Here is a 57671-nt window from a genome sequence, read left to right on the forward strand (position 1 = left end):
GGACGGGGAGTGTCCCCATCGGCCAAGTGATCGCCTTGATTGGCAACTGTTCGAGCCGGGATCGATGGACAGGGGTCAGAATTGGGATGCCGTGGCTGGCTCAGTTTCAGGGACCGCCGAAAACGTGAATCCGTCGGCGCCTTGTGGGCGAGCCGATCGACCAACCCTCCTGCCCCTGGCCGTCGACTAGTGCTGAGATCGTGGCGACGAGTGCCGGCTCCATCGAAGCTCTGATTCGCTCATCCGGCGATGGTCACCCGAAGCAATCCGTGAGTGTTAGCGATGTCCTGAGACATACCACTCAGGGGTATTTGTTCCGCGCGATGAGTTTCGACGCTCCTCGAAGTCCACATCATTGAAGCGACCGAACCGGTGCCGTCACCTGGATGGAGTGAATGATGACCGAGGACGAACGACAGATCCGGAATCTGATCGACCGTTGGGCCGAGGCTGTGCACAGCGGCGACATGGCCGGTGTTCTCGCCGACCACTCCGACGACATTGTGATGTTCGACGTGCCACCGCCATATGAGGGTGCTCGCGGAATCGATGCGTATCGCGAGACGTGGCCGCCGTTCTTCGAATGGCAGTCGAACGGTGCCCGATTCGAGATGGTGTCATTGGATGTGACTGCCGGTGAGGATGTCGCCTTCGCCCATGCACTCCTCCGCTGCGGCACGGAAGCGGAGCTCGCCGACAATCCAGAGAACCGGCTTCGCCTCACCGTGGGATTGCGGAAGGAGGACGGTCGTTGGCTCGTCGCTCACGAACACCACTCCTTTCCAGACACCACAGTCTGACGCCGGTTGATATGGCGCCGCCGCCGGATCGTCGCTTTCACTCGTTTTCGAAGTAATTTAGGTTGTAGTTTCACCCACCCAACCACACCCGGGAGTTTCGTCACTGTGATGATTGAGAAACCGGGATTCCTCGGAGTGACGCTGTCGAGAGGTAGCGTCGAGTAGGCGTGGATCGCTGCTACTCGTTGGAGAGGTCCGGCTCGATTGTCGTTCTCTGGAACCCTCCGTCCGCCGGCTTGGGAAGGCCGCCGGGTGATGCGCGGAGTCGGTCGGTGTCCCTCGTCTGTTCCACGTGAAACACGAGTGTCAGTTCTTCCACGTGAAACTGCCCGCACCAAACGGCATGAAATAGGCAACCATCCGATGCGCTCGCGCCGGACCATGTCGGCCTGGGCTAGGGCTGGGTTCGAGTCACGTCCGTGGACGGGATCGCCTGTTCCACGTGAAACATCAGCGCTGCGATCTCGCCGTAGTAGATCTGCGGAACCGTTGCCGGCGATGTGCGCGAGATCGACGTCCGAGAGGGTTCACCGCCGAGGCGACGGTCCGACCTCCGGGGTCGGCGGGATGTATCACCGATAGAGACGACCCAACCCCTCCCCTCCCCCACCGGAAGGGGTGCGGCTCGACACTGTTCCGGCGTTGCGCGTTCGAGTTAAGGGACATAGTCGCGAGCGAGGGCGGATAATGAAGAAGCTGTGTTTGTTGATTTCGCGTTATTCGCGGGAGGATGTTTCACGTGGAACCGAATGGTGGAGAGCCGGCCGAATGGGACGAACAAGCGGCGGCACGCCAGGTGTTCGGTGAACGATTCGATATTGCGGAGCGCTATTACAAGTCCTTGGCGAGCGACGGTGTCGAACGGGGGTTGATCGGACCGCGAGAGGTTCCGCGACTCTGGGAACGTCACCTCCTCAACTGTGCCGTCGTCGGTGAACTGATCGCCGAGGGTGAGTCCGTCGTCGATGTCGGAAGCGGAGCCGGGTTGCCCGGTATCCCCCTCGCGATTGCCCGACCCGATCTCCGCATCACGTTGGTGGAGCCGCTGCTGCGACGGTCGGTGTACCTCGCCGAGTTCGTCGAGTCGAACGGCCTGGACGTGCTCGTGGTTCGGGGCCGCGCCGAGGAGTCGGGTGTGGTGAAGGAAGCCGGTGGCGCAGACGTCGTGACTTCCCGAGCGGTGGCACCGTTGGAGAAGTTGGCCAAGTGGTCGCTGCCGCTTATCCACGAGCATGGGAGAATGCTCGCATTGAAAGGTTCGAGCGCCGCCGAAGAGATTTCCCGTGATCGCGCTTCCCTGACTCGGTTGGGTGCTGGCAAGCTGGATATCGTGGAATGCGGAGTGGGCCTGCTTCCTGTCCCCACCGTTGTCGTTCGGGCAGAACGTGTACCGAAACGCCGTCAGCGTCGATGACGATGTGCACGGTGACTAGGGAGTGAGTATGTCGAGTAACGAGCGATTCCCAATCGAAGGAGTAGTCAATGTCGGGTGGGCCTGAATCCGCCGTTTCACGTGAAACAACTTCACGTGAAACCGACCATCAATCCGACCAGGCGACGAGCTCCGGGAACGGAGACGACGGATTCACGGCCCCTTACAACGGAATCTCCGTCGAGGAGACTCCGATCGGTGCTGCCGCGCACCGCGCAAGCCAGGTGCTGCACCCCCACTCGGTGTCCCTGCCGAAGCCGCCCGAACGGCGGATCCTCACGATCGCCAACCAGAAGGGCGGCGTCGGCAAGACGACGAGTGCGGTCAACCTCGCATCCGCCCTCGCGGTTCAGGGACTCACCGTTCTGGTGATCGACCTCGACCCTCAGGGCAACGCCAGCACCGCGTTGGGCGTCGCTCACCACTCCGGCGTGCCGTCCAGCTATGAGCTTCTCCTCGGTGAGGTGACGGCCGCGGAAGCGATCCAGAAGAGCCCGCACAACGACCGGCTGTTCTGCATCCCGGCCACCATCGACCTCGCCGGCGCCGAGATCGAATTGGTCTCCATGGTCGCCCGCGAGGGGCGGCTGAAGGGCGCACTGTCGGAGAAGGCTCTCGGCGAGGTCGATGCCGACTTCATCCTGATCGACTGCCCGCCCTCGCTCGGACTGCTCACGGTGAACGCGATGGTCGCGGCCAAGGAAGTCCTGATTCCGATCCAGTGCGAGTACTACGCACTCGAGGGTGTGGGACAGCTGCTGCGGAATATCGAACTGGTGCAGGCGCACCTCAACCCGGACCTCCACGTGTCGACGGTCCTTCTCACGATGTACGACGGGCGCACCAAGTTGGCGGACCAGGTGGCCGAAGAGGTTCGCACCCACTTCGGCGACGCCGTCCTGCGCGCTGTCATTCCCCGCAGCGTGAAGGTGTCAGAAGCTCCCGGGTACGGCATGACCGTGCTCGATTACGACCCCGGTTCGCGGGGCGCAATGAGTTACCTCGACGCGGGACGTGAACTCGCAGCACGCACCGCACACATCACGAAGCAGGAGCAGCGATGAGTCAGACGCGTAAGGGTGGACTTGGCCGTGGACTGGCTGCGCTCATTCCTACGGGACCGACCACGACGGGACCGGGGCTGGGCAACGCCGCCGCCGACGTCGTGATCGGGGCGGACCGGCGCAACGTACTGACCGCTCCCGCACCGAACTCGTCGGACGCTGCAACCGACAAGAAGACAGCTCCCGCGTCCACGGGAAACAACGGAGACAGCAACGGCGCCGACGGCGCGTCGGGGAACGGTGCTGAACCCCTCCCCTCCCCCACCGGAGCGGTGTACCGGGAGATCGCTCCCGACCTGATCGAGCGGAACCCCAAGCAGCCGCGTCAGGTGTTCGACGACGACGCTCTCGCCGAACTCGTCCACTCGATCCGCGAGTTCGGGCTGATGCAGCCGATCGTGGTGCGTCCACTCGACGACGGCAAGTTCCAGCTCGTCATGGGCGAGCGTCGGTGGCGTGCCAGCCAGGAGGCCGAGCTGGAGACGATCCCGGCGATCGTCCGCGAGACCGGCGACGACGCGATGCTCCGCGACGCGCTCCTGGAGAACATCCACCGCGTGCAGCTGAACCCGCTCGAAGAGGCGGCGGCGTATCAGCAGTTGCTCGAAGAGTTCGAGGTGACCCACGAGGAACTGGCGGCGAAGATCGGCCGCTCGCGTCCCGTCGTGACGAACATGATCCGACTGCTGAAGTTGCCGATTCCCGTGCAACGACGCGTCGCTGCGGGCGTGCTGTCCGCCGGTCACGCTCGCGCCCTGCTGTCGCTCGAGGCAGGAGCCGACGCGCAAGAAGTGATGGCAGCACGCATCGTTGCGGAGGGCATGTCTGTTCGCGCGACGGAGGAGGCGGTGACGCTCGCCAACCGCAGCGACGACCAGGCAGCCCAGCCCGCCCAGCGTCGTAAGCCGATCCAGATGCCGGGACTGCAGGACGTCGCCGAGCGGCTGTCGGATTCATTCGACACGAGGGTCACGGTCAGCCTCGGCAAGCGCAAGGGCAAGATTGTGGTCGAGTTCGGTTCGGTGGACGATCTTCAGAGGATCGTTGGGATGATGGAGGCACAGAAGGCCGATTCATGAGCGCCTGACGGAGGTAGAAGTACCCGCGGATGATCCGTCACTGTGACAGTGGCCGATGACGGACCGAGTCCAGCAGAACTATCGGGGGCGAAAAACGTTGAATACCAGAGGATGTCGAATGATCTGCGGTAGTGACATATGGAGGCTGAGCTAGCCAGTGTCGACTCACGTCACATCGCTCACTCTCGACGGCTTGGACAAGCTCTCCGCCCACGCTCGTCGCTGTGTCTTCTGGGAAATGGATCCGGCGGCGATCCACAGTTCGCGCGGATTCTGCGACCAGGAGTTCGAGAAGGAAGCCTGGCTCTCGATGGTCATGCTCGAATGGGGATCGTGCGGGCAGGTGGCCGTCATGGACGGGAAGCCGGTCGGCAGCGCCCTCTACGCTCCCCCACGGACCGTGCCGCGCGCTCAGCTTCTCCCGACCGCTCCCGTCGGTGCCGACGCCGTTCTCCTCACGAGCCTCCGGCTCGAGCCTGCCGGCGAAGAACAGAATCTCGGAACCACGTTGATCCAGGCCGTGGTGGCCGATCTGGTGCGCCGCGGTGTTCGCGCCCTCGAGGCGTTCGGTATCCGCAATACCGACGGAACCGGGCCGATCGACACACACGGGATGGCGTCAGCCACTGCGGCCCGTGAGTGCTCCCCCGAGGAGTGCATGATCCCGGCCGATTTCCTCGAGGACAACGGCTTCGAAATCGTCGCGCCCCATCACCGGTTCCCGCGCCTGCGGCTCGAGCTGAACCGGGATCACGGATGGAAGGAAGACGTGGAGGCTGCCCTGGAGCGCCTGATCCACACGGCGTCGGTGAGCATGGTCGACATCGGGGAGCGCACACCCGTCGGTGCGCACTGAGCGCTCGGGAACGAGAAGTCAGGAACGTTCGGAGGAAGACAGCTCTTCGGCGAGCAACTCGGCGAACGTGAACGTTCCGGTCGGCTGATCGTCCTGACCGAGCAGGTACAGACGCTTCACGGAGATGAGGATCGCTTCGGCGATGGCGTCGCGTGCCCGCGGGTTGGAGAGCACCGCGGCATCGAGGTCATTGGTGAGGTACCCGAGGTCGATCTGCACGGTCGGCATGTTCGTCAGACGCAGCAGGTCCCAGGTGCGGCCGTGGGTCCGGCAGTCCTGCAAAGGCGTGCGGGCCACGATCTCCCGCTGGATGAATCCGGTGAGAACCTGACCGATCATCGACGTCGAACCGTGCGAGTTGCCGAAGTGGAAGCTCGCGACACCGTTGGCGGACGGGCTGGTGTTGCCATCGCAGCGCAACGAGATCATCAGGTCGGCGTCGAAGGCGTTCGACGTGGATGCGCGTTCGATGTCTGTGGGGTTCGCGTGGTGCGGGCGGGACAGGAACGTTTCCATGCCCGTCGCGGCCATGCGGCCCTCGAGGCGGCTGGCGAGGTCCCACAGGATGTCGGACTCCGAGATCGTGCCGTACGGGGACCGCACGATGGTGCCGTAGGTGTCGCCGCCGAGGCCCGGATCGATGACGATCCGCTTGCCGCTCAGCTGGGGTCCGGAGCTGCGAACCATTTCTTCTTCGCTCATCGCATGCGGTGAACCACCGGTGACGCGGGTGCCGAGCAACTCGAGCGACCGCAGGGTGGCCGGACCGCAGATGCCGTCGGCGGCGATCCCGATCTCCCGCTGGAACGAGGACAGCGAGTCGTGGGTCTGCGGGCCGAAGAAGCCGTCGACGCGTCCGACGTAGAAGCCGAGATCCTGCAGGCGGGTCTGCAGGGTGGCGACGTCGTCGCCGTAGAGCGGTGCGGACAGCTGGTAGATCAGCGTGCGCGCGCCCAGGCGGTACGACGCCTCTTTCATGGACCGGTAGGTGGCAGGACCCACGATTCCGTCGACGAGAAGCCCACGCTGCTGCTGGAAGGCCCGTACGGCGCTGTCCAGGTGATGATCGAACACGGCGTCGGGAGCAATCCAGTGCGAACCGTTGGTGCCCTCGCGCCGGCTGTCGGCGACTCCGTTGTGCAGGAAACCGAGACCGGCCAGAGTGCCCCGAATCTCAGCGACGGCCGGACCATGGTCGCCGTGACGGAGTCGGTGCATGTTTCAGGGCCTCTCAGTCCGAATCAACGAGTACTTACGAGTCTCGGTACAAACAAAACGATCGATGTGTTCCGGTCGGTCTAGCTGATGCGACTGGAGCACATCGATCGATTGTCTCAGAGATTCCCACAAAATCGGGAATCGCGCCGGGTGTTCGGGTGTCGATCAGAGAACGTCGGCGAGCTCTTTCAGCAGCGCAGCCTTGCCCTTGGTGCCGACGATCGTGTTGATCGGCTTGCCGTCCTTGAACAGGATCAGCGTGGGGATCGACATGACCTGGAAGTCGCGGGCAGCGCCCGGGTTGGCGTCGATGTCGAGCTTCGCGATGGTCAGCTTGTCGCTGTGCTCACCGGCGATCTCCTCCAGGACGGGGGCGATCATCTTGCACGGGCCGCACCAGGTGGCCCAGAAGTCGACGAGGACGGGCTTGTCGCTGGAAATGACGTCCTGCTGGAACGAATCATCGGTGATGGTGACGGTGTTCGACACGGGGATTTCCCTTACTCGAGGTGGTCGGTGGGTGTGTGTGGTGAGCTCAGGCGTCGACCGGCGAGCCGGCGGCGGCGACGGTGTTGGCCGTGATGTCGCCGCGCTCTGCGAGCCAGCGCTCGGCATCCATGGCCGCGGAACATCCGGTCCCCGCGGCGGTGATCGCCTGCTGGTAGATGTGATCGACCAGGTCGCCGGCGGCGAAGACGCCGTCCACGGAGGTGGCGGTGGTCGGCGTCTTGACGATCACGTAGCCGGCGTCGTCGAGGTCGACCTGTCCCTTGACGAGTTCGCTGCGCGGGTCGTGGCCGATGGCGACGAACATGCCGGTCACGTCCAGCGTGGACGTCTCACCGGTGACGGTGTCGCGGATCACGAGGCCGGTGACGCTGTTGTCGCCCAGGACCTCGACGGGTGCCGCGTTGGTCACGAACCGGATCTTTGCGTTCGCCTTGGCGCGCTCGAGCATGATGCGGGACGCGCGGAACTCCTCGCGGCGGTGCACCACGGTGACGCTGCGGGCGAAGCGGGTGAGGAAGGTGGCCTCCTCCATGGCGGAGTCGCCGCCGCCGACCACGACGATGTCCTGATCTTTGAAGAAGAACCCGTCGCACGTGGCGCAGGCGCTGACGCCGCGGCCGAGCAACTTCTCTTCGCCCGGAATCCCCAGGTAACGGGCTGCGGCGCCCATTGCCAGCACGACGGCGTGCGCCTGGTAGGTCTCGCCGTTCACGACGACCTTCTTGATCGGGCCGGTGAGGTCGAGTTCCTCGACGTCCTCGGTGCGGATGTCGGTGCCGAAGCGCTTGGCCTGCTCGCGCATCTGGTCCATCAGGTCGGGGCCCATGATTCCCTCACGGAATCCGGGGAAGTTCTCGACCTCGGTGGTGGTCATGAGGGCGCCACCGAACTGGGTCCCCTCGAACTGCAGCGGTTCGAGTTCCGCGCGCGCCGCGTAGACGGCAGCGGTGTATCCGGCAGGTCCCGAACCAACGATGATGAGTTCATGAACCGTCGATGGAGTGGTCATGCGGGCCTTCCAGTAGTGAGGGGTGCTCAGTCGTATGGATCAACACAAGACTAAAGGGTGTTGTTCCCCGACTGCAGGTGATACCGGTCGCTCCCCTCGCAGGCGCCCTGATCAGCGCAGAGTCTCCCGGATGACGCAGCGGGTGCCCGTGTAGATGGTGGGCATGCATTTGTTGCAGTGGATGCAGAGTCCCTCGGGCACGTGCCGGTCGCGGAACTTGTTGACGAGGTCCGGGTCGCGGAGCAGGGCGCGCGCCATCGCGACGAACTCGAACCCTTCGCAGAGTGCGTTCTCGATGGTGTCCAGCCTGTTGACGCCGCCGAGGAGGATGAGCGGCATCGACAGGGCCTCGCGGAACTGCCGGGCCATCGGGAGGAAGAAGGCTTCCTCGAACGGGTAGGTCGGAAAGATGCGCGGCCCGTAGACCTTCAGGCCCCAGCCCACCAGCTTGGGCTGTGAGGCAACGAATTCCGCCATGGGGACCTCGCCGCGGAAGAAGTACATCCCGTTGAGCAACGAGCTGCCGCCGGTGAGCTGCAGTGCGTCGAGGTGCCCGTCGGCTTCGAGGAGCTGCGCGATGCGAAGACTGTCGTCGAGCCACAGCCCTTTCGGAACACCGTCCGTCATGTTGAATTTGGCCGTGACGGCCACCGAGTCGCCGACGGCGTGGCGCACTCTCTCGATCACCCGCCGGGGGAAGGCTGCCCGCCGCTCCAGGCTGCCTCCGTACTCGTCGGTGCGCTTGTTGAGGTTGGGACTCATGAACGAGCTGAGAAGATAGTTGTGGCCGAGGTGGACCTCGATCGCGTCGAATCCGGCCTCGACGGCATTGCGGGCCGCGTCCTCGAAGTCGCGGGTGACCTGGTCGAGTTCGTCCCGCGTGGCACCCTTCACCAGACCCATGGCGGGCGGACTGAGCCGCGTGGACGGCGCGAGGGTCTTGGTGCGGTTGGACAGCGTGTTCGCGACGAGACCGGCATGACCGATCTGCGCCGCGACCGACCCCCCTTCGGCGTGGACGGCGTCGGTGAGCCGGCGCAGATCGGGGACGCGGGCACGGTCGAGCACAAGAGTGTTCGCGTGGACGCGTCCGCCGGGTGAGACGGCGCAGTACGCGACGGTCGTCAGTGCGGCACCACCGCGAGCGACCTCGGCGTGGAAGTCGACGAGCTGGTCGGTGACCCGGCCGCGCGGCATGACGCCCTCGAACGTGGCCGCCTTCACGATTCGGTTGCGCAACGTCAGGGGTCCCAGGCGGGCCGGCTCCCAGATGCCGGGGTGAGGTGGTGGAACGGTCATGGTGGTCTGCCTTCGAGGGTGGGGGTGTGAGGGCGTTCAGGCGAAGGTCGCGGCCAGCGCCGCGCGGGCAGGTCGCCAGGTGAGCCCGAGCTCGTCGCGGGTTCGCGAGTCGTCGGTGGGGGTCGCGGAGGTGAGCAGCCAGGCGGCCTCGTAACTGAGCCCGGCGCTGAGGGGTGTGAACTTGCCGATCACGTCGGCGATCCGCCCGATCGTGCGAAAGCTGCTGCCCGACAGCGGGATGCGCCGGAGTCGACGGCCCGAGGAGTGTTCGAGGACGTCGATGAGCTGGTTGAACTCGACGAGTTCGCCGCCGCAGACGTATCGCCGGGGACCGTGGCCGGGGTGCATCGCGGCGGCGTGGACCGCGGCCACGTCGCGGACGTCGATCATCTGCATGCCACCGTCGAATCGGGGTGCCACCCCGCCGCTGATGATCGCGCCCCATCCCTGTTCGGTGACGCCCTGCGTGGATCCGAGCCCGGGACCGACGACGCTCGTCGGGTAGGTGATGACCACGGGGGCGCCCGCGTCCTGGAGCGCTCGGGCGATGCGATCGGCCGCGGCTTTGGTGCGGCCGTACGCGCTGCGACCCGACGCCGTCGGACTGTCCGGTCCGATGACGGCGTCGGGCGACGGAAACAGGGCGCTGAAACTCGCGACGTGGATGATCGGGTCGAGTCCGCGGAAGGCCGCCCGGGTGAGGATCGCGGCGGTGGCCTGCGTGTTGATCTCCCACATCAGTTGTTCGCGTCGGTCGTCGGTGCCCACTACCCCGGCGGCGTGGAGGAGGGCGTCGCAGCCGTCGAGGAGGCGTCCGACCGCCTGGGTGTCGCGGATGTCGCCGACCACCTGCTCGATCCGCGCGGCGTCGTCCCCGGCCGCCGCCAGCAGGCCGTCGGGAGATTCGGCGGGCAGCACCAGCAGTCGAACCGTGTGGCCGGCGGCGAGGAGCGCCAGCGTGGTGTGGGCGCCGACGTATCCGGTGCCGCCGGTGACCGCGATCTTCATGTGTCCGCCCTGTTCGAATTACGGTGCCACTGGACTCGTAATAGGCACGATATAGCGCGGAAGGCACTTCTGTCCCACAATTCGAACCAATGAATGCAACTGGAACCGGCCGCCCCCGCGACCCGCGGATCGACACCGACGTCCTCGCGGTCACCCGGGCGATGCTCGTGGAATCGGGCTGGGAACAACTCAGCATGCGGGCCATCGCTACCCGCTCCGGGGTGAGCAGGGCGTCGATCACCAGACGGTGGCCGTCGAAGGCACACCTCGTTCTCGACGCCATCCTCGGCGCGACACCCGACCTGACACCGTTCGAGGGCACCGATCGTGAAGGCTGGGTCCGCTGGGTGGTGACCGGCAGCGCCGAATTGTTCTCACGACCGGAGGTGCGAGCGGCCACGCCGGGTCTGCTGGCGGCGATCCGGGACCACGACGATCTCCGGACCGCGCTCTGGCGGGGATTCAGCGGGCCGAGTACTCAGCTGTTCGGGAGCGAGGGTGGCCCGGATGAGTCGAGCACCGCGACGGCGGTGCTGGTGCTCGCCGCCGGTGCCGCACTGTTCACGAGCCTGATCGCCGTCGAGGACGACACTCCGGAACTGCGTGCGAAGATCCTCGAGCTCCTCATGCCGGTCGCGCGTTCGGAGCGGGAAAGATTTTGATAATCAACCGATCTCGGTGACAGCGATCGTCGCCGGATCTCCCGCGCCGCACTCGCGGCCCACCACCAGGGCCGTGATCTGCGGTGGACGCGGCGCAGCCACCAGCAGCAGTACCCCGGGAACACCGTCGAGGCGAACCTCACCGGACCCGAGAAGGGGGCGGGACGGTTCGATGCCGTTGGCGCGCAGGCATTCTGCGAGCTGTGCGGGATCCTCGAGTGGTCCGAGCTGCCGCGAACCGATCACGGTGAGGAGGCGTCCGGAATCGAGATCGGTGCCCAGATCGAGAACGGCTGGTGCCGGTGAGGTTTCGGAACTGGGCAGGGCAACGGCCGGCTCGGATTCCCGGCTGTCCGGCGTGACGACCGCGACGGCCACCACGACCGCTGCCGCCGCCGCGAAGGTCCCCGCGGCCGCAGCCGCCCACTTCCGTCGCCGGGCGAGCGGCACCACGGTGGCCTCGGCAGGTGTGTCCCGTTCCGCCGCGAGAGCGCGGTTGATGCGGTCGGCGACGTCGGCGGGAATCGGGGTCGAGACGGAATGATCGCGTCCGAGCGCGCCGAGCTGATCGGTGACCCGGTCGAGTGCGTCGATCACGGCCATGGCCTGCGGGTCTTTCCGGACGAGCGGCCACAGGCGATCGCTGCCCGACTCCGGCAGCACCCCGGCGTGGAGATCGGCGAGCAGGTCCTCGGAGTACGGCGGTGCGGGCAGCGCGGCATCGGAAGGGTCGGGTTCACGGTCGGCCATGGCACCTCCTCACCGGTTCATTGTGGTCCGGGACATTGGGACACTTCCCCGCCCCTACTACGTTTTGACGCCCCGGAGTCATGATCGGTTCCCCTCCACCCGAAAATATTCGAGAGAGGAGGCCAGCTTCTTCCGGCCGCGGGCGCAGCGGCTCTTGACGGTGCCTTCCGGAACCCCGAGAAGCGCGGCCGCCTCGCTGGTCGAACGGCCCTCGAGGTCGACAGCCACGATCGCGGTCCGCTGGTCCGGGGGGAGCTGCGCCAGTGCGCGCTCGACCACCAGGCTGAGCTCCACCTCGGAAACGTAGTCGCGGGTATCGCGCGGTTCGTCGTCCTCGTCGGCGGACAGGGACACCGCCGGCCGAGCCTTGTTCCGGCGGATGCGGTCGAGGCAGGCGTTGACCACGATCGTGTGCAGCCAACTCCGGACCGCGGCGTCCCGGCGGAACGAGCCCGCGTTGCGATGCGCGGACAGCAGCGCCTCCTGCAGGGCGTCCGCCGCGTCCTCGGTGGTGTAGCTGGTGCGTTTGGCGACGTGCCACAGATGGTCGTAGTGCCGTCCGAGCAGTGTCTCGAATGCGTGCCGATCGCCGGCGACGTGCGCAGCCAACAGGTCGACGTCCGAGGGCTCACCCTCGGAATCCCCCCGGAAGATTCGCACCGGCGGATGTTAGCTCAGTTCGCCGATCCGCGAGCACCGGGTGCCGACTACGTCGCGGCGTTGAAACCGATGTCGGCGATGGACGATTGGTTCTTGCCACCGGAATTGCTCAGGCCGGTGATCCACACCAGGACGTTCTTGGTGGGTCCCTCCGACTTCACCGGGATCTCGGTGACACCGTTGCCGAGGACCTTCGAGCCGAGCACCTGCGTCTGGTCGAGGGTCGGGTTCTCCGACGGCGCGCTGCGAATCTCGACGTTGGTGCCCGGTGTCGGCGAGTTGATCCACACGCTCGACAGTGTCGCCGGCTCGTCCAGCGTGACCATCAGGCCCACACCGTTCTTCAGCGCGGGGAACGGCTGGAAGTACGAGTCGGTGCTCCACACGGTGGACGTGTTGCCGTCGACGGCCAGCCGGGCGTTCGCGGCGGAGTCGGGTGTGCCCTGCGGCGAGAACACCGTCGCCCCCGAGGGGCTGACCGGCGCGACGTTCGCGGCCGGGGCGGGCGCGGGCGCGGGCGACTCGGGGTTGGGCGGGGCCTCGGCCGACGTGGTGAGCCCGAAGTCCTGTTCGGTGAGCGGCGCGTCCGAACTACTGCCCGTGAGGAACGTCGCGAGCCAGAAGCCCAGGAGCGCCAGCACGATGATCGTCACGACCGCGAGGCCCACGAGCGCCGCGATCATCCGGTTGGACTTCTTCTTCTCCGCCTCCAGTGCTTCCGGGTCGGCGAGAGCGTGACCGGTCGTGCCGGGGCCACGTTGCCCGAGCCTCAGCACGGGGATGAATTCGGTCTTGTCGTTGACGACGGACGCCTGGTCGAGAATGTGCTGCACGGTGGCCGCCGTGCGGATTCCCCCGTTCGGCTCGAGTGAGCGCAGCGCCACCGCGGAAATCTCGAACGGGACCTCCGGCCGGATCACCCGCGGTCCGATGGGCTGCCCGCTCGAGTCGCGGTCGGCCAGTCGCATACCGCCGACGCTGCCCGGACGGTTCGAACCCGACGGGTCACCCGCGGGAGCGGACGGGTCGCCCAGCGGCCAGCGCGCGGTGATGAGGGCGTAGAGCATGGCGCCCAGTCCGCGCACGTCGGAACTCGAGTCGGAGTCGGCGAGCGTGGCCGGGAACGCCAGCACGGCATCGCCGTTGATGCTGATACGGACGCGGTCGGGGTGGTCGATGGACAGTGCCCCACCGGCCCGGTGCGCGGTCTCGGCGGCCGCGGCGAGCGCGCGGATGGCACTGGCGGCGCCGATCGGAGACGGCTTGGTGTCGGCCATCTCCCGCAGCGAGCGGCCCGGGGTCCATTCGGCGACGACGATGCCGCCGGAGCTACCGCGGACCACATCGAGCACACGGGCGAGTCCCGGCGAGTTGATCCGGCCCAGTCGCAGGGTGCGCGACAGAATGGCTTGCGGGCCTTCGGGACCGGCCGAGGTGGAGCGCTGTTCGGCATCCACGAACGTCAGAGCCACCTCGCGGTCGAGCTTGACGTCCAGCGCCTGCCAGAACTGCAGTCCCCGCGAACCGCCGTGCGGTGTCAGCAGGCGGTACCGACCGCCCGCGACGGACGCGCCGGGAATGAGCTTGGGGCCACGGGGAGTACGACGAGGACCTGCGCCGGGCTCACGTCCGGGCGCCGGTGTGATCGGGATCACGCCGGTGTCGTAACTGAGATCCCGTGCGGGGGCCGCGCCCATGTGACGTGTGTCTCTGGGCGATTCGCCTGCGTCGTCGGCGGGAGTCTTCGGCGCAGCCTTCGTCTGCGCATCCGCAGGATCGCCGGTCTCCTTGCTCTGCCCTGTTTTCGGAGTGTCTGCGGAGCCCGAGGACGTGGCTGCGTCCTTCTTCTGCGGTGCGTCGGTGCCGGCCTGCTTGTCGGACTTCGCGGAGTCGGTGGAGGCCGACTCGGACGAGATCCGGGTGGTCGGGGCGTCGACGCCGTTGGGGGCGGCGGCCGAATCGCGTTCGGACGCTTGCACCGTAGAACCTCCGGCTCTCTTGCTGCCGGCCACGTCGTCGTCGCTCACCCTCACTCCTTCATTCTCGAATGCCCAACTCCGACCAGTACCGGGCGGCGATCCGACCCGCTCGTGTCCAGGGTACGGGAGTCCACCGGGTCGTTCGATACCACGCGGCTGTGCCCCGAAGTCGTGCGGTGTGGCGCGGACCACGGGAATCAGTTCTGTTTCGGCGTCTGCGAGCGGGTCGGCCTCCGGTTCCGGTGCGGCGCCGCGGCCGCGCAGGGCGCGAACCTTGCGGGCGACGGCGACGGTGATGGACACGATTTCGGGGATCTTCGCGAACCAGAGGATCACGAAGGTGACGACGAGCATGAGGACACCGCTGATCATGACCCGGACCATCGAGCCCGGACCGCCGAACAAACTGGTGAGGCGGTCGAGCCCGAGGAGGCGGTCGGCGCCGAGCATGACGAGCGCACCCGCCATCGACGCGAGCACCACCACCCACACCGTCTTGCCGACGTTCGCCATCTGCAGGTTGCCGAGACTGCGGTGCAACAGCCAGCCCCCGACGAGCGCGCCGGTGATGTAGCCGAGGCCGTTGGCCACGCCGAGCAGGATCACCACCTGGTCGTCGCTGGAGGCGATCATCGGGGTGAGCGCCGACAGCGCGATCTTCACCGCGGTGATCCCCAGGACGATCCACGTGGGGGTCCACGCCTGCTCGCGGGCGTAGAACACGCGGAGCTGGATCAGCACCAGGGAATAGGGAATGAGCGTGAAGGCCGACCAGCTGACGGCCTGACCGAGGCGTTCGGCGTCACCGGTCCCGAAGTTGCCGTACCCGTAGAGCGCCTGGCCGATCTCGGGGCCGGCGAACGTGAGGAACGTGATGATCGGGATGAGGGAGATCATCGTCAGGCGGGTGGCGACGGACAGGTCGTCGACCACGGCCGGGGTGTCGTCGGCGGCGGCGTTGCGGCTGAGTCGCGGCATGATCGCCGTCAGCACCGTCACACCGAGCACGCCGTACGGCAGCTGCAGCAGGAGCCACGCGTTGTTGTAGATCGCGGGACCCGACGCGTCCGCGTGTGACGAGATGCGGGTGGCGACGATCATGCCCGCCTGGCTGATCAGCACGTACAGGATGATCGCGACGGCCATGCCGCCGAATTGCTTGAGCCGGTCGTCGAGGCCCCACAGCGGTTTCAGCGAGATGCCTTCGCGCCGGATCGCAGGCACCAGGCTCATCGCCTGCACCACGACACCGAGCGTGACGCCCACACCGAGGACCAGCAGTTTCGGGTCGCTCATCCGCACCGGGTCGAGGGTGATCTCCCCCGGTGTCGCGTAGTAGATCACCAGCACGGTGAGCATCACGACGTTGTTCAGCACCGGCGCCCACGCACCGGGTTTGAACACCTGCCGGGTGTTGAGAATGGCCGTGAGCAGCGCCGACAGTCCGTAGAACAGGATCGCGGGCAGGAGGAGATAGGACAGAGCTGTGGTGAGGGACGTGTTCACCTTGCCGTCGGCCGACAGGAAGACATGCGTGGTGAGCACGGGTGCGGCGGCGGTCGCCAGCAACGCCGCCGCTCCGAGCAGCACGCACGTGGCGGTGAACAGGCGTCGCACGAACGCGGCACCCTGGTCCGGGTCCTCACGTTCGGCGCGCACCAGGACGGGCACCACGATCGCGGTGAGCACCGCTCCCAGCACGAGCTCGGAGATCATGTTCGGGATCTGGCTGGCGACGGTGAACGAGCTGGCCACCGACCCACCCAGCAGCGTCAGGACGAGGAGCTGCTTGGCGAATCCGGTGATGCGGCTGACGAGCGTCGCCACCGCGATCGAACCGGTGGACGCCAGCAGTCGGGAGTTGCTCTGCTTCTGCGGCGCGGTCGAGGGCCCGGAGTCCCGGACCGGAGGCGGCGAGGGGTCGACCCGGATGGCCGCGAACTGCACCGTCGGCGCCTCGTCCGGCCGGATTTCCCGAGCCCAGTGGTCGCGCTCCCACGGCGCGACCCGGGGATGGGAGCGATCGGGAAGCCTCTGGCCCCTACTGGGCAAGTTCCCGGTCATGAACGTTCGTACCCTTCGTCAGCTGGATCCGGCTGGCCGCGGAATCGATGCCACAGCCGGCGGCCGGCGAGGAACAGCAGCAGAGCACCCGCGCATGCTGTCAGTATCGCCAACGCCTGCCCGTACGCGTTGGACCGTACCGTCACGCTGGTCGGCTCTCCCAGTTGCTGTCCATCGGCGGTGGTCAGAGAGAATTTGACGACGAGCTTGCGGGAGTCGTTGGCCTCGGTGGGAACGGTGAGGGTGCGGCTGCCGCGCGGAGGCAGCGTGGTGGGGCCGATGTCGGTGATGGTCATCCCCGACGGCGCATCCACCTGGAGACGGACGGTGATCCCGACCGGCAGGTCGTTCCTGGCCACCAGCAGCAGCGGGCTCTGTTCCGACGCCAGCGTGTAGACACCGCCCGGCGACACGACGGTGACGGCGCCGAACAGGTCGTCCATGGTTTCGGCCACCTCGTCGGCGCGCACGTCGGACGCCTCTTCCGCGGACCGTCGTTCGTCGTCGCGGCGATGCGCGAGGCTCATCGAGCGCAGCAGGTCCTCGCGCAGCGGTGCCGTGAAGCGTTCCGGGGTGAGCGGGGCCTGCGGGTCGTCGACCAGTGCGGTGTTCAGTGCCTCGATGCGGGGCGTCTGCGTGGCGGCGGCGTCGCGGATATGGGCAGGGACGCCGTCCTCGGCGGCCTGATCCGGGTACTCCAGCGTGGCGACCTCGGGTGATCCGGGCTGACGTCCCAGCAGCGCGGGCAACGGGCGGGGGGTCGCCAGCCCGGAGCGCATCAGCGAGGACACCGTGGACAGCAGCGTCTTCGCGTCCTCGGCGCCGGCCGTCCACAGCTGCGGCGGCACCACCATCAGCGAGCGGGGGGTGCCTGCGGCGCGTGCGGCCTCCGGTTCGAGGGCAGACCACGACACCGCACCGAGTGCGTCCTGCAGTCGGGCGGTCTGGGAATCGTCCGAGAGGTCGTACCGGGCGCGCTGCGGGGTGTACGAGGGGGTCTGCGGTGTCGTTCCCATGGCCGCGAGCGCCGTCCCGACCGAGGGATCGAACAGCAGCGCGTCGACGCTTCCGGTGGCCGCGGGCGTCTCGGTGGCCGCGGGGGTCGTCTCCCCGTTCGCGGGAACGGGGACGGGGGGCGGTGTCGCCTCGATGACGTGGACGCTGTCGCGGGGCGTCGTCGTGTCGACGGAATTGGCGGCCACGAGCGTGGTGGTCGCCTCGTCTCCGCGGAGCATCTGCGCCGTCGCGTCGTCCAGCACGCCGGCGTCGCTCCACACGAAATTGCGCAGCGACGTGACCCCCAGCACGTTGTCGACGATATCCGCGGGGGCTTCGACCGCGGTCGCGGTCAGGTCCGGGTTCGCGACCTCGGTGATCGCGGACAGGTCGGCCTGCGCGAACGGCACCGACGTGGTGCACATGGACGCGGCCAGCGACCGGGCGCGGTCGAGCCACGCCGACGCAGCATCCTTGCCGGTGCCCTCGTGCGCGGAACCGGTGGGATCGGACGGGTCGTCCACCACCAGGTATCCGCGCGTCATGTTCTCGACGGTGATCAGCAGGTCCGGGTCGACGGCCAGGCACAGACTGTCCCGGAGGGTGTGGTCACGGTCGACGCTCTCCCGGGTGGCGAACTCCGCCGCGCCCAGCAGTTCGTCGAGCCGGCCGCCGTCCGCGAGCGACGTCGCGAGGTCGTCGTCGACGAGACGGACCGGTTCGGTGACGGAACCGGGCACCCCCGCTGCGAGCCGGGGCCGGTCGGCGAGCGGCCACAGCATGGTGACCGCGACGGGACTGGAGATGTCCGGGGGCACGGCCGGAGTGCCGGGGACCCCGAACACGGGGAGCAGGAATCGGGCGTCGTCGAGGCGCGCGGCCCCGCCGTACTCGGGGGTGCCGTTCACGTTCACCATCAGCGGGTACACGCCGGGTTCGGTGATGTCGAGAGAGACGTCGGTGTCGGACCGTAGTGGCAGCGACAGCGTGAACTGCTTGCTCTGCCCCTCGTCGAGGCGGCCCGCGACCGTGTCGAACATGCCGACCGTGTCGTACCGGGACTGATCGAGGGTGAGGGACGTGCGGAGGCCCTCGCTGCTCGCGACTGCGGGAGCGCGCTGCAGTCGCACGCTGACGTCGCGGACCGTGCGGTCGCCGATGTTCTTCACCGAGCCCGTGACGGTGACGAACGGGTCGCTGGTGGTGGTGACCGTGGACGGCGTGACGTTGTCGATGTGCAGTTCGAGGAACTCGGGGTCCTCGTCGACCGTCTGGGTCCCGGCGCTCTCGGGCGGCACGGGGTCCTGGGCCGACGCCACCACGGTGCTGGTGGGAGCCAGAACGACCGCGAGTGCGGTCAACGTCACGGCACCGACCCGACGCAAAGCCATCCTCATCCGGCGTCTGGCCCCTTCTGGAGCTTCAGGTCGGGGGCGGTCGGGGTGGTAGTCATCTTGGAGATCAAGTCACCGGCGATTTCTGCGAGTTTCCGTTCGTCTGCGTAGGCCAGGCGTGATCCCAGCTCGGCGAGCGGCACCCACGCTACCTCGGTGACTTCCACGTCTTCGTCCGACAGTTCCCCACCGAGGCATCTCAGCAGATAGTGGTGGACGGTCTTGTGGACCCGTCGGCCCTCGGTGACGAACCAGTAGTCGATGCTGCCGAGCGACGCGAGGACGGTGCCCTGGATGCCGGTCTCTTCCTCGACCTCACGCATCGCGGTCTGTTCGGCGGTCTCGCCCTGCTCGATGTGTCCCTTGGGCAGTGACCACAGCAGCCGCCCGCGTCGGTCGGTGCGCCCGATCAGCGCGGCGCACAGATTCTCCCGCGGTCCGCCGAGACCGTTGACGACGAGCCCGCCCGCCGAGGTTTCGCGAACCGTCCTCATGTGGGGTTTCGCGGGTTTGCCGACGGCGCCGCGCCGCCGCGAGTTGCGGCGACTCCTGTTCGCACGTTCGGCAGCAGACACCCCATCGATAGTAGTTGGCTTTGCCGTCTCCACCGGAACGCCGCACCCGAACCGAGACGCTTCGTGACACACCTGTGGTGAACCGAACGGCGAGGTGACAGCGTGTATGCGTATCTCGCTATTTGCGCACCTCGGTAAGCTTCCTGGACGTGACTGCCCCTTCTCTCGACGACGAGCGCCGTACGCGACTGCTTGCCGGCGCCGCGGTGACGCTGCGCGAGCTGTCCGAAGTCCTGACGCCGCTCGGTGAGAGGTTCGCTGCCGCCGGTCACGAGTTGTACCTGGTGGGGGGCAGTGTCCGGGACGCGATCCTGGGCCGCCTCGGCACCGACCTCGACTTCACCACCGACGCCCACCCGGAGCGGGTGCAGAAACTGCTGTCCGGCTGGGCCGACAACCAGTGGGACACGGGCATCGAGTTCGGGACGATCAGCGCCGCCAAGGCGGGCCAGCAGATCGAGATCACGACGTATCGGGCCGACGCCTACGACCGGGTGTCGCGCAATCCCGTCGTCCAGTTCGGGACGAAGCTCGAGGACGACCTGGTGCGGCGCGATTTCACGGTCAACGCGATGGCGGTGCGGATCGGTGCGGACGGCTCGCAGGACTTCGTCGACCCCCTGGGCGGCATGAACGCGCTGTTGGCCGGGGTGCTGGACACGCCGTCGGCGCCGGAGAACTCCTTCAACGACGACCCGCTGCGCATGTTGCGGGCCGCCCGGTTCGTGTCCCAGCTGGGATTCACCCTGCACGAGCGCGTGCATCAGGCCATCGTCGACATGGCGCCGCAGATCGAGCGGATCACCGCCGAACGCGTACGGGCCGAACTCGACAAGCTGATCCTCGGCGAGTTCCCGATCGACGGCATGAACGTGATGTGCGAGACGGGTCTGGCCGACTTCGTGCTGCCCGAGGTGCCGCAGATGAAGCTGGAGATCGACGAGCACCACCAGCACAAGGACGTGTACTGGCATTCGCTGACCGTGCTGAAGCAGGCCGTCGACCTCGAGGACGGCGACCCCGACCTGGTGTTGCGGTGGGCGGCGCTGCTGCACGACATCGGCAAACCGGACACGAAGCGCAACGAGCCGGGCGGCGGCGTGAGCTTCCACCACCACGAGGTGGTCGGCGCGAAGATGGTCCGCAAGCGGATGCGGGCGCTGAAGTATTCGAAGCAGATGGTCGACGACGTCTCGCAGCTCGTGTTCCTCCACCTGCGGTTCCACGGCTACGGCAAGGGCCAGTGGACCGATTCCGCCGTGCGCCGGTACGTGACGGATGCCGGCCCGCTGCTGCCCCGGCTGCACAAACTGGTCCGCGCCGATTGCACCACCCGCAACAAGCGGCGGGCGGCCGCCCTGCAGGCGACGTACGACGACATCGAGGAGCGGATCGCCCGGATCGCCGAGCAGGAAGACCTGGCACGGGTGCGCCCCGACCTCGACGGCAACGCGATCATGGAGCTGCTCGGCATTCCCGCGGGCCCCGACGTCGGGAAGGCGTGGAAGTTCCTGAAGGAGCTCCGGCTCGATCGCGGTCCCCTCAGCCGCGACGAGGCCGAGGCCGAACTGCTGTCGTGGTGGGCCACGCAGCAGGGCTGACCGATCGTCGATCCGGTCGGGTCGACGTCGTCATCTCCTTACTCCGCTTTCGGGCGGCCACTCACCTGAAGTGACGACGGTCACAGGACCTGGTGATTCTGCCGTGCCGACATCACCACCCGGCCCGGGCCCGGGTGCGAGAGACGTCACCGAACGCTCACGGGGGTTAATCCCGACGAAACACGGTTCACGGCAGCATTGATACAGGTCGTGAGCCGGGTGGACAGGCGGCGACCGTGCAGGTGAGGAGCTAGTCGATGCAGCAGCAGAAAGCCGGGACTTCCACAGTGAAGACCGCCTGCTCGTACTGCGGTGTCGGCTGCGGCATGGTGCTCGAGGTCGGGATCGATCCCGAGACCGGTACGCGCCGCGTGCTCAAGGCGTCCGGCGACAAGGACCATCCCACCAACTTCGGGCGGCTGTGCACCAAGGGTGCGACGAGCGCCGAGATGCTGGTGGCCGGTGGCCGGATGGAAACCGGGTACGTCCGCGACGAGCGGGGGGAGGCACCCACCTCGATCGACGTGGGCGCCGCCATCAGCGAGACCGCCCGCCGGCTGAAGGAACAACTCGACGAGCACGGACCGGACGCCCTGTCGTTCTACGTCTCCGGTCAGATGTCCATCGAGGCGCAATACCTGATCACCAAGCTCGCGAAGGGCTTCGTCGGCACCAACCAGATCGAGTCGAACTCGCGGCTGTGCATGGCCAGCGCGGGCACCGGCTACAAGCAGTCGCTGGGCGCGGACGGCCCGCCCGGCTCGTATCAGGACTTCGACAAGGCCGACGTGTTCTTCGTGATCGGCGCCAACATGGCGGATTGTCACCCGATCCTGTTCCTCCGGATGATGGACCGCGTCAAGGCCGGGGCCAAGCTGATCGTGGTCGACCCGCGCCGCAACGCGACCGCCGACAAGTCGAACCTGTTCATGCAGATCGCGCCCGGCACCGACCTCGCGCTGCTCAACGGCCTGCTGCACCTCCTGGTGAAGAACGGGCACACCGACCCCGAGTTCATCGCCGAGTTCACCGAGGGCTGGGAGGTGATGCCGGACTTCCTCGAGGAGTACACCCCCGAGAAGGTCGCGGACATCACCGGCATCCCCGAATCCGACATCCGTCAGGCCGCCCAGTGGATCGGTGAGGCCGAGAACTGGATGAGCTGCTGGACGATGGGCCTCAACCAGAGCACCCACGGCACCTGGAACACCAACGCGATCTGCAACCTGCATCTGGCCACCGGTGCGATCTGCCGGCCGGGCAGCGGCCCGTTCTCCCTCACCGGTCAGCCCAATGCGATGGGTGGCCGCGAGATGGGGTACATGGGTCCCGGTCTGCCGGGGCAGCGGTCGGTGCTCGCCGCCGACGACCGGGCGTTCATCGAGGATCTGTGGGAGCTGCCGGAGGGCAGCATCCGCACGGAGGTCGGCACCGGAACCGTCGACATGTTCGAGCGGATGGTCGCGGGTGACATCAAGGCCTGCTGGATCATCTGCACCAATCCCGTTGCCACCGTGGCGAACCGGCGGACCGTGATCGAGGGCCTCGAGGCCGCCGAGCTCGTGATCACGCAGGACGTCTTCCTCGACACCGAGACCAACGGTTACGCCGACATCCTGCTGCCGGGGGCGCTGTGGGCGGAGTCGGATTCGGTGATGATCAATTCCGAGCGCAACCTCACCCTGTTGCAGCAGGCCGTCGATCCGGTCGGCCAGGCGCTGCCCGATTGGCAGATCATCGCCCGTGTCGCCTGCGAGATGGGGTATGCGGACGCGTTCACCTACGACTCCTCGGAGGACGTGTTCGAGGAGATCAAGCGCACCTGGAATCCGAAGACCGGCTACGACCTTCGCGGCGTTTCCTACGACCGCCTGCGGGAGACACCGGTGCAGTGGCCGAGCCCGCCCGGCAACCGCACCGATCGCAACCCCCTCCGCTACGTCAACGACGGTGTGAGCCAGAACCTGCTGTCGGCTCCCGACGGTTCACTCCCCCGGCTCGCGTTCGCCACCGCGAGCGGCAAGGCCGCCTTCTTCCCGCGCCCGCACATGCTGCCCGCCGAGATGCCCGACGACGACTACCCCTTCGTCCTCAACACCGGCCGCCTGCAGCACCAATGGCACACGATGACGAAGACGGGCAAGGTGGCCAAGCTCAACAAACTGAACTCCGGCCCGTTCGTCGAGATCAATCCGGCTGATGCGCAGAAGCTTTCGATCGCCGACGGCGACAAGGTGGAGGTGGCGTCCCGGCGCGGTCGCGCGGTACTTCCCGCCGTCGTCAGCGACCGCGTCCTCGCCGGCGGGTGTTTCGCCCCGTTCCACTGGAACGACTCGTTCGGTGAGTACCTCAGCATCAATGCCGTCACCAACGACGCCGTCGATCCCACGTCCTTCCAGCCGGAGTTCAAGGCGTGCGCCGTCTCCCTGACCCGGGTGGCCCCGGTGGCGGCGCCGGAGGTCCCGGAGACCGGCGGGGCGCTCACCCTCGCGCAGGGTTCGCCCGCCGCGGAGATGAGCCGCATTCTGGGCCTGGACGACTCCGCCTCCCCCACCTTCGACGAACACGAACGCATGTACCTCGCCGGGCTGCTGTCGGGGCTGCAGTCCACCGAGATCCAGGGAGTTCCGGTTCTTCCGCGAAGCGCACCGATCTCCGGGTCCAAGCGCGTGTGGCTGGACGGTCTGATGGCGGGGCTGTTCTCCCGTTCCGACGTTCCGCAGAGTGCCGTGGTGCCGGACGCGAACACTGAATCGGTCCAGCATCCGGTGGTGGTGGTGTGGGCGTCGCAGACCGGCAACGCCGAGGAGTTCGCCGCCGAATGTGCCGAACAACTCGAAGCGGCCGGCCACGGCACCCGCCTGATGAGCATGGACGACTACGACGTCGCGGGCCTCGCCGACGTCCGCGACCTCCTGATCATCACCAGCACGTTCGGGGACGGCGACGCCCCCGACAACGGCAGCAGCTTCTGGTCCGCGCTCAGCAGCGACGAGGCCCCGACGCTGTCGCAGACCCGATACGCCGTACTGGCTTTCGGCGATTCCAACTACGACGACTTCTGCGGGCACGGCAAGCGGATCGACGCCCGGCTGGAGCAGCTGGAGGCGAAGCGCCTCACCGAGCGGGTCGACTGCGAACCCGACTACGAGGAGCAGGCACATCAGTGGCTGACCCAGGTCCAGAAGCTGGTCCGGGACCGTGCGGCGGCCGACGGTGCGACCGTGATGGCGCCCGCACCCGCGCCTGCCCGGCCCGCACCGAAGAAGGCGGCGACGTTCACACGGAAGACGCCGTTGATCACGCGATTGACGAAGAACATTCCGCTCAGCGCCGCCGGATCGTCGAAGGACGTGCGGCAGTTCGGTTTCGAAGTGAGCGATCCGGAGTTCTCCTACGAGGCGGGCGACGCTCTCGGTGTCTGGCCGACCAACAGCGACGCCGTCGTCGACGAGTGGCTGAAGGTCACCCGGTCGATCCCGGACACGCCCGTGACCTTGCCGGACCTGCCGGAGATGACGCTGCGCGAGGCGCTGCGCACGAAGCTCGAGATCACGAAGGTGACCCCCGAGTTGCTGCGTTTCGTGCAGAGCCGCACCCAGGACACCGAGCTGGCGCGGCTGTTGCGCCCGCAGAACAAGATCGCGCTCCAGCAGTGGTTGTGGGGGCGGCAGTCGATGGACGTGCTGGCGGAGTACGGGGTCGACGCCGGCGCGGACGAGTGGCTGAGCGTGCTCAAGCGCCTCCAGCCCCGGTTGTACTCGATCTCGTCGAGCCCCAAGGTCGACCCGGGTGAGGTGCAGCTGACCGTCTCCGCGGTGCGCTACAACCACGAGGGCAAGAACCGATCCGGGGTCTGCTCGACGTTCCTCGCCGATCACTGCGACGAGGCCGACGTGCCGATCTTCGTGCAGAAGGCGGCGCACTTCCGTCCCCCGCAGGCCGCCGATGCACCGATGATCATGGTCGGTCCCGGCACGGGTATCGCTCCGTTCCGCGGATTCCTGCACGAACGCCGGGAATTGGGTCACACGGGCAAGAACTGGATGTTCTTCGGTGAGCAGCACGAGGCTACCGACTTCTACTACCGCGAGGAGATGGAAGCTATGCACCGCGACGGATTTCTCACCCACCTCGATGCGGCGTTCTCCCGGGACCAGCGGCAGAAGATCTATGTGCAGGACCGCATTCGCGAGCACGGTGCCAAGCTGTGGGGCTGGATGCAGGAGGGTGCGTCCCTGTACGTCTGCGGCGACGCCAGCCGCATGGCGAAGGACGTCGACGAGACGGTCCGTGAGGTCGTCCGCACCCACGGGCGACTGGACGAGGAAGACACCGAGCTGTACATGAAGCAGCTCGCGACCGACAAGCGCTACGTGCGGGACGTGTACTGATCCGCATCTGCGGAAAGCTGCACTTGATCGGTCCGTATTTGCCGACATAGGATGTCGGTCATGACGCATGCGCGGACAATTCTCGGATGACGGGTATCCGGATACGACAGGCCGCGGAACTGCTCGGCGTCAGCGACGACACGGTCCGGCGGTGGATCGACAACGGCAGCCTCGCGGCGGAGAAGGACGAGTCGGGCCGCAAGGTCGTCGACGGCCCCGCGCTCGCCGAGTTCGCGCGCGCCAACGCGTCGAAGTCACCCGATCTGCTCGGATCGGAGTCCTCGGCGCGCAACCGATTCACCGGCATCGTGACCGCGGTGGTGATGGACAAGGTGATGGCCCAGGTCGAGATGCAGTGCGGCCCTTTCCGCGTCGTTTCCCTGATGAGCAGTGAAGCCGTCCGCGACCTCGGGCTCGAGCCCGGCAAGGTCGCGGTAGCCGTCGTCAAGTCGACCACGGTGATCGTCGAAACACCTGGAGGAGTTACATGAAGATGTCCTGGCGCCGGGCCACGACGGTGGCTGCTGCGGCCGCGCTCGGTCTCGGTCTTCTGACCGGCTGCGGTTCGAACGACGACAGCGGCGCCTCGGGTTCCGCCGAGTCGACGTCCGCGTCCGCGTCGGGTGGCGACATCACGGTGTTCGCGGCGGCGTCGCTGAAGGGCACGTTCACGGAACTCGGCCAGATGTACGAGACCGCGAACCCCGGATCCCACGTCGAGTTCAGCTTCGCCGGTTCCTCCGACCTCGCCGCTCAACTCGACCAGGGCGCGTCCGCCGACGTGTTCGCGTCCGCCGACACCAACAACATGACGAAGGTGGTCGACGCCGGGCTCGTCGCGGGCAGTCCCGTCGACTTCGCCACCAACACGCTGACCATCGTCACGGCACCCGGAAACCCCAAGGGCATCACGTCCTTCGCGGATCTGAACCGTGAGGGGACGCTGGTGGTCACGTGTGCCCCGCAGGTTCCGTGCGGTTCCGCGACGCAGAAGGTCGAGACCGCTTCGGGTGTCGACCTCACCCCGGTCAGCGAGGAGTCGTCGGTCACCGACGTGCTGAACAAGGTGACGGCCGGTCAGGCCGACGCCGGCCTCGTATACGTCACGGACGCGGCGAGCGCGGGTGACAAGGTGACGGTCGTGGCGTTCCCCGAGGCCGCGCAGGCAGTGAACACCTATCCCATTGCGACGCTGTCCGCTTCGAAGGCACCGGACGCGGCGCAGGGCTTCGTCGACCTCGTCACGGGACCCGACGGTCAGGCAGTGCTGGCAAAGGCAGGATTCGCCCAGCCGTGATCCGGGCGGCGCGCGTAAGAGTCCCGTCCGGGCTTCCGGGCTGGATCTTCGTCCCGGCAGCCCTGGGCGGACTGTTCGTCGTCCTGCCGCTGTTCGCGATGCTGGCGAGCGTCGAGTGGTCGCGATTCTTCCAGCTGGTCACGTCGGAATCCTCGCTCGCGGCACTGGAACTGAGCCTGCGGACCGCCGCCCTGAGCACCGTACTGTGCGTCCTGCTGGGGGTTCCGATGGCGGCCGTGCTGTCGCGCAGCAGTTTTCGTGGCCTGCACGTGCTGCGGTCGCTGGTGCTCCTGCCGCTGGTGCTTCCGCCGGTGGTCGGGGGTATCGCCCTGCTGTACACGTTCGGCCGGAAGGGCCTGATCGGGCAGCACCTGGAGGTCGCGGGCATCCACATCGCGTTTACCACCACGGCCGTGGTGCTCGCGCAGACGTTCGTCGCGCTGCCGTTCCTCGTGGTGAGCCTCGAGGGTTCGCTCCGCACCGCAGGCAGCCGGTACGAGCACGCCGCCGCGACGCTCGGTGCGAGCCCCACCACCGTCTTCCGGCGGGTGACACTTCCGCTGGTGCTGCCCGGGCTGGTGTCCGGGGCGGTGCTGTCGTTCGCCCGGGCGCTCGGCGAGTTCGGGGCCACACTGACGTTCGCGGGCAGTCTGCAGGGCGTCACCCGAACCCTGCCGCTCGAGATCTACCTGCAGCGTGAGACGGATGCCGATGCGGCCGTGGCGTTGTCGCTGGTGCTCGTCGTGGTCGCGGTGCTCATCGTGGTGGGTTCGCGGGGCTGGGCGTCGAGGGCCGCGCTGTGACCGGCCTGAGCGTCGAGGCGCGGGTGGATGCGCGTGGCGTCGACGTGGGGTTCGACCTCGGCGAGGGTGAGGTGCTGGCGGTGCTCGGACCGAACGGTGCCGGCAAGTCGACGGCGCTCTCGGTGGTCGCCGGCCTGGTTCGCCCCGATGTCGGACGCGTCGAACTGAACGGTCGCGTGCTCACCGACACCACCCGGGGCGTCGCAGTGCCCCCGCACCGGCGCGGGATCGCGCTGCTCGCACAGCAGGCGCTGTTGTTCCCGCATCTGACGGTGGCCGCCAACGTGGCGTTCGCCCCGCGCAGTGCCGGCCGCGGACGTCGGGAGGCGCGGGCGATCGCCGAGAAGTGGCTGGACGCAGTGGATGCGACGCAGTTCGCCGACCGCCGTCCGCACGAGCTGTCCGGGGGGCAGGCGCAGCGGGTCGCGGTGGCCCGGGCCCTTGCGGCCGAGCCCCAGGCCCTCCTGCTCGACGAACCCATGTCAGCCCTCGACGTGGCCGCGGCGCCCGCGTTGCGCGTGCTGCTCCGGCGGGTGCTGCGGGAAGGGAACCGGACCGCGGTCGTGGTCACCCACGACGTCCTCGACGCGCTGGCGCTGGCCGACCGCGTGATCGTCGTCGAGGGCGGCCAGGTGGTCGAATTCGGTTCCGTGCGAGACGTGCTGACACGCCCCCGCAGCGCGTTCGCCGCGCGGATCGCCGGGCTCAACCTGGTTCCCGTGTTCGGGGCGCAGGACGGCTTCGAAACCGAGACCGGTGTTCGGCTGCACGGTCTGCCCGACGCGGATTTCGTGCCGGGCGCGCCGGCGGTCGCTGTGTTCGCCCCCCATTCGGTCGCCGTCCACCGGCGTTCACCGGAAGGCAGTCCGCGCAACGTCTTCCGGGTGTCCATCTCGGAGATCGAGGTGCGTGGGCCGACGGTCCGGGTTCGGGCCGCCGAAGCCGGAGGCCGGTTCGAACTCAGCGCCGACGTGACTGCGGCGTCCGTCGCGGAACTCGATCTGGTGCCGGGCCTGGACGTGTTCTTCGTCGTCAAGGCCACCGAGGTCGCCCTCCATGCCGTGCGTACTTGTTAACCGCGGGCGGTTGACAAGTACTCACGGGTGCAGGGACGCGTGCATCAGGTAGACGTTGTAGCTGTCCCACTCCGAGAGCGTGAAATACAGATCCTTGTCCGTCGACCACGGATGCATGAAGCCGCCGTACGCCATCGGGTAGTCGGCCGTGTCGACGAGCGTCGCGCCGGCCGACCACACACCCTGTGGGCTCGACGACTGCCGCAGGATGATCGAGCCGCCGACGGGCTCGAGGTAGCTCATCAGCCAGGTGCCCGCGGCCGCGTCGTAGCGGACGGACAGTTCGCTGGCCACCCCACCGACGATGGGGGTCGCGAGGTGCTGGGACACGGGGGTCCACGTGCCGTCCGACCAGTACTGGTACGACGTGGTGTTGAGGACCTGATCGACCGGAACCCGGGCCAGGCCGATCGTGCCGATCCGCCCGTTGGGGGTGCCGAACATGTACACGTAGTCGCCCTGCGGCACCATCGCGGACACCTGGAATCGGGCGCCGAAGATGTTGTCCCACTTGGCGTGCTGATCCTTGGTCCAGGTCTGCCCGTTGTCGTCGGAGTAGGCGATACCGCCGTAGTTCGTGTACCACATGCCGGGGACCATGCTCCAGCGCTTCACCGACATGTAGCTGAGGTACTGACGGTCACCGATCGCGAACCCCGACGTGGGGATGGTGGTGGTCTCGAAGTTGTTGATGTGCCTGCTGTCGATGATCTCGGCGGCATGGCACCGGCTGTCCTGGACCATGCTGTCGATGGTCATGCCGTCGGACAGGTCGGTGTCGGTGCTGTGGCCGAGAACGTTGCTCCGCCAGTCCTCGCCGAAGGCGCCGGGCGGAGCCCAGTCCTTGCCGAACGTGTCGCCGAACGCGATCGCGACCTCGCCGGGCTTCGTCTCCCAGGTGATGCCGAGGTCGGTGCCGTCGACCTGCCAGCGCTTGTCCGTGCGGTTTTCCGAACCGCGGCCCGTCAGTTGCGACACCAGCCGGACGTCGCCGACCTCCGGCTTCGTCACGGGTGCGGTGACGGAACCCCGTTCGGCAGGGTTGATCTGGACGGGCGGCGCCGGCTGCGGTTCGGGTCCGGGGCCGCCGGGAACGGGGATGGGAATGGTTTCGGGACGCGGATCGATGGAGATCTTCGGGATGGGCAGCGCACTCGAGCCGGACGAACCCGACGACCCCGCAGAGCCGGAAGAGCCTGCGGAACCGGAGGAACCGGGCTCGGCCTCCGGCTCGTCGACCGGATCGGTGAGGTCGGGGCACGGGTCCGCGCACGGGTCGGCGGGAAGGTCCTGGGCGACGCGCGTCTGGTCGGCGGTCGGTCCGGGGACCGGCACCGGCACGAAGTCGGGGTACGGGATCGGGATGCTCACGGTCGGGGGAATGGGCGGAAGCAGTGGGCCGCCGCCCGGACTCGGCGGTTCCTTCGCCGGGTTGAATCCGGTCTCGCCGCACGCGTTCACGGGCAGCCACGGAGTGGTCTCGGCCGCGGCGGGGGCAGCGGTGAAGCCGATCGTCGCGGCCACGACGGCGGCGACGCACAGCGGCACTCCGGCCACAGACCATGACTTCTCGACCACGGGACCCCTCCAGATCGGTGGTCGGAGTGATGGTGGACCGACCTGCACGTTCGGGTTGAAGATAACACCCGGCGACGGCATCCTCAGTGCACGAGCCCGGCCCGTCCGGTCACAGTGCGGTCTCACTGTCGCAGAGGGAAATTTCTTCGGGTGCGGGTGGAACCGGATCCGATTCCGCTGCGTCATACCTTCATATGGATCCTCTCGAGTATTCGTTCGGAACCGGTGCCGACGCCCCGACGGCGTGGACGTCACCCGCCGATCTCGACTTGGGGTCGTCCGGCGGTGTCGACGCCGTGCGCTTGGATTTCGACGGCGACGGCCTCCTCGACGACGCGATGTGGGATTCGGACGGCGACGGCGTGGCCGATCGGTCGGTGCTCGACTACGACGCCGACGACGAGGCCCGCTACTTCACCGACCCGTCCGGCAACGGGACGTGGAATGTCGAGATGACGATGGCCGAGCCACCGGTGATCGCGGCGGTGCATACGTGGCGCCCCGATCCGGTGATCGGCAGTGCTGAAGCCATTGACGTCAGGGCCGAAGCGGGGCAAGGTGGGTTGGGATTTCAAACTGACCGAGTGTTCGAGGAGAAGCCACCATGACCGATCTGACGCGGGAGGCGGCGAGCGCCTTCGTCGCCGCTGCCGGCCTGGAACTCGACGAGGTGTCGGGGACGAAGGTCGTCGGCCACATCGACCTGTCCGCCGACCACCACACACCGTGGGGCGTGGTCCACGGCGGCGTCTACACGACGGCGGTCGAATCGGCCGCGAGCATCGGTGCGAGTACCGCCGTCGCCGACCGTGGTGAGTTCGCGGTGGGCGTGCACAACGGCACCGACTTCCTGCGGGCCCGCACCGAGGGGCGGGTCGACGTGGTCGCGGTGCCCATCCAGCAGGGCCGGGTGCAACAGTTGTGGTCGGTGGTGATCACCGCGACCGACACCGGCAAGGAGGTGGCACGCGGTCAGGTCCGACTGCAGAACGTGCCCATGCCGGGGTCGAAATAGCCCGGTTCTCAGGCAGGTTCGCGCCGGGAGTTGAGCAGGACGCCGAGCAGTCCGAGGCCGTAGGCCGCGCCACCCGCGAGTACCAGTCCGAGTGATCGGCCGTCGGGGGCGATCACGAGGGAGGCCGCGGCGATCGACGCGATGAAGGCCACGTTGAACACCGTGTCCTGCAGCGCGAACACCTGTCCCCGGCGGTCGTCCTCGATCTCGATCTGCATCGCCGCGTCTCCGGTGAGTTTGATGGACTGCCCGGCGAATCCGAGGAGGAGCGCGCCGCACAGCAGCGACGCCTGCGTGAGCGTCGCGACGAGTGTGCACTGCACGACGAGGGCGAGGATCAGGCCGCCGACGATGGTGCGGGACCGTCCGACGCGCGGAATCAGGAACGGTGTCGAGATCGCCGCCAGCAGCATGCCCGTGGCGGTGGCGCCGACCGCGACACCGAACCCGGCCAGACCTCCCGGCAGGGCGCTGACGGTGGCGGTGTCGCGAAGCACCAGAACCATGATCAGCGTGTTGACACCGAAAACGATCCGGTGCGTGCCTATTCCGATCATCGCGGTCGTGACGCCCGGTGACTGCCACACGGCGACCGCTCCGTTGCGCAGTCCGGCGGCGACGGCGCGGACCGCCCCGTATGCGGGCTTCTCGTCGGCGTGCGGACCGAGGAGCCGATGGTGGAAGCGCGACGCCGCGAACGCGGCCACCGCCGAACCGCAGGCGGCTGCCGCGACGGCCATTCCCGAGCCGCGGTCGCCGGCGCCCACGAGGGAGATGATGGCGACCGATGTCGCGGCGCCGAGTGCGGCGACGACGGAGCCCGCGGTGGCGAGCACCGAATTGGTGGCCACGAGCCAGGACCGGTGCACCACTCGCGGCAGCGCCGCCGAGACTCCCGCGAGAACGAACCGGCTCACGCCGATGGCGGCAAGGGCGAGGAGGAGGAGCGCGGACTCACCGGTCCCGGTCTCCAGCAATACGGCCGTCACCAGAATCAGCAGTCCGCGCATAACATTCGCCCACAGCAGCACGGCGCGACGGTCCCAGCGGTCGAGGAGCGCACCCGCGTACGGTCCGATCACCGAGTACGGGAGCAGCAGTACCGCGAAACCGGCGGCGATCGTGACGGGATCGGTTGCGCGCTCCGGGTTGAACAGAATCGCGCCGCCGAGCGCGGTCTGGAACATGCCGTCGCCCAGCTGACTGGCGAATCGCACCGTCGCGAGACGGGCCAGCCCGGGCGACCGCCGGAGGGTGTACGCCGTTCTGCGCCACGCCTCGCGCCGGTCGCCGAGCTGTTTCGCCATTCACAGGACCCTATCCGGCGGCCGCGACCGACCTGTCCTGCCACCACCGGACGGTCTCCTCGGCGGCCCGGTCCAGCGGTGTCGGGGCCAGTCCGAGCCGGGCCTCGCTCTCGGACGAGTCCATCACGAACGGCTCCTCGAACTGGTACAGCATCTCGGCCAGCTCGCGGCTCCCTTGGTGCACGAGCCCGCCGCCGCGGATCACCCAGCCGGGCAGGGTGCCCACTTTCGGGACCGGAACCCCGGCGGCCTTCGCGTAGGCCTCGACCATCTGCCGCTGGGTGACGGCCGGGACCGTCGGTGCGTGCAGCACCGAGTTCCACAGCGCGGGGTCGTGGGCGGCGACGATCATCGCGGCCGCGAAGTCGGGAACGTACGTGAACGAGTGGGGCAGGTCGGCGGAACCGAGGACGCGCATCGTCTTGCCCGCGAGGACGACGGGCACCATGCGCTCGCCGGCGTGCGCGTTCAGCACCTGCGGTCCGAAGAAGTCGGACGCGACGACGCTCACGGTGGGGGTCGAGGACTCGGCGCGGGCCTTCAGCAACCGGGTCCGGACGCCGCGCTTACCCGAGTCGGCCGACCGCGGGGTGTGCTCGGTCATCGGCTGCTGCGACGTGTCGTACGAGTAGAGGCTCTCGGGGAACACGACGACGGCGCCCACGTGGCCCGCGGCCTCGAGCACGGTCTGCTCGGCGGCGGGGAGTTCGCGCTCCCACGCGTCGGCGCTGTAGGCGGCGTGGATGCAGTGGTAGACGGCGACTGCTCCGTCGAATGCCTCACGCAGCGCGTCGGCGTCGGAGACGTCGACCTTCCGCCGCTCGATCAGGGGATGGTCCGGGCCGCTGCCCGAGCGGGTGAGGACCCGCACGTGCCGGCCCTGTTCGGCGAGCTGCAGGGCGACGGTCCAGCCGACGGGTCCTGCTCCGGTGACGATCTCGATGTTCGACATGTCCGCTCCTGCTGTGTGAGTCGATTTCGGCGATTCGAGAGCACTGCTCTCTGTCTGATTCGAGAATGCTCCCCCTCGGCCGCATTGTCAAGAGCAGTGCTCTCGTTTGTTGACACCGCTCTCTGAAATTGCCACGCTGGACCCCATGCCAGGAACACCACGAGAGCGCGCCCGCGAGCAGACGTTGCAGGACATCACGAGGATCGGACGCGAACAGCTGGCCGCGGTCGGCGCCGCCGCCCTGTCGCTACGGGCCGTCGCACGCGACCTCGGCGTCGTGTCGTCCGCCGTCTACCGGTACGTCAAGAGCCGCGACGAACTGCTGACGCTGCTCGTCGTCGACGGATACAACGAACTCGGCGACGCCGCGGAGGCGGCCGTGGCGTCCGCCGCCGAACCGCGGGAACAGTTCCTGGCGCTCGGCCGTGCGGTGCGCGAGTGGGCGCTGCGTGAGCCCGCCCGCTACGGATTGCTGTTCGGCAGTCCGGTTCCCGGCTACCAGGCGCCCGGCGAGCAGACCACGACTCCGGGGACACGAGTGATCTACGCACTCGTCGGGATCTTCGACAATGCGTTCCGGGCGGGCAAGCTCGAGGCGGCCGCCGCGGCGCCCATCGACGACGAGCTCGCGGCAGACCTCGACCGCATCCGCGCCGAACTCGGACTCACCACCCCCGACCATCTGCTCGCCCGCGGCGTCCTGGTCTGGTCGGCGCTGTTCGGGGCGGTCAACTTCGAGGTGTTCGGGCAGTACGGCGCCGACACGTTCACCACACCGGGGGCACTGTTCGAGCACCACCTCGCGGTCCTGGCCGAGACTGCGGGGCTGCCGGCGACGTAAAGCGGCGAACCGGACGCAGGTCGCGTCCTCCGTCACATCGCGTCCGCCGCGGTGGGATGATGTTCAGGTGGCGCACGCAGAAGAACCCGAAGATCGAACGGCGTCGACGGAACCGGTGGTCCGGCCCGGCAGCCTGTTGGTCTCGTCCACAGATCTCGTCGAACCCGCATTCCGTCGCACCGTGATCTATGTGATCGAGCACAACGACGCCGGCAGCCTCGGCGTGGTCATCAACCGTCCCAGCGAAACCGCGGTGCACGACGTGCTGCCACAGTGGGCGCCGCTCGCCGCGCGCCCGTCCGCGCTGTACGTCGGCGGACCCGTCAAACGGGACGCCGCACTGTGCCTGGCGACACTGCGCACCGGTGCGCAGCCCGACGGTGTCGCGGGTCTGCGCCGGGTCCACGGCCGCGTGGTGATGGTGGATCTCGACTCCGACCCCGAGGTCATCGCCCCGCTCGTGGAGGGTGTCCGGATCTTCGCCGGCTACTCGGGATGGACGTACGGTCAGCTCGACTCGGAACTCCAGCGCGACGACTGGATCGTCATCTCGGCGCTCGCATCGGACGTGGTCGCTCCCGCCCGGGTCGACGTGTGGGCGCAGGTGCTGCGCCGGCAGCCGCTCCCCCTCGCCCTGCTCGCCACTCACCCGATCGACGTCGAGCGCAACTAGACACACCCCGCGCACGTCCCTGGACTGTCGGGGACCGGTGGTATCAACAGAGGTGGGGAACGAAGTGAGGAGGACAGCACACGTGATCGACACCTGTCACGGAACATTGATCGTGCACACGCTCTACGGAGCAGAGTGCACGGACGAGTCGTGCGTCGAGTTGTCCGAGGCCCGGCACGCACTGATCATCGACTGCGACGAATTCGGCGACTGCGTGTGCTCGGCGGAGTTCGCCGAGCAGCTGCGTCACGCATCCTGAGAACCCACCTCGAGCGTCACCCCGACCTCCGACAGGCGTCGGCGCAGCTTCGGAAGATGGCTGCCCGGCCAGTACAGCTGCGCACAGTCCCGGCACCGGCTGAACTCGTGTTCGTTGCCCGCGACGCCCGGTGGTGCCTCGGCGAGCGCCTCGGCACGGGGAACCGGCGCGAGAAGGCCGTTGCATCGCGCGCACCGGGTGAACGGCGAGATCCGCGACCGAAGGTCGAAGCGGTCCAGCACTTCCCGCAACTGCCGGCGTGGGTCCGTTTCGTGCAGGAACGCGCCGTGGGTGAGCGCCGACCTCTTGAGTAGGCCGGTGTCCCGGGTCAGGACGATGCGATGCTCGGACAGGGAGATGTCCACCAGTTCCGGGTCGGCGAAGTCGTTGCGATAGCGGGTGTCGAAGCCGAGCAGGCGGAGGTAGCGGGCGAGGCGGCCGAGATGCACGTCGAGCACGAACGTCGGGTCGCGCAGCGGTCGGGGACGCAGTTTCGTGACTCCGGTCAGATCGAGGCGCTCGAACATCGGGTACACCGCGACGCGTTCGCCGCCGCGCAGAAGGTGGGCGAAATCGACCGACACCTCGTCGACGAGGATCAGATCCACCTCGGTGTGCGGGACGCCCAGCGCCTCGATCCGGTCCTTCACCGACGGGGTGCCGTCGAACTCGTGCTCGAAAGTGTGCTTGCGCCGTACCGGCGGCAGAAAGTCGTTCAGCTCCTCGTAGAAGCGGAACTCGCAGTGACGAAGTGGCTCGGGCATCGGCATTTCACGTCCTCATGCCACAGTACTGGCCGACTCCTCGCGGCTGCGCCTCGAATACTGCTGCGCGAGCGCGGCGCAGACGATCAGCTGGATCTGGTGGAAGATCATCAGCGGCAGCACGATCAGCCCCACCGGCTGTCCCACGAACAGGACCGAGGCCATCGGCAGACCGGTCGCGAGGCTCTTCTTCGATCCGCAGAAGACGATGACTATCCGGTCGGGAACGGAGAATCCCAGCTTCCGACCGGCCAGGGCCGTGACGGCGAGTACGACGGCGAGGACGACGCAGCACACCAGCACGACACCGAACACCTGCCACACCGTCACGGTGTGCCAGATTCCCTCGTTCATGCTCGCGCTGAACGCGGAGAAGACCACGAGGAAGATCGAGCCGCGGTCCACGATCCGGGTGGGCGCGGAGTACTTCTGCAACCAGTCGATGACGAACGGCCGGATCAGCTGGCCGACGAAGAACGGCAGGAGTAGCTGCAGCACGATGTCGAGGATCGACGAGAAGTCGACGTGGGCGTCGCCGGTGGTGGTCATCAGCAGGATCACCAGCGCCGGTGTCACGAACACACCGATGAGATTGGAGAACGACGCGCTCACGATCGCCCCGGCCACGTTGCCCTTGGCGATGGACGTGAACGCGATCGACGACTGGACCGTCGACGGAACCAGGCACAGGTACAGGATGCCGGTGTACAGGTCCTCGCTGAGCACCCCCGGCACGAGGGCGCGCAGCGCGAGCCCGATCAGCGGGAAGAGCACGAACGTCGCGGCGAACACGACGGAATGCAGCCGCCAGTGTTTCAGCCCCTTCAGCGCCTCCTGCGGCGACAGCCGCGCTCCGTACAGCAGGAACAAGACGCCGATCGCGATCCGGGTGGCCCAGTCGAGCACCGTCTGACCGGTCCCCGACACCGGGAAGACGCTCCCCAGGATCGCCACGGCGACGATGCCGAGGACGAACCCGTCGAGGTGGAACCGGCTGAGGAATTTCACTGCGTCGAGGGTAGAGCGGCGTGGTCACGACTCTTCGTGCGGACGCTCAGCACCGCGAGGACGCCGCACAGGACGGCACCGATGATCGCGAGTTCGATGATGGCCACGTGCATGCCCTGGACGGTGATGGCGATGCCCGCGCAGATGGACGGCACGGCGAGACCGACGTAGCCGACGGTGAAGAACGCGGCGAGCGTCCCGCCCTGGGCGTCGGGGGCGTGCTCCGCGGCGGCCGCACCCACGGCCCGCATCGCTCCGGCGAACGAGAGTCCGTGTCCCACACCGACGATGACGGTCACGACGCACAGCAGGGCGAGGGACGGCACGAAGTCGACGACGAGCAAACCGATCATGCCTGCGCCGACGGCGCCGATGCCCAGGGTTCGGCAGAGTACGGTTCCGAGCCGGTTGGCCACGAGTTGCGCGGTCACCGAGCAGATCATGACCAGTGCGGCGGCACCGCCGGCGACCACGAGGTTGCTCACGCCGAGCAGGCCGATGATCCACGTCGGGACCACCGACTGGAACAGGCCGACGGCGCCCCACGCCAGTGCGACGCCGAGGGAGGACAGCCAGAACACCTGGCGGATGGGTGCGGGGACGTGCGGGACCTGGAACAGCTGGGTGGGTCGTGACTGCCCGCCGGTGGGTGCGGGCAGCAGCAGCACCATGATCAGCGCGGGCAGGAGTGCCAGCGCGAACAGCACGTACGGCAGGACCAGGGCGTGCGGCAGGTACTGCGCGACGGCCCCGCCGAACAGCGGACCCAGCGACGCACCGAGCGCGGTGGTGAGGGTGGCGGCGAGACCCGCGCGGCGGAGGTTCCGGGCCGGTTCGTGCTCGATGAGGGCGGCGGACCCGGCGGCCGAGCACGCACCGACGGCGATGCCCTGGGCGACTCGGCCGAAGAACAGCCAGATGGTCGAGTCGGCGAACGCGAGGACCACGGCGCCCAGCAGGCTGAAGGAGATGGCGGCCAGCAACACGAAGCGGCGTCCCAGTGCGTCGGACAGCGGGCCGAAGAACAGCAGCGAGGGAAGCAGTCCGGCGACGTAGACGGCGAAGATCAGCGTCTGGACCAGCGGGGTGAATCCGAACTCGTGGCGGTAGAGCGAGTACAGCGCAGTGGGGATGTTGGCGCCGAGGAGCAGCACGACGAGGAGGTAGTTCAGGCCGTGGAAGTGGCGGCTGGTGGTGCGGGCGGTGACGGTGGGGACGGTGTCGGCGTGAGCGGTTGACGTGGACGTGTGGGGTCGCCTCCTCAGGCTGTCCGAATACATGGGACGTCCTACGTAGTTTAGGCGGGCCGGTCGTGAGTCGCGAGCCGGCGAGGTGTGAGGATGAGTACATGACAGTGGTTCGGCGCGAGTCCGCGTATCAGCAGTCCCTGGACTGGATGCGTGGCCGGATCGCCCAGGCCGACTGGACGGTGGGCGAGCGCATCCCGACGGAACCCGAGCTGATGACGCTGCTCGGGGTCGGGCGCAACACCGTGCGCGAGGCCATCAAGACCCTCACGTCGACGGGCATCCTCGAGATCCGGCGCGGGTCCGGAACGTTCGTGCGGGCACGCACCGACATCGGCGGGCTGCTCGGGCGGCAGGTCGCGGTCGCGGAGATGCTGAACGTCTTCGAAGTCCGGCGAGCGCTCGAGACCGAGGCCGTCCGCCTGGCATGCGGTCGCCGCACGGACGACGATCTGCGGTCCCTGTCTGCGCTACTCGACGAGCGGCAGCGAACGACGGATCAGCCGTCCCGGTTCGCGGACGCCGACCTCGCGTTCCACCTCGGGGTCGTGGAGGCCGCGCACAATCCGGTGCTGTCCGACCTGTTCGCCGGCATCCTCGAACCCACCCGCGCCACGTACGACTTCACCGAGGGCGTCCACCCCCCGTCGCTGACCACCGACGACCACCGTGCCGTCGTCGACGCGATCGCCGCCCGCGACGAGGACGCCGCGGTCCGGGCCGCCCTCGGCTACCTCGACCGTGTGCTCGACGCGGTGCACCAGGCCTCCCGCCCGTGAGCGGTTGACGAGTCCCTGCACTCCCCGGCCACTCACAGGCGGCGGAGCCGCCGGTCGGCGAACGCGTTCAGCGCCCCGGCCATGTCCTCGGCCCGTGCGCTGGTGACGGTCAGCCGGTCGCCGCAGGCGGTCGTGACGATCACGGCGGGACCGGTCCTCGTCACGACGCCGTAGTTCCGTCGGCCCTTCACCTTGAGTCCCCAGCCGCCGAAGTCGTCGAACGGCTTGATCACGTCGACGCGGGCGCCCTCGATCTCGTCGACGCCGTACTGCAGGGCGGTCATGCCCATGTTCACCACCCGGATACCGGTCGGATCGACGATCACCCGGAAGCGAAGCAGGCTCACGATCAGCAGCCCGACCGGGACGAACACCGCGAGGGGCCACCACCCGTCGACGAGCAGGCAGACGGCGACAGCGGGCGCGACACCGATCAGCAGGAGCAACACCAGCGAGCCGACGGTGCCGAAACCGACCGTGTCCGCGACCGTCTCCGGGTCGTCGGCACGCGGCAACCGGGGGTCCGGTGGACTGGTGGCGGACACCCGGGGCCGGTAGTCGCGCAGCAGGGTGGCGCCGAGCAGGCCGACGACCGCGCCGATCACGACGCCGAGGCCGAGCGACCACAACGGAAGTTCGGTGTCCGAGGCGTCGGTGACGTCGAGTTGGACGTAGAGCAGCACCACCTGCACCGTCAGGATCAGACCGACCACGGACAACCCGACGACAAGCATCGTGCGACGCATCATGAGCATCGCCTGGGCCAGGGCGGCGATCGCGGCGCATCCGCCACCGAACAGCACCGTCACCAGGGCAAACGTCCAGGCGCTGGACATCGGGGTGGCGAAGCCGTCGGGCGAGGTGGTGGTCCAGTGGGTGGCGATCTCCGCCGGAAGCCGCGGTTCCCAGACCTTCGTGAGGATCACCCCGCACAGGGCGGCGACCACCGGCAGCAGGAGCCCGAAAACTGCGCCTGCGGGGTCGACGACGCGCGAGGACTTCACCGGACGGGCCGTCGCCAGCCGATCAGGACGGCTGGCAGGCGCCCTTCAGCGAGCACGCACCGCAGGAACTGCCGCACCCGCCGGTGTCGGCAGCGGGCACCGCCGCGGCGGCACGGGCACCGAGCGATCCGCCCGTCGCCGCGGTGAGAGCGGCAGCCACGACGCTGACGAGGACGGCGCCGATTCCGAAGACTCCGCCGATCAGGATTCCGGCGATTCCGCCGATGACGAGGAGCCCGGCAGCGGCAAGCAGGGTGGGCCCTGCGACCTTGTTGGCCAGCGCAAACGTCTGATCGTCGCGCATCGTCTCGGGGGTGCGGACACCCGCCCACCGGTTGCGCGGGAGGCGCTCGGCGAGGCCTGCAACGGCGACACCGGAGACAGCGACGGCGAGCACGAACAGCACGACGGAGGCAATCAACACGAGACCAGGATACGGCGGACCCGGACGCGCAGGTGAGCCCGGGTGGGGTGAGGCTCTACCCTGGTTGACGGTATCCCCCTAATTCAGAATGTCAGCCAAGTAGATAGCGACCACAGTGACCGAGCACGTGCAGCCCGCCAACCCGTCCGACGCGACCCCGCAGCACCGCTACACCGCGGAACTCGCCGGCCAGATCGAGCAGCGCTGGCAGGACCGGTGGAGCGAGGAGGGCACGTTCAACGCGCCCAACCCGGTCGGTCCCCTCGCCGGCGACGTTCCCGCGGACAAGTTGTTCGTGCAGGACATGTTCCCGTACCCGTCGGGGACGGGTCTGCACGTGGGCCACCCGCTCGGCTACATCGCCACCGACGTGTTCGCCCGCTATCACCGCATGCAGGGCCACAACGTGCTGCACACCCTCGGCTACGACGCGTTCGGTCTGCCTGCCGAGCAGTACGCGGTGCAGACGGGCACGCACCCGCGGACCACCACCGAGGCCAACATCGTCAACATGAAGCGGCAGCTGCGCCGCCTCGGGCTCGGCCACGACGAACGCCGTACGTTCGCGACCACCGACACCGACTTCTACCACTGGACGCAGTGGATCTTCCTGCAGATCCACGACGCGTGGTTCGACAAGGAGGCGGGCAAGGCCCGGCGCATCTCGGAGCTCGAGGCCGAGTTCGTGTCGGGTTCGCGGTCGCTGGAGGACGGACGGGACTGGGCGTCGCTGTCCGTGTCCGAGAAGGAGGCGGTCCTCGACTCCTACCGCCTCGTCTACCACTCCGATTCGATGGTCAACTGGTGCCCCGGTCTGGGCACGGTGCTGGCGAACGAAGAGGTCACCGCGGACGGTCGCAGCGACCGCGGCAACTTCCCCGTGTTCCGTAAGCACCTGCAGCAGTGGATGATGCGCATCACCGCGTACTCGGACCGTCTGGTGGACGACCTGGAGTACCTGGACTGGCCCGAGAAGGTCAAGACCATGCAGCGCAACTGGATCGGGCGCTCGCACGGTGCGCAGGTGAAGTTCGCCGTCGGGGTCGAGCGGAGCGAGGGTGAATCCACGGTCCACGACGTCGAGGTGTTCACGACGCGTCCGGACACACTGTTCGGCGCGACGTACGTGACGCTGGCCCCGGAGCACGAACTGGTGGACGACATCGTCGCGGCCGAGTGGCCCGAGGGTGTCGATTCGCGCTGGACCGGCGGTGCTGCAACTCCCGCCGAAGCGGTTGCGGCGTACCGGAAGTCGATCGCGTCGAAGTCGGACCTCGAGCGTCAGGAATACAAGGAGAAGACGGGTGTCTTCCTCGGCACCTACGCCGTGAACCCGGTGAACGGGCTCGAGCTGCCGGTGTTCATCGCCGACTACGTCCTCACCGGCTACGGCACGGGCGCCATCATGGCCGTCCCCGGCCACGACCACCGCGACTACGAGTTCGCGACCGAGTTCGGCCTCGACATCGTCGAGGTGATCTCCGGCGGCGACCTCACCAAGGACGCGTACACCGGCGACGGCACCATCGTGAACTCCGATTTCCTGAACGGGATGAGCGTCGCCGACGCCAAGAAGGCGATCACCGACCGCCTGGAAGCGAACGGCACCGGCAAGGGCACCATCCAGTACAAGCTGCGCGACTGGCTGTTCGCGCGCCAGCGGTACTGGGGCGAGCCGTTCCCCATCGTGTACGACGCCGAGGGAAACGCGCGCGCCCTGCCGGAATCGGCTCTGCCGGTGGAGCTCCCGGAGGTCGAGGACTACGCACCCGTGTCGTTCGATCCCGACGACGCGTCCTCGGAGCCCTCTCCCCCGCTGGCGAAGGCCGTCGACTGGGTCAACGTCGAACTCGACCTCGGTGACGGACTGCAGACGTACCGCCGCGACACCAACGTGATGCCGCAGTGGGCGGGCAGCTCCTGGTACCAGCTGCGGTACATCGACCCCACCAACCCGGACGTGTTCTGCGACAAGGAGAACGAACGGTACTGGACGGGTCCGCGTCCGGAGATCCACGGACCCAACGATCCCGGCGGCGTCGACCTGTACGTCGGCGGTGTAGAGCACGCCGTGCTGCACCTGCTGTACTCGCGGTTCTGGCACAAGGTGCTGTTCGACCTCGGCTACGTCAGCTCGAGCGAGCCGTACCGTCGCCTGTACAACCAGGGCTACATCCAGGCGTACGCGTACACCGACGCGCGCGGCGTCTACGTGCCTGCCGACGAGGTGGAGGAGAAGGACGGCAAGTTCTTCCACCAGGGCGTCGAGGTCAACCGCGAGTACGGGAAGATGGGCAAGAGCCTCAAGAACTCCGTGTCGCCGGACGAGATCTGCGAGGAGTACGGCGCCGACACGCTCCGCGTGTACGAGATGTCGATGGGTCCGCTGGACACGTCCCGTCCGTGGGCGACCAAGGACGTCGTCGGTGCGCAGCGCTTCCTGCAGCGCGCGTGGCGTGTGGTGGTCGACGAGGAGTCCGGTGCAGTCCGCGTCACCGACGACGCCCCGACGGAGGACACGCTGCGCGCGCTGAACAAGGCGATCGCCGGTGTCGGCGAGGACTACACGGCCCTGCGGGACAACACGGCGGCGGCCAAGCTGATCGAGTACACCAACCACCTCACCAAGGCGTACCCCGGCGGTGCGCCCCGCTCGGTGGTGGAGCCGCTGGTGCTGATGCTGGCACCGCTGGCCCCGCACCTCGCGGAGGAACTGTGGTCGCGGCTCGGGCACGAGAAGTCCCTGGCTCACGGACCCTTCCCCGTGGCCGAGGAGAAGTGGCTGGTGGAAGACACCGTCGAGTACCCGATCCAGGTCAACGGCAAGGTCCGCAGCCGCGTGACCGTCGCCGCCGACGCCCCGCGCGAGGAGATCGAGAAGATCGCGCTGGCCGACGACAAGATCGTGGCGCTCCTCGACGGCCAGGATCCCCGCAAGGTGATCGTCGTCCCCGGCAAGATGGTCAACATAGTGCGCTGACGCGCCCGTGAGTACTTATTAACGTTGGGCGGTTAATAAGTACTCACAGGCGCGAAGCGCACAAGGCCGTGATGGCTCCCCGAGACGGGACGGTGGTCGACGGGCTCCGTGAAGTCGACGTCTACGACCTGCCGACCGCGTGCACCGCGGACGTCGCCGGCATCTACCTCACCTGGGACGTCGATCAGGATTCCTCGTCGAGCAGCGGGACTTCCTGAACTCGTTCGTGGTCCGCGGCGGCCGTGTCGTCGTCAACGGGCACGTACAGCGCATCTTCCTGGACGGACTGACCAGGTGGCGCAAGCTCGAGTTCCGCGGCCCCTCGGATCTGGCGCTGACGCGTGTGACGGACCATCCTGTGTGGGCCGGCACCGATCCGAAGGCGTTTCTCTACAACACCGGCCGCCGCGGACCGGTGCCGTTCGCCGAACTCGAACGGATCGGCGTCGCGGGGTTCTACGGCCGTTGCTGTTATCTGGACCTGCCGGACGGCGCGCGGGTTGTGCACACGATCGGCCGCACCCGCGCCTCGATCGACTACGAGTACCCGCTCGGCGCCGGTCGCGTGCTGGTGCACGGCGGCAACGACCTGCTCCAGTTCTCGGGTGCCGATCGCGGCACCGCCGACCTGCGGACGCAGATCGTCCGATGGCTGGCGGCACGATGACCCGCGCCGCGACCGTCGCCTTCCTGCACGGTGGCAGCCACGCCCAGTTGGCCACCCTCGCCGATCCCGCCCTGGAGCCGTACCGGATCCGCCCGGTGCACGTGCGCACCGGCGACCTCGACGACATTCGCGACGTCGACGTCCTGGTGGTGGCGGACCGCCTGCGCCCGGACTTGCTGACACGGTGGACGGACACGATCACCGACTGTCTCGGCCGCGGCGCGACGGTGGTCGTCTTCGGCGAGAACAACTCCGGGGACTGGCTGCCCGGCGTCCGCGAGGTCAGTCGCCCCACCGTCTTCTGGTGGTGGCGCACCGGCGAGGATCACCGACTGCGGCTGCGGTCCCCGGACCATCCGGCGTGGGACTACTTCTCCGAACATTCCGTGATCTGGCATTACCACGGCGTCCTGGAGCCGCCGGGTCGCGCGGTGAGCCTGGTCGATCTGCACACCGAGGACGGCGAGCGCGACGGTTCGGTCCTCTTCGTCGACGAGACCACCACCGCGGGGCGGCTGCTCGTCACCACGATGGACCCCGTGTACCACCACGGATCCGGATTCATGCCCGGCGCAACGCAACTGTTGTGCGCTCCGCGCCCGTGAGTACTTGTTAACCACGGGCGGTTGATAAGTACTCACGGGTGGTTTGATACATAGGTGCAACTCGTGATCGAGGCAACCGACCTTCCCGGATCGTCGTGCCCGCCGGGAGCCAATTTCCCCGGCTACGACAACATCCACGTGGCGGTGCAACGCCGCGGTGCCCACGCCGGCCTGCTCGGTCTGCATCCGGGAGACGCGACCACCGCCCGCTGGGTTCTCGACTGCAAGGCCACCCCGAAGCCGACGGGTCTCGACATCACCGGACCGTACGTGCAGGGCCGGCCGGGCGCGCGGTTCGTCTACCTGTCGTGGGGAACGGTCGACGCCGACGGCGGATTCGACATGTTCCGCCGGGCGAAGTTGATGTGGGACGCGGTGGATCCGGCGACTGCGGAGGCCGCGTCGGCTGCCGGTCGCATCACGGCGCGGCTCGGGCTCACCGACGCCCGGGGAAATCCGCTGTGCGCTGCGGTCCGTCCGCCGTTGATCGAGTGGTCGGCGTAGCCGATCGCCGTATCCCCTGCGCGTAGGGTGAGGGTATCGGAGGCACTTCGCATGCGAACGCCCAAGATCGCGTCGCCGCCGACAGAGATATCGGCTGCCTTGCGGCCGAGGCGGGAGCGTCGTCATGACGCTACAACAGGATCGCAACTTTCCCGGTCGTCTTCACGGTGCCCATACTCGTGGCGGTCCGGCGCAGTCGCCGCGTCTGCGGTTGAAGCCCGAAGCGCCCAGTGCGGGCACCGTGGACGGCGCCTGGTGGCCCCGGTCCCGCGACCTCACCGTGGAGATTCCGGATCTGGTTGCGCTGGTGGCAATTCGAGTGGGTGTCGTCGATCGGATCGTGTACGACATCAAGGCCTGGCTTCCTGCTCCGCGCCGGATCATGGTGGCGGGGCGATCGGTGCATCTCGACGGCTACGAGTACCAGCCGCTCAACACCCTGTACGTGAGCGGTGTGAAGCGGACGAGGTTGACGCTTCTGGTGGTGCCCCCCGAGGCCGATGCCCGCTACGCCGACTCGACGATGCACACGGCGGCCAACCCCAACAGTGCCCTGACCGCCGACGAGCTGCTGATGTCGGGCATCAAGGGCATCAAGGGCATCAGGGACGGCTTCGACCGCACCTCGAGCGCGAAGGGACGTGAACGATGACGCACGACGACAACATCACGCACTCCGGGCGTGGGCTGGGACTCTCTCGGCCGACGGCCGACGGTGGGCAGCCTTTCGACGCACCCACCCGGACCCCGAGACTGCTGCTGCGCGCTCGCGGCGAGGTCTCGGAGGGTGTCGACGGGGCGTGGTGGCCCCGAACCACCAACCTGACCACCGAACTGCACGACCTGATCAGCGCACTGACGGATCGAGTGGGGACGACCGAACGCGTCGCCTTCGATTGGAACTCGCTGAGCATCTCGCAACGCGGCATCGACCGTCAGGACGGAATCGAGGTGTCCGGCCCGGATCCGGACCAGCCGCCCGACATCATGCACGTCTTCGGTACCGACGGACGTCGGCTCGACATCCTGATCGTCGGACCCAACACGGACGCCGACAACGCTTTCGAGGCGATGCAGAGGGCGGTGGGTCTCGCTCCGGACCGGTAGACGCTATCGGCTCTCGGCCCCGTGCAGGGCCGGCGGCCGATCGACGTGCCGGGGACGCTTCTCCCGCATCCACGGCAGCGCTGCGGACGCGATCAGGACGACGGCCATCCCCGCCCACTGCGGCGGCGACAGTTGCTCGCCCAGCAGAATCTGCGCGGCCAGTACCCCGACCACCGGTTCGAGCAGTCCGAGGAGGCTGACCGACGCCGATCCGAGCGCTCGCACGGCGATGAAGGAGCAGCCGATCCCGATGGGCATCAGCAGGAGCCCCTGGAACAGGATGGACCCCCATCCGCTGGGTGCGAACGTCCAGGACTGTCCGTCGACGACGGCGATGGTGCCGGTGGCGATTCCGGCGCCGAGTGACGCCAGTCCGCCGGCGGCGACGGGGCTGACCTGGTGTACCCATCGTTCCCCGACCACCAGATACAGGGCGTACCCGGCCGCGCTGAGGAGGGCGAGTATCGCCCCGTTCAGGGCGACGGTGGAGCTGCCCGCGCCTGCGACGAGTGCGATGCCGCCGGACATCGCGAGGGCCAGCACCAACTGACCGCGGTGGATCCTGTTGCGGGTGAGCACCCAGACCAGCGCCATCACGAACAGCGGGTAGACGTGGACGATCACGACCGCGATCTGGGCACCGGTAACCCGCACTGCCGCAAAGAAACACAGCAGCTGGATTCCGAACAGTGGGCCGCAGACGACGCACAGCCCGACAGCGGACTTCCAGGTCACGCCCGCCAGTCTTCCGGTGGACCAGGCCAGGAGTAGCAGGAGTGCGGCACCGACGAGGCTGCGGAGGCAGACGAGGACGGCCGGGGACACGCCCCCGGCGTAGCCGATCGCGGCGAACGTCGGGGTGAGTCCGTAGGCGACCGCCGAGGCCGCGCCACATCCCCAGGCGACGGCACTGCGCCCGCGGGTGGTGCTAGCGCCCATGGACTCGAACGCGTCGAGCGGTCCGCTTCACCATGTCCGCGGCGCGACGAGTTCGTCGTGAACGAACTGCACGAGAACCTCTTTCATGGCGGCGACGGTCATGTTCGGTGCGCCGGTGAGAACCTGGATGGCGGTCCCGTCGGTGAGCGCGGTCAACCGCTGCGCGATGGTTTCCGGGTCGACGTCGGTGCGGAAGATCTCCTGGCGTTGTCCGCGCCGGACGATCTTGACGACGGTTTCGTGCCAGCGCGCGTAGTACGTGTTGTGGAACGGGCGGAGTTCGGGTCGAAGCGTGGCCTCGGCCCAGAATTGCAGCCAGATGGACCACTCGTCGCGCAGCGGTCCGACGCGGGGCAACTGCATGTCGATCAGGCGGAGCAGTCGCTCGTGGGCGTTGTCGATTGCCTTGAGTTCGCGACTCTGCCGGTCGAACGCGTTGTCGATGGCGTGGCGGAGGGCCGCCGTCAGGACGTCGCTCTTGCCGGGGAAGTAGTAGTGCACCGCCCCGGTGCTGGTGCCGACGACCTGCGCGATGTCGGAGATGCGGACCGAGTGGTATCCGCGCTCGGCGATCAGCTGAGCCGCGGCATCGAGTATCGCCGTTCGGCGCGCGTCCTCGGTGAGTTGAGCGGTCACTGTCCCTCCTTCGATGGTCATCTGACTGATCCATCAAATCATACGCTTCAAACTGACGCATCAGTCAGACGATGCATCATCTGAGTGAAAGGCGCCGAATCCGGGCATTCGCCGACATAACAGCAGTTCAATCTGCATGAACGAGCAGGGGAAGCATTCGGGCGGTGAGTCAGTTTCCGAAAAAACCTTGACATCTGTGGGCTGCATCACGGTATAACTGATGCATCAGTCAGACCCTGGTGGTCGGAACGGTAGCGACGAGAGGCGAACGCTCGATGGAATGTGAGAACCCAGGCGGAGGCGCCGGGCAGGTGCTGCGCCCCGATGTCCATCGCGGGCGGGTGGCACTGATCACCGGTGGAGGCACCGGGATCGGACGCGCGATCGCACTGGACATGGCGAGGTGTGGAGCCGACGTCGTCATCAGCGGTCGCCGGTCCGAGCCCCTCGAGAAGACCGCAGCCGAGATCGAGGCGCTGGGTGCCCGGGTGCTCGCAGTGCCCGCCGACATTCGCGAAGAACAGCAGGTGACCGATCTGGTCGACCGCGCCCTCGACACGTTCGGCCGGATCGACATCCTGGTCAACAATGCGGGTGGCCAGTTCGCGGCGCCGGCCGAGGACATCACGAGCAAGGGATGGCGCGCCGTTCACCGCCTCGCCGTCGACGCCACCTGGGCGGTCACCCGGGAGGTCGCCGTTCGCGCGATGATTCCGCAGCGGTCGGGATGCATCTTCTTCATGGCGTTCTCCCCGCGTCGCGGAATCGCATCGATGGTCCATGCCACCTCGGCCCGCGCCGCCCTCGAGAACCTGGCTTCCGGACTGTCGCTGGAGTGGAGCCGGTACGGAATCCGGTCGATCTGCATCGCCCCCGGCACCATCGCGACGGAGGGCATGGAGGGCAACTACACCGAAGAGGCCCGGGCGCAATGGACGTCCGCGGTGCCGCTCGGACGGCTGGGTACGGCCGAGGACGTTTCCGGAGTCGTCACGTTCCTTGCCTCCCCCGCAGGCAGTTACGTCACCGGGACCACTCTGGTGATCGACGGCGGCGCCGACGCCTGGGGTACTGGTCACCCCGCTCCGAAGGTCGAGGAGACGCGATGAGCGCGATCGTCGACCGCGACCTCACGGCGCTGTTCGATCCCCGGTCGGTCGCCGTCCTCGGTGCCAGCAACGACGAGACGAAGTACGGCAACTGGATCAGCGTCCAGGCTCTCCGCATGACGGGCAGCCGGTCGGTCCACCTCGTCAACCGGCGCGGCGAGCGCATCCTGGGACACCCCTCGCTCCGGAGCCTGTCGGAACTCGACGAACGAGTCGATCTCGTCGTCATCACCGTCCCGGCGCAGGGTTTCGAGGAGGCCGTGGACGACGCCCTCGCGGCAGGCGCCACCGCGATCGTCGGCGTCACCGCCGGTTTCGCCGAACTCGGTGCTGCCGGAAAGGCTGTGCAGGATCGGGTCGTGGAGCGGGTGCGGGCCGCCGGGGCCGTCCTCCTCGGGCCGAACTGCCTGGGTGTGCTGGATTCGAGCACGGCGCTGACGCTGGCCTCGAACCCGCTTCCCGCCGGCCGGGTCGCGCTGCTCTCCCAGAGCGGCAACATGGCACTCGAACTCAGCCAGTTCCTCGAGGCCCGCGGACACGGGTTCTCCCGGTTCGCCTCGCTCGGGAACCAGGCAGACCTCGGCGCCGCCGACCTCATCCGCTCCTGCGTCGAGCACGACGACACCGATCTCATCGCCGTGTACTGCGAGGACTTCGGTGACGGGCGGGCGTTCGTCGACGCGGCCGCCCAGGCGTCCCGGGCGGGGAAGCCGGTCCTGTTGCTGACGGTGGGTGGCAGCGAGGCATCCGTCCGCGGGGCGCAGTCGCACACGGGATCGCTGACGTCCGACAGCGCGGTCATCGACGCGGCCTGCCGGGCCGCCGGGGTGTACCGGGTGTCGAGTCCACGGCAGCTCGCGGACGTGGCGGCCACCCTCCTCGGTTACGGACCCGCGGAGGTGCGCCGGGTCGGCGTCGTCGCGGACGGCGGCGGGCACGCAGGTGTCGCGTCCGACGTCGTGGAGGCTGCCGGACTCACGGTGCCCGAGTTCACGGCCGAAGTCAGCAGTGCACTGCGCGCCCTGTTGCCACCGTCCGCCGGGGTGACCAACCCGGTCGACCTCGCCGGCGCCGGGGAACAGGACATCACCTCGTTCGTCTCGGTCCTCGACACCATCCTGCAGAGTCCGGCCATCGACTCCGTCCTGCTCACCGGATATTTCGGCGGCTACGGGAGTTACGGTGAGAACCTCGCGCGAGCGGAGGTCGACACCGCCCGTGCGATGGCGGAGACGGCGCGCACCCACGGCAAGCCGGTCGTCGTGCACACGATGCATCCCGACAGCGCCGCGGCCCGGGTCCTGGCCGACAGCGGAGTCCCGGTCTTCCGGGCGGTGGAGGATGCCGCCGGTGCGTTCGGAGTCATCGCCGAAACCGCTGCGCCGCAGCATCCTGCGGGCGGGGAGAGCGAGCCGGCCGAGCCGGTTACCAGCGACGCCTACTGGGACGCCCGCGAACTCTTCCGTGGTGCGGGCGTCGAGTTCCCGGACGCGCAACTGGTGCGGACGTGCGCCGAGGCGGTGGCAGCGGCCGACAGCGTGGGATACCCCGTGGTTCTGAAGGCGATGGGCCTGCTGCACAAGTCCGACTCCGGCGGGGTCGCAATGGGTTTGGAAACCGCGCAGCAACTCACCGACGCGTTCACGCGTATGGACGGCTCGCTCGCCGCGCCCGCCTACTGCGTGGAGAGCATGGCCGACCTGAGTGAGGGAGTCGAACTCATCGTGGGCGTCCAGACCGACCCGCGATTCGGACCCGTGGCGATGGTGGGTCTCGGCGGCATCTTCACCGAGGTCCTCGCCGACGTCGCCTTCGCACTGGCGCCCGTCGACGCGGAGACCGCCCGTGGTCTGCTCGACACCCTGCGGGCGTCCGCTCTGCTCCGAGGGGTTCGCGGCAGGCCCCCGATCAACCTCGACGCGGCCGCGGACGCCATCGCCGCCGTCACGGCCGTGGCCACCGCGCACCCCGAGATCGCGGAACTCGAAATCAACCCGCTGTTCGTCACTCCGAAGCAAGCCCTCGGACTCGACGCGCGCATCGTCCTCAACACATCGAACACCAACTGACACAAGGAAGTTCTGACACCATGGAATTCGCATACAGCCCCCGCCTCGCCGACCTCAAGGAGCGCGCACGCGCCCTGACCGACACGATCATGCAGTTCGAGGACGAGTGCGAAAGAAACAACGGAATTTCCGACGAATCCCACGCCACCATCAAAGCGGCCGTCCTCGCATCGGGACTCCAGGCGATCAACACCCCCGTCGAATACGGCGGTGCCGGACTGACGGTGCTCGAGCAGGCCGTCGTGCAGGACGAACTCGGCAAGCTCACCAACGCGCTGTGGGACACGGTGTGGCGGCCCGCGAACCCGCTGACCCACGCGACCCCCGAACAGCGGGAGCGCTACCTGATTCCCGGTGCCCGCGGCGACCGCCGCGACGCCGTCGCGATCTCCGAGGCCAACGCGGGCTCGGACTTCTCCGCGGCGAGCACCACCGCGACACCCGACGGCAACGGCGGGTACATCATCAACGGCGAGAAGTGGTTCGTCACGGTCGGTGACGTCGCCGACTACCTCATCGTGCTGGCCAACGTCGAACCCGAGCACGCCGCAACGATCTTCCTGATCGACGTCGACACCCCGGGTGTGAAGATCAAGCACATCCCCCGCTACACGCACACGTTCGTCTACGAGCACCCCGAGTTCACGTTCGAGAACGTGCGCGTCGGAGCGGACGCCGTGCTCGGTGGCATCGGACAGGGCCACGACCTCACCCGCGACTGGTTCACGGAGGAGCGGCTGATGATCGGTGCACGCACGATCGGTGCCGCCGAGCGGGCGCTGACCCTGGCCGTCGACTGGGCGCGGGAGCGGGTGCAGGGCGGCGAGCCGCTGATCAACCGTCAGCTGATCCAGGGCATGATCGCCGACTCCGTCGTGGACATCACCACCAACCGGGCGCTCACCCACCAGGTGGCGTGGGAGTTCGACCAGGCCGACCCCAACGATGCCGACTTGCGAAAGACGCTGCACGCCAAGGCTGCAACCGTGAAGCTGGCCGCCTCCGAGGCGTCGAACCGGGTGGTGGACCGGGCCGTCCAGATCTTCGGTGGGCGCGGCTACATCCGCGACTACCCCGTCGAGCGGCTGTGGCGCGAACTGCGCGTCGACCGCATCTGGGAGGGCACGTCCGAGATCCAGCGCCTGGTCATCGCGAACGAGGCCAACAAGCGGGGCCTCGACAATCTGCTGTCCTTCCGCTACGAGGCCGGGGAGAAGTAGCACGATGCCGACCGAGAACGCCGGGACCGTCGATGTGCGCCGCGACGGCGACGTCGCCGTCGTCACCCTGAAGCGGGAACAGAAGCGGAACGCGTTGTCCACGCACATGGAAGCCGAACTGCTCGGCGCACTGGGGTCACCCGAGGTGAAGTCCAGTCGTGCGGTGGTCCTCACCGGGGGCGACTCGGTGTTCTCGGCCGGCGCGGACGTCACCGAACTGCGGGAGATGACCCCGGAGGCGATCGCCGAGTACTACCGCACGTCCGGTTCGGTGTACGAGGTGCTCGCGGCTCTCCCGCAACCCACCGTGTCCGCGATCACCGGCTACTGCCTCGGCGGCGGGCTCGAACTGGCTCTCGCCACCGACATCCGCGTCGCAGATCCGGCCGCGGTCTTCGGGTTCCCGGAGATCGGAATCGGGATCCTCCCCAGTTCCGGTGGGGTCACCCGCATCACCCGCATCGTCGGGGCGGGCCGTGCCCGCGACCTCGTCCTGCGCGGACGGCGCTTCGATCACTCGGACGCCGAACGCTGGGGCGTCGTCAGTGAGATCGCCCCTTCCGCGGAGCACGTGAAGCAGGCGCTGAGCATCGCGCACGAACTCGCGGCGTATTCGCCACTGGCGCTGAGCATCACCAAGCAGGTGCTGGACGTCAGCGCCGACTCCCCGCACCATGCCTCGCTGTTGCTCGAGCAGCTCGCCTACTCGGCGCTGAACAAGACAACCCCTTAGCGGTACCGGCCAGCGCGGCCGACTCGCCCGCCACCCCCAGGGTGACGGCACCAATCTACGTAGTGGAGACGACATGAGTTCCTTCGACGTGATGGACAGACCCGCCAAACGCGGGTTTCACACCAAGCTCCTGATCGCGTGCTGTGGCGGACCATTCCTGGACGGGTACGTCATGAGCATCATCGGCGTGGCCCTGCTCGGGGTGACCGAGCAACTTCACCCGACGACAGCCGAGGCAGGGTTGATCGGCGCGGCCTCGCTGATCGGTATCTTCTTCGGCGCCACCGTGTTCGGCTTCCTCACCGACCGGATCGGCCGGGAGAAGATGTACGCCCTCGACCTGGTGGTGCTGGTCGTCGCGTGCGGGCTGTCGGTGTTCGTCCAATTGCCGTGGCAGCTCATCGTCCTGCGCTTCGTCATCGGCGCGGCCATCGGTGCCGACTACCCCATCGCCACCTCGCTGCTCACCGAGTTCACGCCCACCAAGAAGCGCGGCGCCATGGTCGGGATGTCGGCTGTCGCGTGGTCGGCGGGCGCGGTTGCCGCGTACGTGGTCGGCGCGCTCGTCGTCGGCATCTCCGGCGGCAACGACCACTGGCGACTGCTCCTCGCGTCCAGTGCCGTTCTGGGTCTGATCGTGATCCTGGTGCGTCGCGGAATCCCGGAGTCGCCGCGCTGGCTCCTGCAGAACGGCCGGGTGGCCGACGCCGAGGCCGTGGTCGAGAAGATCTACGGGGAGAAACTCGACCTGAGCAAGGTCACGGTCGAGGACACGGCGGACGAGCCGAAGGCCGACATCCGGATCTACTTTCGCGGCCAGTACCTTGCCCGGCTGATCATGTGCAGCGCTTTGTATCTGGCGGTCGTCACCCCGCTCTACGCACTGCTGACCTTCCTGCCCACGATCCTGTCGGGCTTCTCGATCTCCGGTGACGGTTCCGCGGGGCTCATCGTCGAAACCGTCATCATCGGGCTCATCGTCGCCGGATCCATTCCCGCGCTGTTCCTGGTCGAGAAGTGGGGCCGGCGTCCGATCGCCGTGGTCCCGCTGGCACTGATGGTGATTCCGCTGGCAGGGCTGTGGTTGTGGGCGGACGGGCCCCTCTGGTTCATCGTCGCCGCCTTCTGCGCGTACGCGTTCATCTCCGGCGGTCCGAGCATCCTGGTGTGGATCTACCCCAACGAGCTCTTCCCCACCGAGTTCAGGGCGACTGCGGTGGGAATCGCCACCGCGGTGAGCCGGTTCGGCGCCGCGACGGGCACGTACCTGCTGCCGCTGAGTATCTCGTCGCTGGGAACCGGCACCACGATGCTCTTCGGTGCAGTGCTGACGGCGGTCGCGTTCGTGATCTGCTTCTTCATGTCTCCGGAGACGAAGGGAAAGTCGCTGGAAGAAGTGTCCTCCGTAACGGCTGCTCCGGCCATGGGGGCGAGCGCTCCCCGGCTCGAGAAATTGGAGGAGGCCTCCGCGCCGCGAACCTGACGACCATGTCCTCTCCGCCTCTGCCGACGTCGGCGGGGGCGGAGCCATGTCCCGCTGCCTGGGAGAAGGGGCTCCCCAGCCGGGACGTGCTGCGCTACTCTCCAGGCTAGAACACGTTCTATTCGACTGAGGAGTTCGCATCATGGCACCGTCCGCAGAAGACATCCGCAAGACCGTCGAAAGGTACATCGAGGCGGTGGCCACCGGGACCGTCGACGACGTCGTCGCGCTGTACGCCGAGGGCGCCACCGTGGAGGATCCCGTGGGCACGGAGCCGCGGACGTCGGTGGAATCGCTGCGCGAGTTCTACGGCGTGATCGAACCCCTGAAGCAGACCGGCGAGCTCCTGACCCTGAAGATCGCCGGCAACTCGGCGGCGTTCCACTTCTCCCTCGTCACCGATCTGGGTGAGCAGAAGCTCGAAATCGCCCCGATCGATGTCATGACCTTCGACGACGACGGGAAGATCACGTCGATGCGGGCGTTCTGGTCGCAGGAGGACATGATCACCAGCTGACCGATTGCCGGGCCGGCAACCACACCGCAATACGGCCCGGCTGATCAGCGACTGTGCTTACCATGGCGTGGTGGCCACCGACGTCGCCGGGCAGGCCGCACGGCGTGCCCGACGCACAGCAGTCGTTCGAGCCGGTACGCGCCCCGGGCGCGCACCGCGTAGCTGGCTGGCGGTCGCCGGGGCCCTGACCGCCGCGGTGCTCGTGGCGTGCTCCTCGGGTTCAGGGTCCAACCCCGACCCGGTCGACCTGGACCGGGCCACCGACAACGGGCAACTTCCGTGGACGGAAGTGCTGCTTCCGCCGCAGACGCCGACGACGGTTCCGTTCGGTCCGCCGGGCACCGACCTGCCGAGCGAACCCCGCGCCGCCGGGATCCGGGTGATCGGCGACCGTGCCGGCCTCTACGGCGGAAGCCCCGACCGAGTGCTCTGCGACCGGCAGCGTCTCGTCGACGACCTCGAGCAGGATCCGGCGAGGCTGCAGGCCTGGTCGAGTGTGTTCCAGGTCGACGACGTGCGGAATTACGTCCGTACCCTGACACCGGTGCTGCTCCGTGCAGATACCCGTGTCACCAACCACGGCTTCGACGACGGGCATGCGAGCGCGTTCCAGTCCGTCCTCGAGGCGGGGACCATCGTGCTGATCGACGACCACGGCGTTCCCCGCGTCCGATGTGTGCGCGGAAGCCCACTGCTCTCCCCGGTGGTGAACGAGAACGCGGACGTGCAGGGTGATCCGTGGCCGGGCTTCCAACAGGACAGGTTGTACGTCGTGCAGCCCTCCAACCTGGCGATGACCGAAGTGACCGTGGTGGATCTGATGACCGGTGGACTGTCGCCGGTGCCGATCGGTTCCGGCCCGCAGCAGCCGGCAGAGCGCCCGAATCCGGTGGCACCCGTGGAAGCCCAGGCGCCGGTGGTGGATTCACCACCGCCTGCGGTGGTGCAGCAGGCGGCTCCGCGGCCCGCGCCGGCACCCGAACCGGCAGCGCCGCCGCCCCCACCGCCCGCGCCGCCACCGCCACCGCCTCCCCCACCGCCCGCGCCAGAGCCGCCGGTGAACTATCCCCCGGCCCCCGCTCCGGCGCCGCCCGCACCGCCACAGCAGATTCAGGTGCAGATACCGGGCCTGCCGCCCATCGTCATCCCCATTCCCAACTGACGGTCGGGCTCCCGGCTAGAGGGCGAAAAGGGCCGCGTTGAGGACAATCGCCTGGGTGAAGAGCGTCCAGTCGTTGATGATGTGCGCGCCCGTCGAGACCCACAGGTTCTTGGTGCGGATGTAGGCGAGCGTGAGAACCAGTCGGGCCCCGCCGATCACGATGAATGCCTGAGCGAAGTTCCAGTCGTAGGTTTGCAGGTGGGCAGCGCCGAACCACACGGCACTGAGCAGCCAGGCCACGACGATCGCCGTCTTGCGAGACAGCTTGGCCTTGGCGAACAGGAAGTACATGACCGCGAGAAACGGGATCATGGTGAACACTTCTTCGCCGACCAATTGGATACCGGTGCCCACGTAGAACGCGACGGTGTCGAGCGCACTCGCCTTGCCCGCATCGTCGACGGCCTCGTTGGACGCTACGTCGAACAGGGATTGCACGATCAACGCCAGCCCGGCCGAGACGGCCAGGTTGAGCAGCGCGAAACCGATCATCGTGAGGACGTCGCGGCCGCTCACTCTGCGAAACAGCGCCTTCCAGTGCTCGCGCGTCACTCGCGCCAGCACTCCGAGCGGGATGGCGACGAACAGGATTCGCGGAATCAGCGCCACGAAGTTGTTCGGCTGAGGGATGAGGATCAGGGCGGCGAAGCCGACGGCGACGGACGCCCACACCAGCACCCACTGCCGCACCGACAGTGCCGCGGGAACCCCGTTGTAGAAGGGGAAGTCGACGCCGTCGCGGCGCTCGATCAAGTGGCCGAAACGATCGTTCGCCGACGGCGATTCGTGCACGGGCGCCGGACTCGGATCGGTAGCACCACTCATCGATTAACCCTTCTGAGGTGGGTGGATACGGAATGTCATCGTCGCAGAGACGGCCGGCCCGTACCACTCGACCCACCCAACGCACGGTTAACGGAAGGAAACTTATATATACCTGCGGTGAATTCCACCAACTTGTATTGACATGTTGGAGTCCTCGGTTCACAGTGGGATCCATGACACATCAACGACGCTACGACGTGGTGGTTGTCGGTGCCGGAATCGTCGGCCTCGCTCACGCGTACCACGCGGCGAATCGGGGTCTGTCGGTGGCGGTGATCGATCATGCCGACCGGGTGGCGGGCGCGTCCGTCCAGAACTTCGGCCACGCCTGCATCACCGCCCAGTCGGGCGTCGCTCGCGACTACGCCCGAGCGGGCCGGGAGCACTGGCTCGACCTGGCACGTAAGGCCGGGTTCTGGTCTGCCGAGTCCGGAACATACTGCGTAGCACGGCATGACGACGAGCTGGCCGTCATGACCGAGTTCGCGGACGTACGCGGACCGGTCGAAGCGGAACTGCTGTCCCGCGACCGGATCCTCGGCGCGTTACCCATCGTCGGCGACCGCGTCGTCGGGGGCATGTACATGGCCGACGACCTCCAGGTGAACCCGCGGGAAGCGGCCCCCGCCATCGCGCAGTGGCTCGAAGCGTCGGGTGTCGACTTCTTCTGGCGGACCGCCGCAACCGGTTTCGAGACCGGAGTCGTCCACACCTCGCGGGGCGATCTGCGCGCGGGGA

General features: G+C 67.9%; 53 protein-coding genes and 1 pseudogene (1 of these 54 only partly in view). 33 read left to right on the top strand and 21 right to left on the bottom strand.

What is annotated here, in order from left to right; all coding sequences use genetic code 11:
• The first annotated feature begins 395 nt into the window (after window positions 1–395).
• The 5 genes from AZG88_RS46420 to AZG88_RS46440 all read left to right on the top strand — a co-directional run bounded on the left by AZG88_RS46420 (window position 396) and on the right by AZG88_RS46440 (window position 5231).
• Window positions 396–800: a nuclear transport factor 2 family protein gene (locus tag AZG88_RS46420; RefSeq protein ID WP_061044793.1), complete on the top strand. Its 405-nt coding sequence runs from the start codon at window positions 396–398 to the stop codon at window positions 798–800.
• Window positions 801–1530: 730 nt separating this feature from the next.
• A complete protein-coding gene (gene rsmG / locus AZG88_RS46425; RefSeq protein WP_029539744.1) occupies window positions 1531–2214 on the top strand; it encodes a 16S rRNA (guanine(527)-N(7))-methyltransferase RsmG in 684 nt (227 codons plus the stop codon).
• A 68-nt stretch (window positions 2215–2282) separates the two neighbouring features.
• Entirely contained in the window at window positions 2283–3296 is a 1014-nt protein-coding gene (locus AZG88_RS46430) for a ParA family protein (RefSeq protein ID WP_005249118.1), read from the top strand.
• Window positions 3293–4375 (top strand): ParB/RepB/Spo0J family partition protein, encoded by a 1083-nt coding sequence (locus AZG88_RS46435; protein WP_025433644.1) that lies wholly within the window; start codon window positions 3293–3295, stop codon window positions 4373–4375. Before AZG88_RS46430 ends, AZG88_RS46435 begins: the two co-directional genes overlap by 4 nt.
• Window positions 4376–4532: 157 nt before the next feature.
• Window positions 4533–5231, top strand: coding sequence for a hypothetical protein (locus tag AZG88_RS46440; RefSeq protein ID WP_005249120.1), 699 nt, complete (start codon window positions 4533–4535; stop codon window positions 5229–5231).
• 18 nt (window positions 5232–5249) lie between these two features.
• On the opposite strand, the gene AZG88_RS46445 is transcribed toward AZG88_RS46440, so the two are convergent.
• From AZG88_RS46445 to AZG88_RS46465, 5 genes are all read right to left on the bottom strand, one after another.
• The gene (locus tag AZG88_RS46445) at window positions 5250–6449 is read right to left on the bottom strand and encodes an N-acetylmuramoyl-L-alanine amidase (RefSeq protein ID WP_005249121.1); all 1200 of its coding nucleotides are present in this window, start codon (window positions 6447–6449) and stop codon (window positions 5250–5252) included.
• A 165-nt stretch (window positions 6450–6614) separates the two neighbouring features.
• Complete coding sequence (gene trxA / locus AZG88_RS46450; protein ID WP_005249122.1) at window positions 6615–6938, bottom strand: thioredoxin; 324 nt, start codon at window positions 6936–6938, stop codon at window positions 6615–6617.
• A gap of 46 nt (window positions 6939–6984) precedes the next feature.
• Window positions 6985–7968: a thioredoxin-disulfide reductase gene (gene trxB, locus AZG88_RS46455; RefSeq protein ID WP_005249123.1), complete on the bottom strand. Its 984-nt coding sequence runs from the start codon at window positions 7966–7968 to the stop codon at window positions 6985–6987.
• 111 nt (window positions 7969–8079) lie between these two features.
• Window positions 8080–9267, bottom strand: a complete 1188-nt coding sequence (gene nox / locus AZG88_RS46460) for a 4,4'-dithiodibutanoate disulfide reductase (RefSeq protein WP_061044792.1) — start codon at window positions 9265–9267, stop codon at window positions 8080–8082.
• A gap of 36 nt (window positions 9268–9303) precedes the next feature.
• The gene (locus AZG88_RS46465) at window positions 9304–10275 is read right to left on the bottom strand and encodes an NAD-dependent epimerase/dehydratase family protein (RefSeq protein ID WP_061044791.1); all 972 of its coding nucleotides are present in this window, start codon (window positions 10273–10275) and stop codon (window positions 9304–9306) included.
• Between the two features lie 89 nt (window positions 10276–10364).
• Between AZG88_RS46465 and AZG88_RS46470 the strand changes: the two genes are divergently transcribed.
• Complete coding sequence (locus AZG88_RS46470) at window positions 10365–10937, top strand: TetR/AcrR family transcriptional regulator (RefSeq protein WP_005249126.1); 573 nt, start codon at window positions 10365–10367, stop codon at window positions 10935–10937.
• Between the two features lie 3 nt (window positions 10938–10940).
• Here AZG88_RS46470 and AZG88_RS46475 read toward each other — a convergent pair whose 3' ends face one another.
• The 5 genes from AZG88_RS46475 to AZG88_RS46495 form a co-directional block, all read right to left on the bottom strand.
• Window positions 10941–11687, bottom strand: a complete 747-nt coding sequence (locus tag AZG88_RS46475; RefSeq protein ID WP_061044790.1) for a hypothetical protein — start codon at window positions 11685–11687, stop codon at window positions 10941–10943.
• Between the two features lie 78 nt (window positions 11688–11765).
• Complete coding sequence (gene sigM, locus AZG88_RS46480; protein ID WP_005249128.1) at window positions 11766–12347, bottom strand: RNA polymerase sigma factor SigM; 582 nt, start codon at window positions 12345–12347, stop codon at window positions 11766–11768.
• Between the two features lie 47 nt (window positions 12348–12394).
• Window positions 12395–16273, bottom strand: coding sequence for a murein biosynthesis integral membrane protein MurJ (gene murJ, locus AZG88_RS46485; RefSeq protein ID WP_061044789.1), 3879 nt, complete (start codon window positions 16271–16273; stop codon window positions 12395–12397).
• 113 nt (window positions 16274–16386) lie between these two features.
• Window positions 16387–18777, bottom strand: coding sequence for a DUF6049 family protein (locus AZG88_RS46490; RefSeq protein ID WP_061044788.1), 2391 nt, complete (start codon window positions 18775–18777; stop codon window positions 16387–16389).
• 2 nt (window positions 18778–18779) lie between these two features.
• The gene (locus AZG88_RS46495) at window positions 18780–19355 is read right to left on the bottom strand and encodes an NUDIX hydrolase (RefSeq protein ID WP_005572816.1); all 576 of its coding nucleotides are present in this window, start codon (window positions 19353–19355) and stop codon (window positions 18780–18782) included.
• A 149-nt stretch (window positions 19356–19504) separates the two neighbouring features.
• Here AZG88_RS46495 and AZG88_RS46500 point away from each other — a divergent pair, with 149 nt between their 5' ends.
• From AZG88_RS46500 to AZG88_RS46525, 6 genes are all read left to right on the top strand, one after another.
• Window positions 19505–20956 carry a CCA tRNA nucleotidyltransferase gene (locus tag AZG88_RS46500; protein ID WP_005249132.1) on the top strand — a complete coding sequence of 484 codons (1452 nt, stop codon included), beginning with the start codon at window positions 19505–19507 and terminating at the stop codon, window positions 20954–20956.
• Between the two features lie 257 nt (window positions 20957–21213).
• Window positions 21214–25350: a bifunctional nitrate reductase/sulfite reductase flavoprotein subunit alpha gene (locus AZG88_RS46505; RefSeq protein ID WP_061044787.1), complete on the top strand. Its 4137-nt coding sequence runs from the start codon at window positions 21214–21216 to the stop codon at window positions 25348–25350.
• An 86-nt stretch (window positions 25351–25436) separates the two neighbouring features.
• The gene (locus tag AZG88_RS46510; protein WP_005249134.1) at window positions 25437–25841 is read left to right on the top strand and encodes a TOBE domain-containing protein; all 405 of its coding nucleotides are present in this window, start codon (window positions 25437–25439) and stop codon (window positions 25839–25841) included.
• A complete protein-coding gene (gene modA, locus AZG88_RS46515) occupies window positions 25838–26647 on the top strand; it encodes a molybdate ABC transporter substrate-binding protein (protein WP_061044786.1) in 810 nt (269 codons plus the stop codon). The genes AZG88_RS46510 and modA overlap by 4 nt, the downstream gene beginning before the upstream one ends.
• Window positions 26644–27450 carry an ABC transporter permease gene (locus tag AZG88_RS46520; protein WP_005249136.1) on the top strand — a complete coding sequence of 269 codons (807 nt, stop codon included), beginning with the start codon at window positions 26644–26646 and terminating at the stop codon, window positions 27448–27450. Before modA ends, AZG88_RS46520 begins: the two co-directional genes overlap by 4 nt.
• The gene (locus tag AZG88_RS46525) at window positions 27447–28526 is read left to right on the top strand and encodes a sulfate/molybdate ABC transporter ATP-binding protein (protein WP_005249137.1); all 1080 of its coding nucleotides are present in this window, start codon (window positions 27447–27449) and stop codon (window positions 28524–28526) included. The genes AZG88_RS46520 and AZG88_RS46525 overlap by 4 nt, the downstream gene beginning before the upstream one ends.
• Window positions 28527–28547: 21 nt before the next feature.
• Here the strand turns inward: AZG88_RS46525 and AZG88_RS46530 are convergent, their stop codons facing one another.
• Window positions 28548–30083: a DUF4185 domain-containing protein gene (locus AZG88_RS46530; RefSeq protein ID WP_061701405.1), complete on the bottom strand. Its 1536-nt coding sequence runs from the start codon at window positions 30081–30083 to the stop codon at window positions 28548–28550.
• 215 nt (window positions 30084–30298) lie between these two features.
• Here AZG88_RS46530 and AZG88_RS55415 point away from each other — a divergent pair.
• A pseudogene (locus tag AZG88_RS55415) lies at window positions 30299–30547 on the top strand (hypothetical protein); the annotation flags it as partial.
• Window positions 30548–30708: 161 nt separating this feature from the next.
• Window positions 30709–31119 carry a PaaI family thioesterase gene (locus AZG88_RS46540; RefSeq protein ID WP_009476716.1) on the top strand — a complete coding sequence of 137 codons (411 nt, stop codon included), beginning with the start codon at window positions 30709–30711 and terminating at the stop codon, window positions 31117–31119.
• Window positions 31120–31127: 8 nt separating this feature from the next.
• Here the strand turns inward: AZG88_RS46540 and AZG88_RS46545 are convergent, their stop codons facing one another.
• Window positions 31128–32426 carry an MFS transporter gene (locus tag AZG88_RS46545; protein ID WP_061044784.1) on the bottom strand — a complete coding sequence of 433 codons (1299 nt, stop codon included), beginning with the start codon at window positions 32424–32426 and terminating at the stop codon, window positions 31128–31130.
• Window positions 32427–32436: 10 nt separating this feature from the next.
• On the bottom strand, window positions 32437–33378 hold the full coding sequence (locus AZG88_RS46550) for an NAD-dependent epimerase/dehydratase family protein (RefSeq protein WP_061044783.1): 942 nt from the start codon (window positions 33376–33378) through the stop codon (window positions 32437–32439).
• Window positions 33379–33523: 145 nt separating this feature from the next.
• Here AZG88_RS46550 and AZG88_RS46555 point away from each other — a divergent pair, with 145 nt between their 5' ends.
• From AZG88_RS46555 to AZG88_RS46565, 3 genes are all read left to right on the top strand, one after another.
• Complete coding sequence (locus AZG88_RS46555) at window positions 33524–34219, top strand: TetR/AcrR family transcriptional regulator (protein WP_061044782.1); 696 nt, start codon at window positions 33524–33526, stop codon at window positions 34217–34219.
• Window positions 34220–34286: 67 nt separating this feature from the next.
• Window positions 34287–34892 (top strand): YqgE/AlgH family protein, encoded by a 606-nt coding sequence (locus AZG88_RS46560; protein WP_005249144.1) that lies wholly within the window; start codon window positions 34287–34289, stop codon window positions 34890–34892.
• Window positions 34893–34974: 82 nt separating this feature from the next.
• Window positions 34975–35151 (top strand): hypothetical protein, encoded by a 177-nt coding sequence (locus AZG88_RS46565; protein WP_005263530.1) that lies wholly within the window; start codon window positions 34975–34977, stop codon window positions 35149–35151.
• Here the strand turns inward: AZG88_RS46565 and AZG88_RS46570 are convergent.
• Genes AZG88_RS46570 through AZG88_RS46580 form a run of 3 tightly spaced genes read right to left on the bottom strand, consistent with a single transcriptional unit; the run spans window position 35139 to window position 38203 of the window.
• Entirely contained in the window at window positions 35139–35921 is a 783-nt protein-coding gene (locus tag AZG88_RS46570) for a Mut7-C RNAse domain-containing protein (RefSeq protein WP_007301451.1), read from the bottom strand. The genes AZG88_RS46565 and AZG88_RS46570 overlap by 13 nt on opposite strands.
• A gap of 9 nt (window positions 35922–35930) precedes the next feature.
• Window positions 35931–36923 carry a bile acid:sodium symporter family protein gene (locus AZG88_RS46575; RefSeq protein ID WP_061044781.1) on the bottom strand — a complete coding sequence of 331 codons (993 nt, stop codon included), beginning with the start codon at window positions 36921–36923 and terminating at the stop codon, window positions 35931–35933.
• The gene (locus AZG88_RS46580; RefSeq protein WP_061044780.1) at window positions 36920–38203 is read right to left on the bottom strand and encodes an MFS transporter; all 1284 of its coding nucleotides are present in this window, start codon (window positions 38201–38203) and stop codon (window positions 36920–36922) included. Before AZG88_RS46580 ends, AZG88_RS46575 begins: the two co-directional genes overlap by 4 nt.
• A 68-nt stretch (window positions 38204–38271) precedes the next feature.
• Here AZG88_RS46580 and AZG88_RS46585 point away from each other — a divergent pair, with 68 nt between their 5' ends.
• Window positions 38272–38949: a FadR/GntR family transcriptional regulator gene (locus AZG88_RS46585; protein WP_061701403.1), complete on the top strand. Its 678-nt coding sequence runs from the start codon at window positions 38272–38274 to the stop codon at window positions 38947–38949.
• A gap of 32 nt (window positions 38950–38981) precedes the next feature.
• On the opposite strand, the gene AZG88_RS46590 is transcribed toward AZG88_RS46585, so the two are convergent.
• Both AZG88_RS46590 and AZG88_RS46595 read right to left on the bottom strand, forming a co-directional pair.
• A complete protein-coding gene (locus AZG88_RS46590) occupies window positions 38982–39953 on the bottom strand; it encodes a DUF1648 domain-containing protein (RefSeq protein ID WP_061044778.1) in 972 nt (323 codons plus the stop codon).
• Window positions 39954–39975: 22 nt separating this feature from the next.
• Entirely contained in the window at window positions 39976–40377 is a 402-nt protein-coding gene (locus AZG88_RS46595; protein ID WP_005249154.1) for an SdpI family protein, read from the bottom strand.
• 115 nt (window positions 40378–40492) lie between these two features.
• Between AZG88_RS46595 and leuS the strand changes: the two genes are divergently transcribed.
• From leuS to AZG88_RS46625, 7 genes are all read left to right on the top strand, one after another.
• Complete coding sequence (gene leuS, locus AZG88_RS46600; protein ID WP_061044777.1) at window positions 40493–43357, top strand: leucine--tRNA ligase; 2865 nt, start codon at window positions 40493–40495, stop codon at window positions 43355–43357.
• Between the two features lie 71 nt (window positions 43358–43428).
• Window positions 43429–43575 (top strand): hypothetical protein, encoded by a 147-nt coding sequence (locus tag AZG88_RS54860; RefSeq protein ID WP_231914445.1) that lies wholly within the window; start codon window positions 43429–43431, stop codon window positions 43573–43575.
• An 8-nt stretch (window positions 43576–43583) separates the two neighbouring features.
• A complete protein-coding gene (locus AZG88_RS46605) occupies window positions 43584–44024 on the top strand; it encodes a hypothetical protein (RefSeq protein ID WP_231914446.1) in 441 nt (146 codons plus the stop codon).
• Window positions 44006–44629 carry a hypothetical protein gene (locus tag AZG88_RS46610; protein ID WP_197436314.1) on the top strand — a complete coding sequence of 208 codons (624 nt, stop codon included), beginning with the start codon at window positions 44006–44008 and terminating at the stop codon, window positions 44627–44629. Before AZG88_RS46605 ends, AZG88_RS46610 begins: the two co-directional genes overlap by 19 nt.
• A gap of 54 nt (window positions 44630–44683) precedes the next feature.
• Window positions 44684–45133, top strand: coding sequence for a DUF5990 family protein (locus AZG88_RS46615; protein ID WP_061044775.1), 450 nt, complete (start codon window positions 44684–44686; stop codon window positions 45131–45133).
• 124 nt (window positions 45134–45257) lie between these two features.
• Window positions 45258–45785 (top strand): DUF5994 family protein, encoded by a 528-nt coding sequence (locus AZG88_RS46620; protein WP_231914447.1) that lies wholly within the window; start codon window positions 45258–45260, stop codon window positions 45783–45785.
• On the top strand, window positions 45782–46240 hold the full coding sequence (locus AZG88_RS46625; RefSeq protein ID WP_005249160.1) for a DUF5994 family protein: 459 nt from the start codon (window positions 45782–45784) through the stop codon (window positions 46238–46240). The genes AZG88_RS46620 and AZG88_RS46625 overlap by 4 nt, the downstream gene beginning before the upstream one ends.
• A 3-nt stretch (window positions 46241–46243) precedes the next feature.
• Here the strand turns inward: AZG88_RS46625 and AZG88_RS46630 are convergent, their stop codons facing one another.
• Window positions 46244–47179 carry a DMT family transporter gene (locus AZG88_RS46630; protein ID WP_005249162.1) on the bottom strand — a complete coding sequence of 312 codons (936 nt, stop codon included), beginning with the start codon at window positions 47177–47179 and terminating at the stop codon, window positions 46244–46246.
• 27 nt (window positions 47180–47206) lie between these two features.
• Window positions 47207–47836 (bottom strand): TetR/AcrR family transcriptional regulator, encoded by a 630-nt coding sequence (locus AZG88_RS46635; protein ID WP_005249163.1) that lies wholly within the window; start codon window positions 47834–47836, stop codon window positions 47207–47209.
• Between the two features lie 254 nt (window positions 47837–48090).
• On the opposite strand from AZG88_RS46635, the gene AZG88_RS46640 reads away from it, so the two are divergent.
• From AZG88_RS46640 to AZG88_RS46670, 7 genes are all read left to right on the top strand, one after another.
• Window positions 48091–48924, top strand: coding sequence for an SDR family NAD(P)-dependent oxidoreductase (locus tag AZG88_RS46640; RefSeq protein ID WP_005249164.1), 834 nt, complete (start codon window positions 48091–48093; stop codon window positions 48922–48924).
• Complete coding sequence (locus AZG88_RS46645) at window positions 48921–50993, top strand: acetate--CoA ligase family protein (protein ID WP_061044773.1); 2073 nt, start codon at window positions 48921–48923, stop codon at window positions 50991–50993. The genes AZG88_RS46640 and AZG88_RS46645 overlap by 4 nt, the downstream gene beginning before the upstream one ends.
• A gap of 20 nt (window positions 50994–51013) precedes the next feature.
• On the top strand, window positions 51014–52213 hold the full coding sequence (locus tag AZG88_RS46650) for an acyl-CoA dehydrogenase family protein (RefSeq protein WP_005249166.1): 1200 nt from the start codon (window positions 51014–51016) through the stop codon (window positions 52211–52213).
• Between the two features lie 4 nt (window positions 52214–52217).
• Entirely contained in the window at window positions 52218–52946 is a 729-nt protein-coding gene (locus tag AZG88_RS46655) for an enoyl-CoA hydratase/isomerase family protein (protein WP_005249167.1), read from the top strand.
• Between the two features lie 73 nt (window positions 52947–53019).
• A complete protein-coding gene (locus tag AZG88_RS46660; RefSeq protein WP_061044772.1) occupies window positions 53020–54429 on the top strand; it encodes an MFS transporter in 1410 nt (469 codons plus the stop codon).
• A 142-nt stretch (window positions 54430–54571) separates the two neighbouring features.
• Window positions 54572–54946, top strand: coding sequence for a nuclear transport factor 2 family protein (locus AZG88_RS46665; RefSeq protein WP_061044771.1), 375 nt, complete (start codon window positions 54572–54574; stop codon window positions 54944–54946).
• A gap of 67 nt (window positions 54947–55013) precedes the next feature.
• On the top strand, window positions 55014–56108 hold the full coding sequence (locus tag AZG88_RS46670; protein WP_061044770.1) for a DUF6777 domain-containing protein: 1095 nt from the start codon (window positions 55014–55016) through the stop codon (window positions 56106–56108).
• A 15-nt stretch (window positions 56109–56123) separates the two neighbouring features.
• Here AZG88_RS46670 and AZG88_RS46675 read toward each other — a convergent pair whose 3' ends face one another.
• Window positions 56124–56933 carry a CPBP family intramembrane glutamic endopeptidase gene (locus AZG88_RS46675; RefSeq protein ID WP_061044769.1) on the bottom strand — a complete coding sequence of 270 codons (810 nt, stop codon included), beginning with the start codon at window positions 56931–56933 and terminating at the stop codon, window positions 56124–56126.
• Window positions 56934–57106: 173 nt separating this feature from the next.
• Here AZG88_RS46675 and AZG88_RS46680 point away from each other — a divergent pair, with 173 nt between their 5' ends.
• A protein-coding gene (locus tag AZG88_RS46680; protein WP_061044768.1) for a TIGR03364 family FAD-dependent oxidoreductase crosses the window boundary here: on the top strand, window positions 57107–57671 show its 5' end (the start). Its footprint extends 581 nt past the window's final position; the window shows 565 of its 1146 coding nt (coding positions 1–565); its start codon is at window positions 57107–57109; its stop codon lies beyond the right edge, outside the window.

Origin of the sequence: Rhodococcus sp. LB1 (assembly GCF_001583455.1) — a bacterium.
GTDB classification, from domain to species: domain Bacteria; phylum Actinomycetota; class Actinomycetes; order Mycobacteriales; family Mycobacteriaceae; genus Rhodococcus_F; species Rhodococcus_F opacus.

What these genes read in the sequence shown, in the direction of transcription:
- AZG88_RS46420 (WP_061044793.1), top strand. Translation starts at nt 396, where the DNA reads ATGATGACCGAGGACGAACGACAGATCCGGAATCTGATCGACCGTTGG.
- rsmG (WP_029539744.1), top strand. Translation starts at nt 1,531, where the DNA reads ATGTTTCACGTGGAACCGAATGGTGGAGAGCCGGCCGAATGGGACGAA.
- AZG88_RS46430 (WP_005249118.1), top strand. Translation starts at nt 2,283, where the DNA reads ATGTCGGGTGGGCCTGAATCCGCCGTTTCACGTGAAACAACTTCACGT.
- AZG88_RS46435 (WP_025433644.1), top strand. Translation starts at nt 3,293, where the DNA reads ATGAGTCAGACGCGTAAGGGTGGACTTGGCCGTGGACTGGCTGCGCTC.
- AZG88_RS46445 (WP_005249121.1), bottom strand. Translation starts at nt 6,449, where the DNA reads ATGCACCGACTCCGTCACGGCGACCATGGTCCGGCCGTCGCTGAGATT.
- trxB (WP_005249123.1), bottom strand. Translation starts at nt 7,968, where the DNA reads ATGACCACTCCATCGACGGTTCATGAACTCATCATCGTTGGTTCGGGA.
- nox (WP_061044792.1), bottom strand. Translation starts at nt 9,267, where the DNA reads ATGACCGTTCCACCACCTCACCCCGGCATCTGGGAGCCGGCCCGCCTG.
- AZG88_RS46465 (WP_061044791.1), bottom strand. Translation starts at nt 10,275, where the DNA reads ATGAAGATCGCGGTCACCGGCGGCACCGGATACGTCGGCGCCCACACC.
- AZG88_RS46470 (WP_005249126.1), top strand. Translation starts at nt 10,365, where the DNA reads ATGAATGCAACTGGAACCGGCCGCCCCCGCGACCCGCGGATCGACACC.
- AZG88_RS46475 (WP_061044790.1), bottom strand. Translation starts at nt 11,687, where the DNA reads ATGGCCGACCGTGAACCCGACCCTTCCGATGCCGCGCTGCCCGCACCG.
- AZG88_RS46490 (WP_061044788.1), bottom strand. Translation starts at nt 18,777, where the DNA reads ATGGCTTTGCGTCGGGTCGGTGCCGTGACGTTGACCGCACTCGCGGTC.
- AZG88_RS46505 (WP_061044787.1), top strand. Translation starts at nt 21,214, where the DNA reads ATGCAGCAGCAGAAAGCCGGGACTTCCACAGTGAAGACCGCCTGCTCG.
- AZG88_RS46510 (WP_005249134.1), top strand. Translation starts at nt 25,437, where the DNA reads ATGACGGGTATCCGGATACGACAGGCCGCGGAACTGCTCGGCGTCAGC.
- modA (WP_061044786.1), top strand. Translation starts at nt 25,838, where the DNA reads ATGAAGATGTCCTGGCGCCGGGCCACGACGGTGGCTGCTGCGGCCGCG.
- AZG88_RS46540 (WP_009476716.1), top strand. Translation starts at nt 30,709, where the DNA reads ATGACCGATCTGACGCGGGAGGCGGCGAGCGCCTTCGTCGCCGCTGCC.
- AZG88_RS46545 (WP_061044784.1), bottom strand. Translation starts at nt 32,426, where the DNA reads ATGGCGAAACAGCTCGGCGACCGGCGCGAGGCGTGGCGCAGAACGGCG.
- AZG88_RS46550 (WP_061044783.1), bottom strand. Translation starts at nt 33,378, where the DNA reads ATGTCGAACATCGAGATCGTCACCGGAGCAGGACCCGTCGGCTGGACC.
- AZG88_RS46555 (WP_061044782.1), top strand. Translation starts at nt 33,524, where the DNA reads ATGCCAGGAACACCACGAGAGCGCGCCCGCGAGCAGACGTTGCAGGAC.
- AZG88_RS46570 (WP_007301451.1), bottom strand. Translation starts at nt 35,921, where the DNA reads ATGCCGATGCCCGAGCCACTTCGTCACTGCGAGTTCCGCTTCTACGAG.
- AZG88_RS46580 (WP_061044780.1), bottom strand. Translation starts at nt 38,203, where the DNA reads ATGTATTCGGACAGCCTGAGGAGGCGACCCCACACGTCCACGTCAACC.
- AZG88_RS46585 (WP_061701403.1), top strand. Translation starts at nt 38,272, where the DNA reads ATGACAGTGGTTCGGCGCGAGTCCGCGTATCAGCAGTCCCTGGACTGG.
- AZG88_RS54860 (WP_231914445.1), top strand. Translation starts at nt 43,429, where the DNA reads ATGGCTCCCCGAGACGGGACGGTGGTCGACGGGCTCCGTGAAGTCGAC.
- AZG88_RS46610 (WP_197436314.1), top strand. Translation starts at nt 44,006, where the DNA reads ATGGCTGGCGGCACGATGACCCGCGCCGCGACCGTCGCCTTCCTGCAC.
- AZG88_RS46620 (WP_231914447.1), top strand. Translation starts at nt 45,258, where the DNA reads ATGACGCTACAACAGGATCGCAACTTTCCCGGTCGTCTTCACGGTGCC.
- AZG88_RS46625 (WP_005249160.1), top strand. Translation starts at nt 45,782, where the DNA reads ATGACGCACGACGACAACATCACGCACTCCGGGCGTGGGCTGGGACTC.
- AZG88_RS46630 (WP_005249162.1), bottom strand. Translation starts at nt 47,179, where the DNA reads ATGGGCGCTAGCACCACCCGCGGGCGCAGTGCCGTCGCCTGGGGATGT.
- AZG88_RS46635 (WP_005249163.1), bottom strand. Translation starts at nt 47,836, where the DNA reads ATGACCATCGAAGGAGGGACAGTGACCGCTCAACTCACCGAGGACGCG.
- AZG88_RS46640 (WP_005249164.1), top strand. Translation starts at nt 48,091, where the DNA reads ATGGAATGTGAGAACCCAGGCGGAGGCGCCGGGCAGGTGCTGCGCCCC.
- AZG88_RS46645 (WP_061044773.1), top strand. Translation starts at nt 48,921, where the DNA reads ATGAGCGCGATCGTCGACCGCGACCTCACGGCGCTGTTCGATCCCCGG.
- AZG88_RS46650 (WP_005249166.1), top strand. Translation starts at nt 51,014, where the DNA reads ATGGAATTCGCATACAGCCCCCGCCTCGCCGACCTCAAGGAGCGCGCA.
- AZG88_RS46655 (WP_005249167.1), top strand. Translation starts at nt 52,218, where the DNA reads ATGCCGACCGAGAACGCCGGGACCGTCGATGTGCGCCGCGACGGCGAC.
- AZG88_RS46660 (WP_061044772.1), top strand. Translation starts at nt 53,020, where the DNA reads ATGAGTTCCTTCGACGTGATGGACAGACCCGCCAAACGCGGGTTTCAC.
- AZG88_RS46665 (WP_061044771.1), top strand. Translation starts at nt 54,572, where the DNA reads ATGGCACCGTCCGCAGAAGACATCCGCAAGACCGTCGAAAGGTACATC.
- AZG88_RS46675 (WP_061044769.1), bottom strand. Translation starts at nt 56,933, where the DNA reads ATGAGTGGTGCTACCGATCCGAGTCCGGCGCCCGTGCACGAATCGCCG.